The 57,671-nt window shown below is 25.9% G+C and carries 53 protein-coding genes (2 of these 53 running past the window's edge); 37 read left to right on the top strand and 16 right to left on the bottom strand.

The features are described from left to right. The 4 genes in view from AVENP_RS06855 to AVENP_RS06870 are tightly spaced (at most 18 nt apart) and all read left to right on the top strand, a layout consistent with a single transcriptional unit that may run on beyond the window. A protein-coding gene (locus AVENP_RS06855; RefSeq protein WP_172664244.1) for a putative Ig domain-containing protein crosses the window boundary here: on the top strand, window positions 1-3,687 show its 3' end. The gene continues 4,029 nt to the left of window position 1, outside the view; the window shows 3,687 of its 7,716 coding nt (coding positions 4,030-7,716); the start codon falls outside the window, past its left edge; it ends in the stop codon at window positions 3,685-3,687. Window positions 3,688-3,702: 15 nt separating this feature from the next. Next, window positions 3,703-5,049: an efflux RND transporter periplasmic adaptor subunit gene (locus AVENP_RS06860; protein WP_128358643.1), complete on the top strand. Its 1,347-nt coding sequence runs from the start codon at window positions 3,703-3,705 to the stop codon at window positions 5,047-5,049. Beyond that, window positions 5,049-7,166 carry a site-2 protease family protein gene (locus AVENP_RS06865; RefSeq protein ID WP_128358642.1) on the top strand — a complete coding sequence of 706 codons (2,118 nt, stop codon included), beginning with the start codon at window positions 5,049-5,051 and terminating at the stop codon, window positions 7,164-7,166. The genes AVENP_RS06860 and AVENP_RS06865 overlap by 1 nt, the downstream gene beginning before the upstream one ends. An 18-nt stretch (window positions 7,167-7,184) precedes the next feature. Continuing rightward, complete coding sequence (locus AVENP_RS06870; protein WP_128358641.1) at window positions 7,185-8,933, top strand: carboxylate--amine ligase; 1,749 nt, start codon at window positions 7,185-7,187, stop codon at window positions 8,931-8,933. A gap of 3 nt (window positions 8,934-8,936) precedes the next feature. Here AVENP_RS06870 and AVENP_RS06875 read toward each other — a convergent pair whose 3' ends face one another. Then, window positions 8,937-9,407, bottom strand: a complete 471-nt coding sequence (locus tag AVENP_RS06875; RefSeq protein WP_128358640.1) for a J domain-containing protein — start codon at window positions 9,405-9,407, stop codon at window positions 8,937-8,939. A 176-nt stretch (window positions 9,408-9,583) separates the two neighbouring features. Here AVENP_RS06875 and AVENP_RS06880 point away from each other — a divergent pair, with 176 nt between their 5' ends. The 3 genes from AVENP_RS06880 to AVENP_RS06890 all read left to right on the top strand — a co-directional run bounded on the left by AVENP_RS06880 (window position 9,584) and on the right by AVENP_RS06890 (window position 14,613). After that, window positions 9,584-10,369, top strand: a complete 786-nt coding sequence (locus AVENP_RS06880; RefSeq protein WP_128358639.1) for an ABC transporter substrate-binding protein — start codon at window positions 9,584-9,586, stop codon at window positions 10,367-10,369. 13 nt (window positions 10,370-10,382) lie between these two features. After that, window positions 10,383-12,794, top strand: a complete 2,412-nt coding sequence (locus AVENP_RS06885) for a PAS domain S-box protein (protein WP_128358638.1) — start codon at window positions 10,383-10,385, stop codon at window positions 12,792-12,794. A 127-nt stretch (window positions 12,795-12,921) separates the two neighbouring features. Beyond that, complete coding sequence (locus tag AVENP_RS06890; protein ID WP_128358637.1) at window positions 12,922-14,613, top strand: L-lactate permease; 1,692 nt, start codon at window positions 12,922-12,924, stop codon at window positions 14,611-14,613. 36 nt (window positions 14,614-14,649) lie between these two features. Here the strand turns inward: AVENP_RS06890 and AVENP_RS06895 are convergent, their stop codons facing one another. Further along, window positions 14,650-15,273, bottom strand: a complete 624-nt coding sequence (locus AVENP_RS06895) for a DsbA family protein (RefSeq protein WP_128358636.1) — start codon at window positions 15,271-15,273, stop codon at window positions 14,650-14,652. A 119-nt stretch (window positions 15,274-15,392) separates the two neighbouring features. On the opposite strand from AVENP_RS06895, the gene AVENP_RS06900 reads away from it, so the two are divergent. The 4 genes from AVENP_RS06900 to AVENP_RS06915 are packed head-to-tail and all read left to right on the top strand — an operon-like array spanning window position 15,393 to window position 18,068. After that, entirely contained in the window at window positions 15,393-15,659 is a 267-nt protein-coding gene (locus tag AVENP_RS06900) for a DnaJ domain-containing protein (protein ID WP_128358635.1), read from the top strand. A 9-nt stretch (window positions 15,660-15,668) separates the two neighbouring features. Then, a complete protein-coding gene (locus tag AVENP_RS06905; protein WP_128358634.1) occupies window positions 15,669-16,523 on the top strand; it encodes an ADP-ribosylglycohydrolase family protein in 855 nt (284 codons plus the stop codon). Between the two features lie 11 nt (window positions 16,524-16,534). Beyond that, window positions 16,535-16,951, top strand: coding sequence for a phosphate-starvation-inducible PsiE family protein (locus AVENP_RS06910; protein ID WP_128358633.1), 417 nt, complete (start codon window positions 16,535-16,537; stop codon window positions 16,949-16,951). Window positions 16,952-16,970: 19 nt separating this feature from the next. Next, on the top strand, window positions 16,971-18,068 hold the full coding sequence (locus AVENP_RS06915; protein ID WP_128358632.1) for a glycoside hydrolase family 3 N-terminal domain-containing protein: 1,098 nt from the start codon (window positions 16,971-16,973) through the stop codon (window positions 18,066-18,068). A gap of 25 nt (window positions 18,069-18,093) precedes the next feature. Here AVENP_RS06915 and AVENP_RS06920 read toward each other — a convergent pair whose 3' ends face one another. The 4 genes from AVENP_RS06920 to AVENP_RS06935 are packed head-to-tail and all read right to left on the bottom strand — an operon-like array spanning window position 18,094 to window position 21,934. After that, entirely contained in the window at window positions 18,094-19,146 is a 1,053-nt protein-coding gene (locus tag AVENP_RS06920; protein WP_228201857.1) for an AI-2E family transporter, read from the bottom strand. Window positions 19,147-19,189: 43 nt separating this feature from the next. After that, complete coding sequence (locus AVENP_RS06925) at window positions 19,190-20,962, bottom strand: ABC transporter ATP-binding protein (RefSeq protein WP_128358631.1); 1,773 nt, start codon at window positions 20,960-20,962, stop codon at window positions 19,190-19,192. After that, window positions 20,959-21,612, bottom strand: a complete 654-nt coding sequence (locus tag AVENP_RS06930) for a winged helix-turn-helix domain-containing protein (protein ID WP_128358630.1) — start codon at window positions 21,610-21,612, stop codon at window positions 20,959-20,961. Before AVENP_RS06930 ends, AVENP_RS06925 begins: the two co-directional genes overlap by 4 nt. 22 nt (window positions 21,613-21,634) lie before the next feature. Beyond that, entirely contained in the window at window positions 21,635-21,934 is a 300-nt protein-coding gene (locus AVENP_RS06935; RefSeq protein ID WP_128358629.1) for a hypothetical protein, read from the bottom strand. Between the two features lie 120 nt (window positions 21,935-22,054). Here AVENP_RS06935 and AVENP_RS06940 point away from each other — a divergent pair, with 120 nt between their 5' ends. From AVENP_RS06940 to AVENP_RS06960, 5 genes are all read left to right on the top strand, one after another. Beyond that, a complete protein-coding gene (locus AVENP_RS06940; RefSeq protein ID WP_128358628.1) occupies window positions 22,055-22,285 on the top strand; it encodes a DUF1104 domain-containing protein in 231 nt (76 codons plus the stop codon). Next, window positions 22,275-22,943, top strand: a complete 669-nt coding sequence (locus AVENP_RS06945; RefSeq protein ID WP_128358627.1) for a response regulator transcription factor — start codon at window positions 22,275-22,277, stop codon at window positions 22,941-22,943. Before AVENP_RS06940 ends, AVENP_RS06945 begins: the two co-directional genes overlap by 11 nt. Then, window positions 22,900-24,087 carry a sensor histidine kinase gene (locus AVENP_RS06950; protein ID WP_128358626.1) on the top strand — a complete coding sequence of 396 codons (1,188 nt, stop codon included), beginning with the start codon at window positions 22,900-22,902 and terminating at the stop codon, window positions 24,085-24,087. Before AVENP_RS06945 ends, AVENP_RS06950 begins: the two co-directional genes overlap by 44 nt. Beyond that, window positions 24,081-24,425, top strand: a complete 345-nt coding sequence (locus AVENP_RS06955; protein ID WP_128358625.1) for a hypothetical protein — start codon at window positions 24,081-24,083, stop codon at window positions 24,423-24,425. The genes AVENP_RS06950 and AVENP_RS06955 overlap by 7 nt, the downstream gene beginning before the upstream one ends. A gap of 68 nt (window positions 24,426-24,493) precedes the next feature. After that, a complete protein-coding gene (locus AVENP_RS06960) occupies window positions 24,494-24,940 on the top strand; it encodes a glycine zipper 2TM domain-containing protein (protein ID WP_128358624.1) in 447 nt (148 codons plus the stop codon). A 37-nt stretch (window positions 24,941-24,977) separates the two neighbouring features. On the opposite strand, the gene AVENP_RS06965 is transcribed toward AVENP_RS06960, so the two are convergent. After that, window positions 24,978-25,805 (bottom strand): flagellin N-terminal helical domain-containing protein, encoded by an 828-nt coding sequence (locus AVENP_RS06965; protein ID WP_128358623.1) that lies wholly within the window; start codon window positions 25,803-25,805, stop codon window positions 24,978-24,980. A 107-nt stretch (window positions 25,806-25,912) separates the two neighbouring features. Here AVENP_RS06965 and AVENP_RS06970 point away from each other — a divergent pair, with 107 nt between their 5' ends. From AVENP_RS06970 to hemH, 11 genes are all read left to right on the top strand, one after another. After that, window positions 25,913-26,254: a DUF309 domain-containing protein gene (locus AVENP_RS06970; protein ID WP_128358622.1), complete on the top strand. Its 342-nt coding sequence runs from the start codon at window positions 25,913-25,915 to the stop codon at window positions 26,252-26,254. Beyond that, window positions 26,235-26,750: a 3'-5' exonuclease gene (locus AVENP_RS06975; protein WP_128358621.1), complete on the top strand. Its 516-nt coding sequence runs from the start codon at window positions 26,235-26,237 to the stop codon at window positions 26,748-26,750. The genes AVENP_RS06970 and AVENP_RS06975 overlap by 20 nt, the downstream gene beginning before the upstream one ends. Before the next feature lie 66 nt (window positions 26,751-26,816). Then, entirely contained in the window at window positions 26,817-27,773 is a 957-nt protein-coding gene (locus AVENP_RS06980; protein ID WP_128358620.1) for a YbgA family protein, read from the top strand. Next, the gene (locus AVENP_RS06985) at window positions 27,773-29,125 is read left to right on the top strand and encodes a cryptochrome/photolyase family protein (RefSeq protein WP_128358619.1); all 1,353 of its coding nucleotides are present in this window, start codon (window positions 27,773-27,775) and stop codon (window positions 29,123-29,125) included. The genes AVENP_RS06980 and AVENP_RS06985 overlap by 1 nt, the downstream gene beginning before the upstream one ends. Continuing rightward, window positions 29,112-30,530: a phytoene desaturase family protein gene (locus AVENP_RS06990; protein ID WP_128358618.1), complete on the top strand. Its 1,419-nt coding sequence runs from the start codon at window positions 29,112-29,114 to the stop codon at window positions 30,528-30,530. The genes AVENP_RS06985 and AVENP_RS06990 overlap by 14 nt, the downstream gene beginning before the upstream one ends. A 61-nt stretch (window positions 30,531-30,591) precedes the next feature. Next, window positions 30,592-31,842 carry an ATP-binding protein gene (locus AVENP_RS06995; protein WP_128358617.1) on the top strand — a complete coding sequence of 417 codons (1,251 nt, stop codon included), beginning with the start codon at window positions 30,592-30,594 and terminating at the stop codon, window positions 31,840-31,842. A gap of 33 nt (window positions 31,843-31,875) precedes the next feature. Next, the gene (locus AVENP_RS07000) at window positions 31,876-33,894 is read left to right on the top strand and encodes a pentapeptide repeat-containing protein (protein ID WP_172664245.1); all 2,019 of its coding nucleotides are present in this window, start codon (window positions 31,876-31,878) and stop codon (window positions 33,892-33,894) included. Next, entirely contained in the window at window positions 33,895-34,890 is a 996-nt protein-coding gene (locus AVENP_RS07005; RefSeq protein ID WP_128358615.1) for a sensor histidine kinase, read from the top strand. Between the two features lie 5 nt (window positions 34,891-34,895). Beyond that, a complete protein-coding gene (locus AVENP_RS07010; RefSeq protein WP_228201860.1) occupies window positions 34,896-35,597 on the top strand; it encodes a LytR/AlgR family response regulator transcription factor in 702 nt (233 codons plus the stop codon). Between the two features lie 80 nt (window positions 35,598-35,677). Next, entirely contained in the window at window positions 35,678-36,130 is a 453-nt protein-coding gene (locus tag AVENP_RS07015; protein ID WP_128358613.1) for an SRPBCC family protein, read from the top strand. Then, complete coding sequence (gene hemH, locus AVENP_RS07020) at window positions 36,127-37,056, top strand: ferrochelatase (RefSeq protein WP_128358612.1); 930 nt, start codon at window positions 36,127-36,129, stop codon at window positions 37,054-37,056. The genes AVENP_RS07015 and hemH overlap by 4 nt, the downstream gene beginning before the upstream one ends. A gap of 24 nt (window positions 37,057-37,080) precedes the next feature. Here hemH and AVENP_RS07025 read toward each other — a convergent pair whose 3' ends face one another. Further along, window positions 37,081-38,373, bottom strand: coding sequence for a DEAD/DEAH box helicase (locus AVENP_RS07025; RefSeq protein WP_128358611.1), 1,293 nt, complete (start codon window positions 38,371-38,373; stop codon window positions 37,081-37,083). A 181-nt stretch (window positions 38,374-38,554) separates the two neighbouring features. Between AVENP_RS07025 and aroB the strand changes: the two genes are divergently transcribed. The 8 genes from aroB (at window position 38,555) to AVENP_RS07065 (ending at window position 47,310) form a co-directional block, all read left to right on the top strand. Beyond that, entirely contained in the window at window positions 38,555-39,589 is a 1,035-nt protein-coding gene (gene aroB, locus AVENP_RS07030; RefSeq protein ID WP_128358610.1) for a 3-dehydroquinate synthase, read from the top strand. 1 nt (window position 39,590) lies between these two features. Next, window positions 39,591-41,354, top strand: a complete 1,764-nt coding sequence (locus AVENP_RS07035; protein ID WP_172664247.1) for a mechanosensitive ion channel family protein — start codon at window positions 39,591-39,593, stop codon at window positions 41,352-41,354. An 18-nt stretch (window positions 41,355-41,372) separates the two neighbouring features. After that, on the top strand, window positions 41,373-42,641 hold the full coding sequence (gene mtaB, locus AVENP_RS07040; protein ID WP_128358609.1) for a tRNA (N(6)-L-threonylcarbamoyladenosine(37)-C(2))-methylthiotransferase MtaB: 1,269 nt from the start codon (window positions 41,373-41,375) through the stop codon (window positions 42,639-42,641). After that, window positions 42,622-44,097, top strand: a complete 1,476-nt coding sequence (locus tag AVENP_RS07045; protein ID WP_128358608.1) for an AAA family ATPase — start codon at window positions 42,622-42,624, stop codon at window positions 44,095-44,097. Before mtaB ends, AVENP_RS07045 begins: the two co-directional genes overlap by 20 nt. Next, a complete protein-coding gene (gene bioV / locus AVENP_RS07050) occupies window positions 44,084-44,602 on the top strand; it encodes a pimelyl-ACP methyl ester esterase BioV (protein ID WP_128358607.1) in 519 nt (172 codons plus the stop codon). Before AVENP_RS07045 ends, bioV begins: the two co-directional genes overlap by 14 nt. Further along, window positions 44,599-45,135, top strand: coding sequence for a molybdopterin adenylyltransferase (gene mog, locus AVENP_RS07055; RefSeq protein WP_128358606.1), 537 nt, complete (start codon window positions 44,599-44,601; stop codon window positions 45,133-45,135). The genes bioV and mog overlap by 4 nt, the downstream gene beginning before the upstream one ends. Before the next feature lie 18 nt (window positions 45,136-45,153). Then, window positions 45,154-46,488 (top strand): SLC13 family permease, encoded by a 1,335-nt coding sequence (locus AVENP_RS07060; RefSeq protein WP_128358605.1) that lies wholly within the window; start codon window positions 45,154-45,156, stop codon window positions 46,486-46,488. A gap of 144 nt (window positions 46,489-46,632) precedes the next feature. Further along, complete coding sequence (locus tag AVENP_RS07065; RefSeq protein ID WP_128358604.1) at window positions 46,633-47,310, top strand: hypothetical protein; 678 nt, start codon at window positions 46,633-46,635, stop codon at window positions 47,308-47,310. Between the two features lie 290 nt (window positions 47,311-47,600). Here the strand turns inward: AVENP_RS07065 and AVENP_RS07070 are convergent, their stop codons facing one another. The 8 genes from AVENP_RS07070 to AVENP_RS07105 are packed head-to-tail and all read right to left on the bottom strand — an operon-like array spanning window position 47,601 to window position 55,036. Next, window positions 47,601-48,662: an EAL domain-containing protein gene (locus AVENP_RS07070; RefSeq protein WP_128358603.1), complete on the bottom strand. Its 1,062-nt coding sequence runs from the start codon at window positions 48,660-48,662 to the stop codon at window positions 47,601-47,603. A gap of 3 nt (window positions 48,663-48,665) precedes the next feature. After that, the gene (locus AVENP_RS07075) at window positions 48,666-49,193 is read right to left on the bottom strand and encodes a DUF3833 domain-containing protein (protein WP_128358602.1); all 528 of its coding nucleotides are present in this window, start codon (window positions 49,191-49,193) and stop codon (window positions 48,666-48,668) included. Beyond that, window positions 49,190-50,419 carry an SAM-dependent methyltransferase gene (locus AVENP_RS07080; protein WP_128358601.1) on the bottom strand — a complete coding sequence of 410 codons (1,230 nt, stop codon included), beginning with the start codon at window positions 50,417-50,419 and terminating at the stop codon, window positions 49,190-49,192. Before AVENP_RS07080 ends, AVENP_RS07075 begins: the two co-directional genes overlap by 4 nt. Before the next feature lies 1 nt (window position 50,420). After that, the gene (locus tag AVENP_RS07085) at window positions 50,421-51,173 is read right to left on the bottom strand and encodes a DUF1365 domain-containing protein (protein ID WP_128358600.1); all 753 of its coding nucleotides are present in this window, start codon (window positions 51,171-51,173) and stop codon (window positions 50,421-50,423) included. Then, a complete protein-coding gene (locus tag AVENP_RS07090) occupies window positions 51,170-52,408 on the bottom strand; it encodes an NAD(P)/FAD-dependent oxidoreductase (protein WP_128358599.1) in 1,239 nt (412 codons plus the stop codon). The genes AVENP_RS07085 and AVENP_RS07090 overlap by 4 nt, the downstream gene beginning before the upstream one ends. After that, window positions 52,405-52,917 (bottom strand): lipocalin family protein, encoded by a 513-nt coding sequence (locus tag AVENP_RS07095; protein WP_128358598.1) that lies wholly within the window; start codon window positions 52,915-52,917, stop codon window positions 52,405-52,407. Before AVENP_RS07095 ends, AVENP_RS07090 begins: the two co-directional genes overlap by 4 nt. A gap of 60 nt (window positions 52,918-52,977) precedes the next feature. Then, on the bottom strand, window positions 52,978-54,234 hold the full coding sequence (locus AVENP_RS07100) for an MFS transporter (protein WP_128358597.1): 1,257 nt from the start codon (window positions 54,232-54,234) through the stop codon (window positions 52,978-52,980). A gap of 43 nt (window positions 54,235-54,277) precedes the next feature. Next, window positions 54,278-55,036 (bottom strand): SDR family NAD(P)-dependent oxidoreductase, encoded by a 759-nt coding sequence (locus tag AVENP_RS07105; protein ID WP_128358596.1) that lies wholly within the window; start codon window positions 55,034-55,036, stop codon window positions 54,278-54,280. Between the two features lie 197 nt (window positions 55,037-55,233). Between AVENP_RS07105 and AVENP_RS07110 the strand changes: the two genes are divergently transcribed. Together AVENP_RS07110 and AVENP_RS07115 are read left to right on the top strand one after the other, a co-directional pair. Next, complete coding sequence (locus AVENP_RS07110; RefSeq protein WP_128358595.1) at window positions 55,234-56,733, top strand: hypothetical protein; 1,500 nt, start codon at window positions 55,234-55,236, stop codon at window positions 56,731-56,733. A 91-nt stretch (window positions 56,734-56,824) separates the two neighbouring features. Next, a protein-coding gene (locus AVENP_RS07115) for an ABC-F family ATP-binding cassette domain-containing protein (protein ID WP_128358594.1) crosses the window boundary here: on the top strand, window positions 56,825-57,671 show its 5' portion. Its footprint extends 746 nt past the window's final position; the window shows 847 of its 1,593 coding nt (coding positions 1-847); the start codon lies at window positions 56,825-56,827; its stop codon lies beyond the right edge, outside the window.

The raw sequence follows: 57,671 nt of genomic DNA on the forward strand, positions 1-57,671 counted from the left end.
AATGAAATAGTTAATCAAAATGCAAGTATATCAAATGCCTTTAGTTTCACAGTTCCATCAAATAGTTTTGTAGATGTTGATACAAGTGATACTTTGGCATATACAGCACAACTTGTAGATAGTAATGGAAATTTAGTAAGTGGTGGAACTCTTCCATCATGGTTAACATTTACAGCAGGAACAAGAACATTTAGTGGAACACCAGCAATAGGTGATGTGGGGACTATTTATGTAAAAGTTACAGCAACAGATAATGGAACAGGAAATTTAAATGTTTCAGATATATTTACAATAACAACAAATAGTGGACCAACTGTAAGTGCAGTAACAGATACATACACAGATACAAGTGTAAATGATACATTTACAAATAAAACTGGAACTATAGGTGCAACAGCATCAAGTGGAACAATCACAGGATATGGAATAAGTACAGGAACAACTGGTGGAAGTGATACTATAGGTTCTGTAACTTATGATGTATCAAAAGTAGGGACTTATGGAACATTGTATGTAAATAGTACAACAGGAGCTTATGTATATGAACCAACAAGTGATAGTGTAATAAATGCAACATCTACAACTGTAACAGATGTATTTACAATTCAAGCTACTGATGGTTCAGGTACAACTGATAATAGTTTAACAATTACAATAAATGGGGTAAATGATACGCCAGAATTAACAACACCGACAAGTGCAAGTTATACTGATACAAGTGCATATAATACTTTTACTAATACAACAGGAACTTTAAGTGCAAGTGATAGAGATAGTAATACAACATTAACTTATGGAATAAGTACAGGAATAACAGGAGGTTCTACAAATGTTGGAGGAACTATTTATGATATTTCAAAAGTAGGAAATTATGGAATATTATATGTAAAATCAAGTGATGGAAGTTATGTATATGTTCCAAGTGCAAATGCTATAAATGCTTTAACTTCAAACGCAACTGATACATTTACAGTAAGCACGAGTGATGGAAACGCAAGTGATACACAAACATTTACAGTGAATATTACAGGGACAAATGATAAACCAACAGCTAATGGAACTAGAATAGTTATAAATGAAGATACATCAACAGTGTTGAGTGCAAGTGATTTTGGATTCGCAGATGTAGATACAGGAAGTTTATTATCAAAAGTTCAAATTACAAATTTAGTAAATAATGCAGATGGAGTATTAGAATATAAAAATGGAGAAGATTGGATATCTGTAATAGAAAATCAGGAAATAACTAAATCAGATATAGATACAGGAAGACTAAGATTTAATCCAACAGAAAATGCAAATGGAGAAGATAGTGCATCATTTCAGTTTAAAGTTAGTGATGGGACATTTTATTCAGATAGTGCATATACTATAATTTATGATATTACATCTGTAAATGACGCACCAACACTTGATAATATAATAGCTGACCAAAATGCAAGTGTATCAAATGCCTTTAGTTTCACAGTTCCATCAAATAGTTTTGTAGATGTTGATATAAATGATACATTAACATATTCAGCACAACTTGTAGATAGTAATGGAAATTTAGTAAGTGGTGGAACTCTTCCATCATGGTTAACATTTACAGCAGGAACAAGAACATTTAGTGGAACACCAGCAATAGGAGATGTGGGAACTATTTATGTAAAAGTTACAGCAACAGATAATGGAACAGGAAATTTAAATGTTTCAGATATATTTACAATAACAACAAATAGTGGCCCAACAGTAAGTGCAGTAACAGATACATACACAGATACAAGTGTAAATGATACATTTACAAATAAAACTGGAACTATAGGTGCAACAGCATCAAGTGGAACAATCACAGGATATGGAATAAGTACAGGAACAACTGGTGGAAGTGATACTATAGGTTCTGTAACTTATGATGTATCAAAAGTAGGGACTTATGGAATATTGTATGTAAAAAGTTCTACAGGTGATTATGTATATGTACCAACAAGTGATAGTGTAATAAATGCAACATCTACAACTGTAACAGATGTATTTACAATCCAAGCTACTGATGGTTCAGGTACAACTGATAATAGTTTAACAATCACAATAAATGGGGTAAATGATACGCCTACTGTAGTAAATATGATTGAAAATCAAACTGTAACACAAAATAGTATATATAATTTTCAATTTTCATCAAATATATTTTCAGATGCTGACTCAGGAGATATACAAACTTATACAGCTCAATTAGTTGATAGTAATGGGAATTTAATTAATGGAGGAACATTACCTGCGTGGTTAACTTTTACATCGGGAACGAGAACTTTTAGTGGAATACCAACTAATGATGATATAGGAATTCTAAATGTAAAAGTTACTGCAATAGATGGTTCAAATGAAATTGTAAGTAATACTTTTTCTTTAACTGTAGTTAATGTAAATGATGCTCCAACGGGAAATGTGATAATAAGTGGAACACTAAAACAAGGTGAAACATTAACAGCTTCAAATACAATAGCTGATGTGGATGGATTAGGAACAATAAGCTACCAATGGTATGCAGATGGTCTTCTAATTAATGGTGCTACTAATTCAACATATGTATTAACTCAAAATGAAGTAGATAAAGTAATAACTGTAAAAGCTAACTATACAGATGCACAAAGTACAAATGAAATAGTAACAAGTAGTGCAACAACTTCAATAGTAAATGTAAATGATGCACCAACAGTATCCTCAGAAAATATAGATGTAACAGTTCCTTTTGGAAATGATTATATAAAAAATATATCTACATTATTTAATGATATAGATAATTCAGATACTTTCACTTTTGAAGCTATAAATTTACCATCAGGATTATCAATAGATCCTATTACAGGGATAATTTCAGGTAAACCAACACTATCAGGTAATTTTATTATTATAATAAAAGGAACAGACTCAGGAACTCCGGCTTTAAGTGTTAGTAGAACATATAATATGTTAGTTTTAGCTCCTGCTCAAATTATAGTAGATGCACCTACAACAAATACAGCTACAGAAAATAATACAATTCCAACTGAAAGTAATACAAATTTATCTTTAAATATTTTTACAGATACTACAAATTTGGGAGTATTAAATAATAGTAAAAATGAAGGTAATATTGATAATCCAGGAGAAGGTTTCATAAGTAGTAGTAATCCTCAAGATAATCCATCTCAAAATACAACAGAAATTCCAACTCAGACTAATATCCAAACTGATAATGGAAAAGGAATAATACAATCAAATGTGGATTTAAATGTATCTACAAATGGACAAATATCATTTAATCAAGGTAATCAAGACTCTTTTTCTATTGTTGGAATAACTATAGAAGATATTAAAGTTGAAAATGGTAATTTGGAAATTAAAGTAGTAGATACAAATCTTTCTCAAAATTTTATTGTTACTCAATCTGATGGAACATCACTACCAACTGGATTATCTTTTGATCCAAAAACAGGAAGTATTTCAGGTACAATTCCTGAAAATTTAGAGAAACTAGAAATAAGTATTAAATCTGTAAATACGGATGGAACAACAAAAATTCTAAATTTAAAATTAGATTTAAAACAATTAAAACAAAAAACTCAAGCTGAAGCAGAAAGTTTTATAGGATTGAAAGAACAAATAGCTTTAGAAAATCAAAAAAATGATGGCTATGGTTCTTATCTTACAAAACTATTTGCATAAAGGGAAATATAAAATTTGGAATCAAATATATCAAAACTTCTACAGTTAGAACATAACTGTAGAAATTGTGAAAGTCTAAAAGAGCTCTATTTTCAAATAGTGAATGAAACAAGAGGCCTTGTGAATTATTCACAAGGGATTTTATTAACTACAGATTTAAGAGAAAAATATAAAGTTGTGGCAATTTCAGATATTTCAGTTGTTGATTCAACTTCACCTTATATTCAATGGCTTGAAGATGTTGTAGATGATTTAAATAAAAATGAGAAATCAAAAGATATTTTCATAGTCGATATAAAAAAAGATTTAAATGAGGTGAATTTTAAATCTCTTTCTGACTTTGCACCATCAAATATAGTTTATATTCCTTTGAAAAATTTAAAAGAAAATATAGAAACTAATTATATTTTTGTTCTATTTAAAGAAGAAAACTGGATAGAAAATGATATTTTAATATTAAAACATCTATCTTTTTCCTTATCATATTTTTTATTTGCTATGAGAAGTTGTGGGATTCTTCAATCTTTAAAAAAAATCTCATTAAAAAATAAATACTTTAAAATTGTAGTTATTATTTTATTTGCTTTGATGTTTTTACCTGTTAGATTGTCAGTTCTAGCTCCACTTGAAGTTGAAGCAAAAAATCCTTATGTTGTTTCTTCACCTCTAAATGCTGTTATTGAAGAGGTAAAAGTTTTTCCAAATGATAAAATCACAAAAGAGCAACTTCTAGTAAAGTTTGATGATGTTGATTTTAATAATAATTACTTAGTTGCTAAGAGAACTTTAGATGTTGCAAATGCAGAACTTTTTAGTACAAAACAAAGTAGTTTTTTTGATCCAAAACAAAAAAGTCAAATCTCACAACTTGAGAATCAAGTAAAACTAAAAGAGGCTGAACTCTCATATGCGAAAGAACAACTTGATAAAACAAAAATTTATGCAAAAGAAGAGGGTGTTGCAATTATTAATAATCCAAATGATTGGAAAGGGAAACCCGTATCAACAGGAGAGAGAATTTTTTTAATAGCAAAACCAGAAAATATAGAATTAAAAATTATGCTTCCAGTTAGTGATGCAATATTTTTAGAAGAAAATGCAATAGTAAAAGCCTTTTTTGATAATGATCCAACAAACTCATGGAATGCGAAAATAAAATATATTTCATATAAACCAGAACTTACAGAGCAAAATATTTTAAGTTATAAAATAACTGCAAATTTTGATGATATGCGAGAAAATGGCTATCTTCCTTCTATTGGTTTGAGAGGAACTGCGAAAATATATTCAAAAAAAGTAACTTTATTTTTTTATATATTTAGAAAACCAATAACTTCTGTTAGACAATGGATAGGTTGGTAATGCTTAAGGATCAACAAGAAATACTTTTACCAAAAATTAGAAATGATTTAAAATTAATAGAAACTTCAGTTGATGAAGATGGATCAAAAAGATGGCTTTTATTTGATTCAATACAAAATAAATATTTTAATATTGGACTTGATGCTTTTGAATTAATTTCAAATTGGCAAAGTGACATAGAAATTGAAGAATTCTTAAAAGTATTAGAAGCAAAAGATTATGATATTGATAAAGAGTCTTTGCAAACTTTTGTAGATTTCTTAATAAATAATAATTTGATTTTATGTGAAGATTCAAAATATACAGCAAGAATGATTAATATTCAAAAACAATCAAAACAAAATATCTTTAAATGGTTAATTCATAATTATTTATTTATTAGAATTCCTTTATTAAAACCTGATAAATGGTTAGACAAAAATAAAAATAGAATTGATCTTTTGTATTCAAAACTTTGGCAAAATATAGTTCTACTTTTAGGTTTTATAGGAGTTGTTTTTGTATTAAGAGATTGGGAAAATTTTATTTCTACTTTTATGTATTTATTTTCAAAAGAGGGATTTTTTTATTACTTTTTATCTTTAGTTTTTGTAAAAAGTTTTCATGAATTAGGTCATGCCTTCACTGCAAAAAGATTGGGTTGTAAAATTCCAACTATGGGTGTTGCCTTTTTAGTTTTATTTCCTGTTTTATATACAGATACTACAGATGCATGGAAGTTAAAATCAAAATATCAAAGATTGAAAATTGTAGTTGCAGGAATGAAAGTTGAACTTTATCTTGGTTTAATCGCAACTTTTTTATGGTCTTTTGCTCCTGATGGGATTTTTAAAAGTATTTTATTTATTATTGCAACTACAAGTTGGATTAGTTCATTACTTATAAATATTAGCCCATTCTTGCGATTTGATGGATATTATGCACTTTCAGATTTAACAGATAGTAAAAACTTACAACCAAGAGCATTTGCAATGGCTAGATGGTTTATTCGAAAAAATATTTTAGGTTTAGAAGAGATAAAACCTGAAATATTGACAAAACAAAAGGAGAGATTTTTCGTTATCTATGCAATCGGAACTTGGATTTATAGATTCTTTTTATTTTTAGGAATTGCTGTTTTAGTTTATCATTTTGCTTTTAAGATTTTAGGAATTATTCTATTTTTAGTTGAAATTTTATGGTTTGTACTTTTGCCAATTTATCGAGAATTAATGGTTTGGTGGAACAAAAAAGCTCAAGTAAAATTAAATCATAAAAATAAAATTTCATTATCAGTTTTTTTGTTTCTGTTACTTCTAATATTTATTCCTTGGAATAGTAGTATTAAAATGCCAGCAATAATAGAATCAAAGAACTATTTTGAATATTATCCAAATGAAGATGGATATATTGAAAAGGTATATTTTACAAGTGGAGAAAGTGTAAAAAAAGATCAATTACTTTTAACGATGAAATCTCCTGAAATAGAGTTTAAAATATCTCAAATAAAAAAAGAGATAGAACAAATTAATCTTGAAATAAATAAACAAGCAGGTTTTAAAGAAAATCTAAATAAAAGATTTATTTTAGAAGAGAATTTACAAAAAAAACAAAATGAATTAGATGGTTATGAAAAAGTTATTAAAAAATTTGAAATAAGAGCTAAATTTGATGGAAAAATATACTTTTCTGATGTATTCAAAGAGAATCAATGGATTAGTAAAAAAGAGCCAATTTTTGTTTTATATGACAATTTAGATTATAGAATTATTGCTTTTTGTAATGAAAATGATTTTAAATTATTAAAAGATAATAGTAATAGTAAATTTATTTTTAGTTCAGGTGATATAAAAGACATTCACTCAAAATTATCAACTATATCTAAAGTTTCTATCCCGTATTTAGAGTTTCCAGAATTATCTTCTGAATATGGTGGAAGTATAGCAACTAGAGAAGATAATAAAAAAATAAAAACAGAACAAGCTTATTATAAAATTTCTGTTGCTTTAGAAAAAAATAATTTAGATTTAAAAAGTAGAAAAGTAGGAGTTTTAGTTACAAATGGTGAATATTCAAGTTTTATTTCAAGAATCTTTAAAAAAGCAGTTTCTGTCATGATTCGAGAAAGTGAATTCTAAATTAAATATTGGAATAAAATGAATAATGATTTAAAACAACCAACAAAAGAGTATAAAATTGAAATAATAAATAAAGATAATTTCGATATTAATTTATTATTTAAATGGTTTTATGAAGTTTTAAATCTTGAAAAAGAAGAAATCTATGATGATAAAATTAAAAATATTTGTGATTTTGCATTAATTTTAAATAGAAAATTATCACAAACTTCTTTGATTCCTATTTTTTATAAAGGAAAAATAACAGATATTCGGATTGATGATAAAAAGATTATTTTTGTTTTATCTTTATCTTATGTGGATTTAATTCCTCAAGAATTTTATTATAAGATTGTTGAGTTCTCTTTTAGATATATATTTTGGATGATGGAAAATGAACCAATTTTTGAAAATATACAAGTATTTTCAACTGCTTGTATAAATGAAATAATAAATCCAATTGCAAGTAACTTAGCACCTGGAAAATCAAGAATACCTGTGTTGCAGGAAGTTTTTAATAAAAATATTCCATTTATTCATCTAGGTTATGGAATATACCAAATAGGTTGGGGAAGTAATAGTAGAAAAATAGATAGAAGTACAATTGATTCTGATAGTTCTATGGGATTGCATTTATCTCAGAATAAAATTACAACAGTTAATTTGCTAAAAATGGCAGGTTTTCCATATCCTATTCAATCTGCAGTAAAAACAAAAGAAGAATTAATAAATATTATTAAAAAATTCAATTTTCCAGTTGTTTTAAAACCTATTGATTTAGACAGAGGGGAGGGTGTAACTGTTAATATTTATGATTACAATAAACTTTTTTCAGCTTTTAATGAAGCTATGTTTTTATCAAAAAATAAATTAGTAATTGTTGAGAAACAAGTACCAGGAGTTTGTCATAGATTATTCATATCTAATAATGAACTATTGTATTGTGTAAAAAGATTGCCAATTTGTATAAAAGCAAATGGGAAAAATACAATAGAAGAGTTAATTGATAATGCAAATGATAAAGAATCAAAAAAGATTTTTTGGACTGAAAAAGAATTTTTCCCAAAAGACTCTTTTACTTTAGAAGTTTTGAAAAAAGCTGGATATAGTTTAAACTCAATTCCTAAAAAAAATATTTGGATTGAATTAAGAGATATTGAATCAACAAAATGGGGTGGTAGAGATGAAAATATGACAGACTTAGTCCATCCTGATAATTTAGATATAGCAATAAGGGCTACAAAAGTATTTGGTTTAAATGTTGCAGGAGTAGATATTATAACAACAGATATATCAAAATCTTGGCTTGAAACAAATGCAATAATAAATGAGATAAATTATGCGCCACTTTTAGGTGGAGCAGAAATATCAAAAAGATATATACCAACTTTCATTAATAAATTTATAGAAAAAGATGGAAGAATTCCTATTGAAATTTTTATTGGAAATACTAAAGAAACTTTTGATAATGCAAAAAAGAAATCTCAAGAATATTTAAGTTTAGGTTTTAAATCATATTTAACAAGTCATAATATAAGCTTAGATAATAAATTAAATGAAATAAAGTTTTTACACAAAAGTATTTCTAATAGAGTTCAAGCTTTATTATTAAATTCGAATGTTGAAGCTTTGATTATTGTAGTTCAAAATAGTGAGTTTTTATACAACTTTTTTCCAATTGATAAAATATTAAAAATGAATATTATTTCTAATGAAGTAGTTGATATAAAAACCAATAAAGATTTAAGTGAAGAAAAATTTAAACTTTTAATTGATAAATTATCTTAAATCTTACTTTACAGTTTTCATCAAAACATCTCTATAATGATTTAATTCTTTCATTTTTGCATCTTCACCATTGTTAATATCTGGATGATATTTATGTGCTAATTCTTTGTATCTTTTTTTTATCTCTTCTTTTGTTGGTGAGTGCGTAAATCCAAAAAAATCTTTTGCTTTTGCAATTTCATCAACTCTTGGAGCATTTGCAAAACCTTGAAAATCCGATTGATTAAAATTATTAAAATCTTTAAAATTAAAATTTTGACCATTTTGGAAGTGTGAACTATCAAATTTGAAGCTGTAAGTATGGCTTTTCATTTTTTTTCTAAAATTATAAATCACAAAACTTATAATCACAAAGATGATTCCTATAATCATCAAAAAAGTTCCAAAGTTGGTAAATATAAGATATAAAATAAAAAATAGAATTGATAATCTAATTAGTCTATTAAAAATATAAACAATAGTGTTATTGGGCATAAAAAATAATCCTTTTAAATAAAGTGTGTATTATATAATGCTTTATACTATAAACAAATTAATCAATATTAAATAAAAATTATTTTATTGATAAATATTATTCTTTACTATAATTTATATCTATATCTTGTATAATCAGCCAAATTTTATCTAAGGTCATAGTTAATGGAGTCAAAATGCAGGTTACTAAAAAAATATTTTTTATAATATTTTTCGTTTTAAATGCTTATTCAAATGAAAATATTCTTGATGAAATAAAATCAAATAATAAAATCAAAGTTTGCATTTGGCCTGAATATTATGGAATTTCATTTTTAGACCAAAGAACACAACAATTTTCAGGAATTGATAGTGATTTAGCGCAAGAATTAGCAAAAGATTTAAAAGTAAATTTAGAGTTTGTCCCTAGTTCATTTTCAACTTTAATTGATGATATAAACAATAACGCATGTAATATTGCAATGTTTGCAATAGCAGATACAGCCCAAAGAAAAGAAAAAATTAGATTTACAACAGCACATTTATCAAGTGATGTTTATGCAATTACTACAAAAAATAATAGAAGAATTCAAAATTGGGATGATTTAGATAAAAAAGGGAATATTATTGCCGTTGCAAAAGGTACTTATCATGAAACAATAATGAAAGATAAATTAGAAAATGCTCAACTTATTGTACTTGATAAAATGCACAAAAGAGAAGATGAAGTTCAAGCAGGTCGTGCTGATGCTTTTATGACAGATTATCCTTTTGCAAAAAGAATGTTAACAAAAACTGATTGGGCAAAGTTAATAGAACCAAAAGAAACTTATTTTAAAACAGATTACGCATGGGCAATGAAATATGGTGATGATGAATTTTATAATAAAGTTGAAGAATTTATAAAAAATATTAAAGAAGATGGAAGACTTCTTGCTATTGCTAAAAAAAATGCTTTAGAACCAATTATTAAGTTAAAGTAGGAAAAAAGTTTTTATGAAGTTTGTTGTTTTAAAAATATTATTCGCAAGTTTATTTATTACTTCTCTTGTGCTTACGGGAGTTTTTTTATCAATTTCAGTTTTAAAAGATGAAACTATTAAAACTCATCTTAAATTAGTTCAATTATATTCTAGTATTTTTGTTGATAATTTAACAAAGAGTATAGATACTATGAATTATCTAACAGATAATTTAGTTGTATTTTTAGAAAATGAACAAAATAATGAGATTATTAATTCAAAATTATCCGAATTATTAAGAAATAATTTGGAAATTAGATCAATAAATATCTTAGATGGAAATGATAAAGTTGTATATAGTTCTAATGAATTGAACAATAATCTTTCAATAAATTTAGATTCTTTTTATCCCTTGCCAAGTTACAATAACAATGTTTTAAGAGTTGGAAATACAAAAGAAGGAAGAGATTTTTATGATGAAAGAGATATTGAATATTCAAAAAATGATTTAGATATAAATTTTTTCCCAATTTTAAAAGAGTTAAAAGTATCTAATAAAAAAATAAAAGTATTAATTGCGGTAAATGGTGATTTTTTATTAAATAGATATAACAATTTTTTAAATATCGAACATTGTTATATTGATATTTTAAAAATTGATGGAACATTATTATCATCAAACGATTTTAGAGAACAACAAGATAAAAGTATGAGTAAAGATTTGTTAAATCTTATAAAAGAAAAAATCTCTTATTCTGGTATTTTTGATTTTAAAGAAGAAAAAACAATTCTATCTTTTAATTCAACTACAAATTATCCTTTTGTTGTAATAGTTAGATTAAACTTTGACAAAACATTACAAACTTGGGAAAAGAAAAGTCAACCTCTTTTATTAACAATTTTTGCTTTATTGTTTTTATCAATTGTATTAGTTCTTTTTTGGTTATATACTTATAATAAAAAAGTAAATAAAGAATTTTCATTAAATAAGAAATTTAAAATTTTATTTGAACAAAGTAGCTTTTTTGCATTGATAATAAACTCTAATGGAAAAATATTAGAAATAAATAATAGTTTTGAATTAGCTTTTTTTGATAAAAATCTTCATAATAAAAATATTTGGGAATATTCTTGTTGGCAAGAAAAAGAAAAATTATGGCTAGAGAATATAATAAAAAATTATTCTAAAAATAAAAAAATACAACGGGAATTAAATATTTTAGGATTAGATGGAAAACAAAGAGTATTAGAAATAGTTATTTCATCTTTTGAAATAGATGAACATATAGAATATGTAATGATTGCTTTAGATATAACTTTAAAAAAACAAAGAGAAAAAGAGCTAAAAAATGCTCATATTGTTTTTGCAAATGCTCATGATGGAATTGTTGTAACAGATGAAAACATAAATATTGTAAATGTAAATAAAGCCTTTGAAGAAAATACAGGTTACTCTTTAAAAGAAGTTTTAGGTAAAAATCCAAGAATTCTAAAATCAGGAATTCAAGATAATGATTTTTATAAAAATATGTGGACTCAACTAAATGAAACAGGTTATTGGGAAGGTGAAATTACAAATAAAAATAAAAATGAAGAGTTTTACATAGAAAGAATAAAAATAAATGCTGTTTATAATGAAGAACAAAAATTAACAAATTATATTGCAGTTTTTTCTGATATTACTTTACAAAAAGAGCAAGAGAAACTTCTACACGAAAAAGAAAAACTTCTTTTTCAACAATCAAAACTCTCTGCAATGGGAGAAATGATAGGAAATATTGCTCATCAATGGAGACAACCTTTAAGTGTAATTAGTTCTTCAACTAGTGCTATAAAACTATATGAGCAAGAAGGAATATATTCAAAAGAAGAAATTATTGAGTTTATTGATGTGATTTTAAATTCAACAAAATACTTATCAAATACTATTGATGATTTTAGAAATTTTTATAAAGAAGATTCTGAAAAAATTGATTTTGATGTTGAATTAGCTATTAATAACAGTTTAAATTTGATAAAAACTGAACTGGTAAAACAAAATATAAAAGTAATTTTCATAAATGAAGAAAGTTTTAATATATGTGGTATTCGAAATCAATTTTTACAAGTTATGATAAATATTTTAATAAATGCAAAAGATGCCTTTTTAGATAAAGATATTATAAATAAAGCAATATTTATTGATTTTTATCAAGATAGCCAGAATAATATCATAGAAATATATGACAATGCAGGTGGAATTGATGAAAAGGTTATTGAACATATATTTGAGCCATATTTTACAACTAAACATAAATCTTTAGGTACAGGAATTGGTTTATATATGAGTGAAGAGATTATTACAAAACAATTAAAAGGTGAAATTATCGTTTCAAATAAGGAATTTACATATAAATATGAAAAGTGTAAAGGGGCAGAATTTAAAATTATCATTAAAAAAATATAGGAATTGTGTTACAAATATTATCATTTCGTATATATTTTATTGCTATTTTATTGTAATGATTTTTTTATCATAAAAATATCATATGGGATAACTATTCTTCTTGTAATTTTTTATAGGAGGAAATTAAATGGGTTTAGGTCTTCAAGCATTTTTTGCTGTATTGCCAATACTTCTTGCTGGTATTTTACTAGTAGGTCTTAGAGTTTCAGCAAAAAAAGCAATGCCATTAGTTTACATATCAGCGGTTGCTATTGCATACGTAGTTTGGGAAGTTTCATTTAGTAGAGTTTTAGCTTCTACGATTGAGGGTGTATTAATTACAGTTTCAGTTTTATGGATTATTTTTGGAGCTATCTTGCTTCTAAATACACTTAAACATTCAGGTGCAATTGTTGTAATTAGAGAAGGATTTAATAATATTAGTCCAGATAGAAGAATTCAAGCAATTATTGTAGCTTGGTTATTTGGATGTTTTATTGAAGGTGCTTCAGGATTTGGAACGCCAGCTGCAATAGCTGCTCCTTTACTTGTTGCAATTGGTTTCCCTGCAATGGCTGCTGTTATGTTAGGAATGATGGTACAAAGTACACCTGTTTCTTTTGGAGCGGTTGGAACTCCAATTTTAATTGGAGTAAATAAAGGTTTAGATTCAGCAGGTATTGGTGCAACTTTACAAAATTTAGGTTCATCTTGGGATACTTATTTACAAATAATTACTTCTGAAGTTGCTATTACTCATGCAATTACTGGAACATTGATTCCTTTATTTATGTGTGTTATGCTTACTAGATTTTTTGGTGAAAACAAATCTTGGAGTGAAGGTTTAGCAATTATTCCTTTTGCTATTTTTGGAGGAATTGCGTTTACTATTCCTTATGCACTAACTGGTATATTCTTAGGTGCTGAATTCCCATCTTTAATTGGATCTTTAGTTGGTCTTGCTGTTGTTATAACTGCTGCTAAAAAAGGATTTTTAGTTCCTAAAAAAACTTGGGATTTTGCTCCAGTGGAAAAATGGCCATCTTCTTGGATGTCAAAATTTGAGATGAAATTTGATGCAATGACTTCAAAAATTCCAATGTCTTTAACAAAAGCTTGGATTCCATATATTTTAGTTGCAATTGTTTTAGTAATCACAAGAGTTAGTCCAGATGTGAAAAAATTCATATCTTCATTTTCATTCTCTTACAAAAATATTTTAGGAGAAGGGCTTAACTTTACTATGGCACCTTTATATTTACCAGGTGGGATTTTAGTATTTGTAGTACTTATTACTTATTTCTTACATAAAATGGAATTTAAAGAGATAAAAGAGGCTATTGGTGAATCTTCAAAAGTTATGATTGGTGCTGGATTTGTATTAATGTTTACAGTTCCACTTGTTAGGATTTTAATTAATTCAGGTGTAAATGCTTCTGGATTTGATTCTATGCCAATTGCAATGGCAAACTTTGTTGCTCACTCAGTTGGAGATATTTATCCATTTTTTGCCCCAATGGTTGGAGCTTTAGGTGCATTTATTGCTGGAAGTAATACTGTTTCAAATATGATGTTATCACAATTCCAATTTGGTGTTGCAGATGCTCTTGGTATTTCAACAGCATTTATGGTAGCTCTTCAAGCCGTTGGTGCTGCTGCTGGTAATATGATTGCAATTCATAATGTTGTTGCAGCTAGTGCCACTGTTGGATTACTTGATCAAGAAGGTGAAACTTTAAGAAAAACTGTAATTCCAACTATTTATTATTGTGTTGTTGCAGGAATCATTGGTCTTATTGGTATGTATGTTTTAGGACTTGCAGATCCATTAATGAAATAAATAAAAAAGGAAGATTTTATAATCTTCCTTTTTTTATTAAGAATGGCTATTTTTAACTATATTATTTATCTGATTTAACATAGATTCATAATCATTATATTTTATATTTATAGGGTATAACTCTTTTTCAGATTTTAAAATCAATGATGGAAAACTTCTTACATTTAGTGAACGTCTAAAATTTAACTCATTTTGTAAATCTTCTTCTATTTTTTGTGATTTTAAATCTTCTTCAAACTTTTTTTCATCCATTCCAATATTTTTTGCCAATTCAATAAGCGTTGAAGCATCACTTGGATTTAAGGCTTTTTGATAATAAGCTTCTTGAATAGCTTCTATCATCTCATCCTCTTTATCTTCATCTCTTGCTAAAATGGTAGCTTGACAAGCTAGATAAGTTGAACGTCTAGGTTTACACTCTTTCCAAAAATCATGGTTAAATTTTGTTCCAACAACATCTTCAATTTCATACCAAATAGCTTCAATTTTTTCTTGCATCTCTTTTGGCATAATTTCATCGCTATGTTTTGCTAAACCTCCAACCACATGAACTAATTTTATATTATCAGCTAAATATTTTCTAAGTTCATCTAAAGTTGGTTTAAAAGCATAACACCATGAACACATTGGGTCATGAACATGATATAAACTGTAAATCATAAATTTCCTTTTAAAGTAGATTAATATTTTTATTTAGACTAACATTATTGCAATAAAATACTTCTAAATTGAAATTAAATATTTTTGTGTACAATATAGAAGATATTAAAAGGATTTTTATGGAATATGAAGAGTTTGAAAAAGCTGTTGATATGTTTGGAATATTAACAAGGGTTTCAAGAAAAGATTTAAAAAAGAAGTATTTAAAACTATCAAAAATATACCATCCAGATATGGAAACTGGAAGTGAAGAAAAGTTTTTGGAATTGAAAAAAAATTATGATTTATTATGTGCATACATGGATTCATACTACTTTTCATTTGATAAAGATGAGTTTAAACATCAGTTTCCTTCATTTACAAATTATAAAAACTGGAATAAATAGGAGATTAAAATGTTCGAAGAAAAAATAAAAGATTTAGTTACAAGTGCCTTAGTTGTTGATTCATATTGTTTGGGAACTCATTGGGTTTATGATGAGCAACAATTAATTAATAATTCAATTGATTGGAATGGTTTAAATGCACCATTAGCTATGTGGCATAAGGGAAAAACAGCAGGTGATTTTACTCACTATGGTGACCAAACTTTATGGTTATATGAATTTTTAAAAGATAAAGATAATTTTGATGAAGAAGCTTTTAAAGATTTTTGGTTTGAAAAAATGCAAACTTATACAGGTTATGTGGATGGAGCTTCAAGAAATACAATTGAAAATATCAAAAATAAAATAGAACCATCAGGTTCAACTTCTACAGATTTATCAATTGTTGGAAGAATTGCTCCACTTTTAAAAGTTTCAAAAACAAAAGAAAAGTTTTATAAAAATGTAGAAAAGTTTGTAAATATCACTCATAATAGCCAATTAGCAAAAGAGTGTGCTGATTTTTTTGCAAAATTATTGATTTTAGTTTTAGAAAAAAATGATATAAAAGAATCAATTTTAAAATTAAAAGATGAGTGTAATGAACATTTTCAAGATATGCTAGAAAAAGCTCTAAATTCAAAAGATGAAGATAGTTTTAAAGCTATTAGAGATTTTGGACCAGCTTGTGGTATAAATGATGGTTTTAGTGGAGTTATTCATCTTTTAGTAAAATATGATAATCTAAAACAGATGTTAATTGCAAACTCAAAAGCTGGTGGAGACACGAGTGCACGAGCAATGATTGCAACTATAATATTTATGGCAAACAATGAAATAGGGCAATTACCAAAAGAGTGGATGAATATAAACGCAAAAATTTAGAAGGAGTATTTATGAAAAAAACTTTAGTAAATTTTTTTTCAGATAAGTTATATATAGAGTTATCAATTACCTCAGTACTATTTCTGATTGCACTTGCTATGGATAAACTTATGGATTTTATTATTTATATGCTTTATTTTGTGATTTTTCTAGAAATTGTACGAGCTGTTGTAAATTATGTCAGAGAGCAGCGTGTTACTATGACATTACTTGTTGATGCTTTTATTATTTTAGCTTTAAGAGAGTTTATTGTAAATGTTGTAAAAGTAAATAAAGAAGATTTAGGTAGTCTCGAAGCAATATTTTCAAGCCCTATAAATTTTAACCTTTTAATTTTATCAGGGGTTATAATATTTTTATTACTTGTGAGATATTTATCAATTATTACATCTCAAAAAAATGTACTAAAAAACATAGAAGAAGATTAAATCAAAAGAAAGAGTGTATATGCAGAAAATTTTAGTTGTAGCCTTTTTACTATTTTCACTAGTTAATAATTTATTAGCAAATGAAGGTTATACAAAACAAGAGATTGAAAGAATGATTTCAAAAATGGTGATTTTAGGTTTTAATGGTGAAAGTGTAAATCAAAATGATGAAATTTATAAAAACATAAAAGCAGGTTTAGGTGGAGTTATCTTATTTGATAAAGATCCAAATGATAAGAAAAAAGTAAAAAATGTAAGAAGTAAAGAGCAGTTAAAAAAATTAACTTCTTCATTACAAACTATTTCAAAACAAAAACTTTTAATTTCAATTGACCAAGAGGGTGGAATAGTTCAAAGATTAAAAAGTGAAGATGGTTTTGTAAATACGCCAAAAGCTATTGATGTGGCTTCAAAAGGTGAAGATTTTGCTAAACAAACATATAAATTATTAGCAAAAGATTTAAGCGAATCAGGTATAAATGCAGATTTTGCACCAGTTGTAGATTTAGCAATAAATAAACAAAATAAAGTAATTGTAACACGAGGAAGATCATTTGGTGAATCATCAAAAGAGGTTATAAAATACTCTTCTATATTTGTAGATGAACTAAAAAAACAACATGTTATTTCTGTTTTAAAACATTTCCCAGGACATGGATCATCTTTGGCTGATTCACACTTAGGTTTTGTGGATATTACAAATACTTGGAATGAAAAAGAGTTAGAGCCATATAAATATTTTATTAAAAATAATAAAGTTGATATGATAATGACAGCTCATGTTTACAATAAAAATTTAGATGAAGAGTATCCAGCAACTCTATCTTATGAAATTAATACAAAATTATTAAGAGATAAGTTAGGTTTTAATGGAGTTTTAGTAAGTGATGATTTACAAATGTATGCTATTTCAAAACATTATGATTTAAAACAGACTTTAACTTTGGCTATAAATTCAGGTGTAAGTATGCTTTTATACGCAAATCAATTAGCAAAACCTATTACATTAAAACAAATAGTTGATACAGCTTATTCATTGGTTTTAAGTGAAGAAATTTCTTTAGAACAAATCGTAAAAGCAAACGAGAGAATTGATAAAATGATGAGTAAATATTAATCAATTCTAAATTAAAAAAGAGGTTTTAATTTAAAACCTCTTTACTTTTATCTCTTTTTCTTGATAAATCTGACATCAAAATCCCAATCCAATGACTACTTGTATTTGAATCGAAGGCAATTTTTAAAGTCATAGTAATTGGAACTGCTAAAAACATTCCAACAATTCCTAGAATATAACCCCAAAAAATTAGTGAAAAGAAAATAACTAATGGAGAAAGTCCTAACTCTTTTCCCATAAGTTTTGGTTCTAAAATATTACTTATTGAGATATTTATTACAACATATAAAACTATAACCCAAATAGTTGCACTTAAAGGCAAATTCATTAAAGCTAATAAAATTGCAGGAATAGACGCAATAATAGATCCAACAACAGGAACAAAGTTAAATAACATTGCAATTACTCCCCATAATATTGGATAATCAACTCCAAAAAATGATAAAACAATAGCTATTATGAATCCTGTTAAAAAACTTGTAAAAGATTTAACTACAAAATATCTTTGGATATTGTATGAAAATAGATTGAAGTGTTCTAGTTTTCTAGCATTATTTCTAAAAATTACTTTTAATTTTGTTTGAAAAGATTTTGATTCAGCAAGGATAAAAGCTACTCCAATAATTACAAGTAAAAACTTAGATAAAAAGGTACCGATACTTCCTATAATATTTGTTGTATAACCAAAAAATGAGCTAAAACTTAGTGTATTTAATATTTTTTGTTTATCAATTTCAAAACCTGATACTTGGGCAAAATGTATTGAATTTATAATAAGATTTTTAAATTTTTCTTCATATGCAGGTAAATTTTCTACAAAATCATTTAAAGATATATTTATCACATAGGCAAACATGAAACTTATAAAAACCACAATTAATAATATTAGAAAATAAGAAATAATTCTTGGAATATTCTTTTTTTCTAAAACATTAAGAAGTGTTGAGAATATCGAAGATATAAAAATTGCTAAAAAAAGTATTACTACTACTTCACTTGCCATTTTTATTCCAGCTATTATTACAATAAAACTTGCAAAATAGAAGAAATAATTTTTTAAATTGAATGAATCTATCAAAATAATCCTTTAAAATTTTTATTTTAATTATAGTTAAAAAAAGTTAAATTAACTGTTTCTTTACAAACTCTAAATAGTGACCCTCTTGTTCTTCTAGTTCTTTGTGTTTTCCTTGTTGTACAACTTTACCATCATCTATCACATAAATCATATCAGCATTTTTTACTGTACTTAATCTATGAGCTATTGTAATAACAGTTTTATCTTTTAAGAACTCTTCCAATTCAGTAAATAGTTTAACTTCTGTATGAACGTCCAAAGCTGATGTAGATTCATCAAAGATAACAATAGCTGGATTTGCTATAATCATTCTTGCTATTGATAATCTTTGTCTTTGCCCACCACTTAATCTAATCCCATGTTTTCCCACAATAGTATCAAGTTTATCCGTCATATTTTCAACAGTTTGAAAAAGTTGCGCAATTTTTAAAGCTTTGTAAATCTCAACATCGCTTATATTTTCATTTCCCATTGTGATGTTAAATCTCAAACTGTTATTAAACAAAATTGGCATTTGTAAAACTAAAAAGATATTTTCTCTTAGACTTTGTTTATTTAAATCTTCAATATTAATATTATTATAAAAAATATCTCCAGAATTTTTTGCATAAAAACCAGAAATTATATTTGCAATTGTAGTTTTTCCACTTCCACTTGCACCAATGATTGCTACTTTTTCACCTGATTTAATATTAAAAGAGATATTTTTTAATACTTCTTTATCTTCATTATAATAAAAACTTAGATTTTTCAAAGAAATATCAACTTTTTTAGAGTTTGAATCAAGTTTTAAAATTCCATTTTTTTCTTGTTTTAAATCCAAGATTTTATTTATTCTAGTTATTGCAGCACTAGCACTTGAATATGCATATTGAATAGTTAAAATATCTTGAACAGGAGTCATAATAAACCAAATATATCCAAACATAGCAAACATTAAACCAATAGATAAATCGCTATATGCCACAAGTAAAAGTCCTACCGCTCTAAAAATCTCAAAAGCTATTAAAAAAATAGTAAAAGAAAATCTTTCATAAGCAACACTTTTATAGTTGAATTCATTTGAAGTTTTTTGGATATTTTTAGCTTTATTTATTGAGTCTTCAAAAAAGAAATTTTCTTTATTACTAGCTTTTATTTGACCAAATAAATCTAAGGTTTCATTTATATTATTTTGAAATTCTTCAATTGCTTTATTTTCTTCTTTTTTTAATACACCTGTTTTTTTAGAGATTTTTTTAGAAAGAACCATAATAATTGGTTGAATAAATAAAATCATAAGTCCTAAAATTGGGTCTATTGTAATTATTACAATAGCAACTGCAATTAAAGTTAAAATTGAAGCTATGAATTTACTAGCAATGGTAACTATAAAATTATCTAAGGTATTTACATCTGTTACTAAGTTTGCACCAATTGAGCCAGAACCTAAACTCTCATATTCATTCATATTTACAAGTTCAAGATGATTTAAAAGTTTTTCTCTTATTTTAAAAGTTACATATTTTGATATTTTTGTAAATATTTTAGTGATTAGTACACTAAACAAAAAATATATTATTCGAAGAAATAAAACAATAAAAGTAACAAGTGCAATGTAATAAAAGGCACTTCCACTTCCTAAAAATTTATCAATATTATTTACAAAAAAATCAGGCTTTTTAAGTAACACTTCATCGACTAATAAAGGTAAAAGTAAAGGAATTGGAACACTCACCAATATTGCAATAATTGTGAGTACTTGTCCAATTATTAATGATTTTTTGTCATCAAGAAGTAGTTTTAATATGTATTTTAATGATATTTTATTGTTCATATTTGAATATCTATTCTATATCCTATGCCAGAGACATTTTTTATAAGTTCTTTATATGTTTTTTTTCTTAACTCTTTAACTAAAGATCGTAAAGAATCATGAGTCATTGCTCCACTCCAAACATTTGTATTTATATCTTCATATGATAAAGAACAGTTATGATTTTTTAATAAAAAATCTAAAAATAAAAGTTCTTTATTTGTTAATGAAATAACAATGTTATTTTTAAATAAACATTTGTTGTAGTTATCATAAATAAAATCATTTCCTAAATCCATAATATTAGATTTATTTGAATCTAGATTTTTTACACAATCTTTAAGAGCATCAATAAATATATTTATGCACTCTAAATTTTGTATAAATTTTACATATTTAAGTTCTAAACTTTCTAATAAATGAGTATGATTATATTCGTCTAATATGGCAATAATTTGTATTTGTTTATTTAACCTTCTAATAGTTTTTAATAACTCAAAATCATATCTTGTAACGACAAAATGAATATCTTTAGTATTTATAAGTTCAATTAATTCATCTTTATGTTCATATGTGAAAAAATTATTTATATAAGAAGAAAAATATTCGCTAAATTTATTATCAATATGTTTAGTATCATAGCAAACATTTAAAAATTTTAACTTTTTCATAAAAATCCTAGAAATTAAATTATTATTTATCAGTAGAAGATAACATATTTTGACAAATTTCTTTTTTCATGCCTTCATTATATCTACAGTTTAAACCGCATTTGAACATGGCAATATTTTCTAAACTTTGTTTTTTGATTTCTAGAATAGAAACCTTTTTACACTCTTCTAATGATGAAAAAGTCATAGGACTTTTTATATTTTGAGTCGTATCTTCCTTATTTGGATAGATAAAAGCAGACCATTTCTCTTCTTCTGTTGCACCAAAGCAACCATTAATAATAAATGCGAAACTAGCAATTAGTAAAATATTTTTAAACATCAAATCTCTTTTTTATATGAATTCTAGTCAAAAATTATTTATAAAAGCTTAAAAGAGATTTATATACAATTATTATACATTTAATATGCTACAATCAAAACAAAAAATAGAGTTATAAAAATGAAAAAAATCACCATTATATTTCTTTTATTGTTTACTATTCTTTTCGCAAAACAAGAAAATTATTCAGATATGAGCACTCAAGAGTTAATATCAATTATTGGTTATGTAAAAGAAGAAAACAAAGCTAAATTTATCAAAGAGTTATATTTAAGGATTCCAAATATGACACAAGATGAAAAAACTCAATTTGAACAAAGTATGCAAGAGATGCAAAAAAATGAAAACTAAAATATTATTATTAGAAGATGACTTAAATTTAAGTGATACGGTTTGTGATTATTTTGAAGAAAAAGGTTTTGAAGTAATATGTGTTTATGATGGAGAAGAAGCTCTATCTTCAATATATGAAAACTCTTTTGATTTGTTATTACTTGATGTAAATGTGCCAAATAAAAATGGTTTTGAAGTATTAAAAGAAGTAAGACGTGAAAATAATCTTACACCAGCTATTTTTATTACTTCATTAAATTCTATGGATTCATTAGAACAAGGATATTCAAGTGGTTGTGATGATTATATTAGAAAACCATTTGAATTAAAAGAACTTTTAATTCGAGTTCAAACCATATTAAAAAGAGAATTTGCTCATAAAAGCGACATTGTTTATATAACAGAAACAATAACTTTTAATTCAATATCTAGTGAATTAAAAGATGCAGATGAAGAGATTAAACTTAATTTAAAAGAGTTAAAACTTTTAAAACTATTTTTACAACATCCAAATGAACTTTTAGTTCATGATAGAATTTATGATTATGTTTGGGATTATGATGAAGAGTACAGCGATAACTCTTTAAGAACTTATATAAAAAATCTTAGAAAGATTTTAGGAAAAGATAAAATTGTTAGTCTTAAAAAACTCGGGTATAGATTTAACCAAAAGTGAAACTAGAACACTTTTAGGTTTTAGTCTTTTATACTCTTTTTTGGTTTTAGTAATTTTAAGTGTTGTTTCTTATTTATACTATAAATTCCAAAAAGACTTGATGCTTCAAGAAAAAAGACAAATCTTGCAAAATTATTCAAATGACTTAATTGGAAGATTAAGAGATTTACATGTAAATATTGATAAAAATAATATTTATCCAAGAGATGAGAGATTTGAATCTGCTATTTTTGATAGTGATAAAAAAGAGATTTTTTCTACATTAAAATCTCAAGATGTAAGTTTAGATGATATTATTTATTTAAATGATGGTGAAATACATTTTATTAAAGAGCCAGAATCATACTATTTAGGTAGTAAATATATTATTGTTGAAGTTCCAGATGATGGTGTTTGGTTTGATCAAATTAGATATAACATCATAATATATTTTTTATTGGCATTTTTGTTTATGATGTTTTTAGGCTATTTCATTCTGAGGCTATTTTTAAAGCCAATGCGTGATGCCTTACATCTACTTGATAGATTTATAAAAGATACAACCCACGAATTAAATACGCCAGTTACAGCCATTATTACAAATATAGAAATGATTGATAAAAATAGTTTAGATGAAAAATTACTTAAAAAAATAAATCGAATCGAAATAGGTGCAAAAACTATTTCAAATATTTATGAAGATTTAACTTTTGTTACTTTAAATAATCAACTAATTTCAAAAAATGAAGAGATAAATCTTTCAAATGTTTTAAGACAAAGAATTGAATATTTTAACAGTATTGCAACAATGAAAAAAATAAGCTTTGATTTAAACATAGAAGATGATATTTTTATTTTTTGTGATATGAAAAAGATAACAAAATTAATAGATAATATTTTATCAAATGCAATTAAATATAATAAAATTGCAGGTTATATAAAAGTAAATTTAGATGATAATATTTTAAGTATTGAAGATAGTGGAAAAGGTATAAAAAAAGAGAATCTTAAAAATCTTTTCAAAAGATATTCAAGATTTGATAAAAGTGTTGGTGGCTTTGGTATAGGTTTAAATATTGTCTCTTTAATAGCAAAAGAGTATGATTTAAAGATAGATGTTAAATCTGAAATAGATGTAGGGACTAAAGTGGAAATAAAATGGTAAAAAACGTTTTTTTAATTATCTTGATGGTTTTGTCTTTAAATGCTGATAATACTGATTATTCAATATACAATTTAAATTGTGTTCAATGTCATTCTCAACTACCAGTTAGTATTGATAAATACTTTTATAAATATTTATTGAAATATAGCAGTGAAAGAGATGTTAAAAAAGCAATGTTTGATTATCTAAAAAACCCAACTTCAGAAAAAACGGTAATGACTGAGTCATTTATTACAAGATTTGGGGTAAAAAAGAAAACAAATTTAAATGATTCTAAATTAAGAAATGCAATAGATGGATATTGGGACAAATATAAAATTTTTGGTAAATTAAAATAGTTTTATATTCACAATACTTTCACAATCAAGCTTTATACTTTTAAAATAAATACAATTGGAGTTATAAAATGAAAAAAATATTATCAATGTTTCTTATTACAAGCTCTTTAGTTTTTGCAGATAATAATTCAATTGGTCTTGATACAATTGTAGGCGCAACACTTGGAGTTGCAATTGGTAATCAAATTGGAAAAGGTAATGGAAGAGACGTAGCAAAAGTTGCTGGTGGATTATTAGGTGCAACCATTGCAAATAATTCTAGAACACCATCTTATTCTACTCCAAATTATTCATACAGAGATAACTCTTATAGAGATAGTTATTATGATAATAACTATGAAAGAACAACTACTTATGTAAGAACTGATAGATATTATGATGACGATTATTATTATAGAAGACAACCTGCACAAGTTACAGTGATTTACCAAAATTATGACAGATTTCCACCTCCACCGAGATATTACTATGATAGACATCCTCATCACAGAGATATGTATAGATATGGAAGATAGAAAATAGACTCAAGTTTTGAGTCTATTTTAAAGATTTTCAGCTAAGTAATCTTAATACACTTTGTTGGTTAATATTATTAGCTTGAACTTGTCCATAAGCTCCAATTTGAGATAAAATATTTTGTTTAGAAAAATTTGATGTCTCTTTTGCATAATCTGTTTCAAATAATGAAGCTGCACTTAAAGTACTCGTTTCTTGTGCAAGAAGATTTCTATTTGAACTTTCAAGTTGATTTTGTGTAGCTCCAATTTCAGTTTTTATATCATTTAAGCCATTTATTGCTTTATCAATATTCTCCAAATAACTTCTAGCATCACTTGCTGTAAATGTTGCAGAATTTTGATTAACAAGATCAGTTAATCCTAAGCCTTGAGTATTAGATTGAACGCTTGAAGTTTCAATTATATTATCACCTATTATTCCAGATTGGTATTGTTGAACATCTGAAGCTGCTGTATCACTTTCACTTTTTTGAAGTAGTGTTTGACCATTATAATTTGTTTCACTTGCTATTTTATCAAATTGTTTAAGTTGAGATTGAATATCTTTTAATATTGAATCTCTTCCTTCTTGGCTTGTTGTATCTGTTGAAGCTTGAAGAAGTTTTTTCTTAACATCATTTAATATTGTTGATTGCTCATTTGTGGCACTTGATGCTATTTGACTTGAAGCAATTGCTGAATTTGTATTTTCAATAGCTTGAGAGTAACCATTAGAGTCACTTATTAAACTATTTGCAATAGATAAGCTAGAAGCATTATCACTTGACTGATTTAATTCAACACCAGTTGCAATTTTATTTAGACTTTGATTAATATTTAGATAAACATCTTGATTTAAGGCATAATTTGTATTTACTTGCATAATTTACTCCTTTCATTTTTATCATTTAATAAATTCTATTCTTTTAAAGATTAAAGTAATATTAAGTATAAATGTAATATTAGTGTATAAATTTAAATAGGTTAGTTATGAATATAAATTTAGAACATGAAAAAATTATTTTTCTTCTTGAAAATGACGAATTCGTAAGAGCTCATGATATTTTAGAAGAAGATTGGCGAAAATACAAAGATAATCAACAAACAAGACCAGAATCTTTTATTTTAAAAGCGTTATTAAATGCAAGTGTAAGTATTGAACTTCATAAAATGCAAAGATTTGAACACTCTTTTAATGTTTGGAATACTTACAAAAAATATGAGTATTTAATAGATGAGATTAATTGTATAAATACAAAGAATTATAAAAAAATAAAAGATATAATTTACGAAAAAAGAGAAATATACATAAATGATAATAATAGATTTTGAAACAAATAGTAGTAATATTGGTGATGTAATTGAAGTAGCAGCTGTGCGAATTGATAAAGATTTTAATGTTTTAGATAAGTTTCATAGATATTATTTATCACGTTATCCAGTTAATTACTTCTCATTTGCAGTTCATAGATTAACACCTGAATTAATACTTGATTATAGAAAAGACAAATCATATTGTTCCTATTTCACAGAAGATGAAGATTTTTTAGAGTTTTGCTCAAATTCTAAAACTCTAATTGCCCATAATATTACTTTTGAATTAAGACATATTGATAATAAAGTGAAATTTCAAAAGCATATTTGCACAATGAAAGAAAATAAAGATATTGTAAAAGTTTATGGAAAAAGTGGAAGATTAAAAAATCCAAAATTAGATGAAACTTGCCTATATTATGGAATTGAGTTTGATGGAGATAAATACCATAGTGCAACTTATGATGTAACAAAAACCTATGAAATACTCAAAAGAATGAATATAAAACTATAAACAGCAGATATTTACCTACAAGAAGACCTTTTTTTAGTATAAAATAAAAGAAAAAAAGGATTTCTTATGAAATTAGGAGTTTCAGCTTGTTTAATCGGTACACAATGCCGTTATGATGGTGTTGGTGCAAGTGATAAGTTTATAGTTGATGTTTTAGCCAAATATTTTGAAACATCTGCATATTGTCCTGAAACTATAATTTGGGGAAGTCCACGAGAAGCAATTAGACAAACATTAAATGAAGATGGAAACTTGCGAATTGTAACTTCTACAAAAAATCCAAAAGATGTAACAGCTGAGCTTCAAAATGTCTCAATAGATTGTGCAAATAGAATTGAAAATGATGATTTATGCGGATTTATTTTAAAATCATCATCACCTACATGTGGAATGGAGCGAGTAAAAGTTTATAAACCTTTTAATGCACCTAGCGTGAAAAATGGTGTTGGAGTTTTTGCACAACAAATCAAAGAGAAATATCCATATTTGCCAGTTGAAGAAGAGGGCAGATTAATTGACCCTTGGCTTAGGGAAAATTTTTTAATGCAAATTTTTGCATATCAACACTTGCATGAGTTCTTAAAATCAAATCCAAGTTTTAATGACTTGGTGATTTTTCATACATCTTACAAATATCTTATTTATTCAAAAGCTCAAAAATCATATACAACACTTGGAAGAATCGTTGCAAACAAAGAAAAAAAACAGTTAGATGAAATTTTACTTGAATATAAAGAAGAGTTTTTAAAAGCAATAAGTCTAAAAGGAAATGTAAATAAAACTTACAATGTTTTACTTCATATGTTTGGATATTTCAAAAAACTAATAACAAAAGAGGAAAAAGAGGATATTTTACAATCTCTAAATGAATATAAAGAAAAAATTATTCCTTTAATTGCAGTTATGAAGATAATAAATCTTTATGTAAAAAGATTTGATGTTCAGTACTTAAAAGTACAGAAATTTTTAAATCCATATCCAAAAGAATTGGCTTTAAGAAGTGATATTAAGGCTTATAAATAATGAAACAAATTTTATGGTTTAGAAGAGATTTAAGAATCACAGATAGTGCAATTTTACATTTTGCAAAAGATGAAGTATTGCCTATTTTTATCTTTGATAAAAATATCTTAAATTTACTTTCAAATGATGACAAAAGAGTAACATTTATTTATAAAAGCGTTTTAAAACTAAAACATGAGTTGAAAGAAATAGGGCTAGATTTAGCCATATTTTATTCAACTCCCAAAGAGGTATTTTCAAAGCTAAAAATTGAAGGTTTTGAAAATATTTTATGTTCAGTTGATTTTGATGAGTATGCAAAAAAAAGAGATGAAGAAATCTCTGGAATCATGCCAATGCAAACTTTCACAGACTCTTTTATAACTCATCCAAATGATTGCCTAAAAGCTGATAAAACACCTTACAAAGTCTTTACTCCATATTATAATAACTTAGAGTTTATTTGGAATTCATATAGACTTGAAGAGTTTAAAACAAATGAAAATTTGAAATTAATCTCTTTTGATTATGAGTTTATTCCAACTTTAAATGAAATGGGCTTTGAACTTCAAAAATTGCCAGATTTTTTACAAAAAAGTGCAGATAAATTACTTGAAGAGTTTGGTCAAAAAATAGATAATTACAAAATTGATAGGGATTTTTTTGATAAAAATGCAACTTCAAATCTAGCTGTTTATTTACGATTTGGACTAATTTCTCCAAGGCAAGCTTTTAATAAAATAAAAGAGTTAAAAGCTAGAAATGAAAACAAAGAGTTTTTTATTAGAGAGCTTTTTTGGAGAGAATTTTATAACTATATTTTATTTCATTTTCCAAAAAGTGAGTTTCAAAATCTAAATAAAATAAAAGTAAATTGGAATGAAGATGAAAGCGTTTTTCAAAAATGGTGTGAAGGAAATACAGGTGTTCCAATAATTGATGCGAGTATGAGATATTTTAATCAAACAGGAACTATGCATAATCGTTTAAGAATGATTGTTTCTTCATATCTAACAAAAAATTTACTGGTTGATTGGAAAAAAGGGGAACGATATTTCGCTTCAAAATTGCTTGATTATGAAGCAAGTTCAAATGTAGGTTCTTGGCAATGGGCAGCAAGTACGGGAGCTGATAGTGTTCCATATTTTAGGATTTTTAATCCATATCTACAATCGGCAAAATTTGACAAAGAAGCTATTTTTATTAAATCAGTGATTCCTGAACTAAAAGATGTGCCAGCAAAACAAATTCATAGTGAAAATGGTGTTCAATCAAATATATTTTTAGATTATCCAACTCAGATTGTAAGTATTGAATTCTCTAGAAAAAGAGCAATTGAAGAGTTTAAAAGAGCAAATAATGAAAAATATTGATATTGCAATTGTAGGTTCTGGAATTGGTGGAAGTTTGATTGCTGCACTAAATAAAAACAAAGATATTGTTGTTTTTGAAAAAGACCATAATCTTGGAGGTTGTGCTTCAACTTTTAAAAGATTTGGACACTTTTTTAACACAGGTGCTACAACTTTTGTAGGATATGAGGATGGTCATATTATTAAAAATATTTTTGATAAAGTTGGTTTAAAGCCTGATATTTTACAAAGTAAAATTGCCATTAGAAATATCCAAGGAAATAAAAAAGTAGATAGAATTCAAAATTTTGAAGAGTTTTTAAGCCAATTAAATAGTGTTTATTATCACAAAAATAATAGAGCTTTTTGGACAAAAATAAAAGAGATTGATGAAAAGTTTTGGAAATTAAAACATATCTATTTTGCAAAATATTCTTTAAAAGCTTTTTTTAAATCTTCAATTTTTGTAGCTGAACTTTTAAAAGAGTTTAAAACAGATTTATTAATTAGTGCTCAAAAATTTATAAATGATACTTTGCCAAATATTAGTGATGAATATAGAGCTTTTATTGATTCACAGCTTTTAATCACACTTCAAACAACATCGAAAAATGCCACACTATTATCAATGAGTTTAGGATTAGCATATCCATTTCATAAGGTTTTTTATGTAAATGGTGGAATGGGAAAACTAATTGAAGATTTATTAAAAGATGTAAAAGTAAATAAAAATGAACAAGTAATTTCTGTTATAAAAAAAGAGAAACAATATCTTTTAAAAACCACAAAAGATGAATATTTATGTAATAAAGTAGTTTTAAACTCAACTATTTTTGATAGCTCAAAACTCTTTATAGATGAAAATATAAAATCATATTTTCAAGGTTTTAAATTTGGTGACCAAAGTGCTTTTGTTGTTTATGTGAAATTAGATATAAAAAAAGAATTTTTACACCACTATCAAATAGTTTTAAAAGAAAATATTCCAAACTGCATATCAAACTCTTTTTTTGTCTCTTTTAGTGATGTAAATGATGAAAAAATGTCAAAAAATGGACTAAGTCTCACAATATCAACCCACTCAAAAGCAATTTTCTGGGAAGCTTTAACAAAAGAGGAGTATGAAGAAAAAAAAGAGCAAACAAAAGAGTTTATTATTCAAGAGTTTTTGAAATATTTTGACACTATAAAAAAAGAAAATATCACATCAAATTTTGCAGCAACTTCAAAAACTTTTTACTCTTTTATAAATAGAACAAATTGTGGTGGAAAACCAATAAATATAAAATCAGCCTTTAGTTTGCCGAGTTGTAACACACCATTTGAGGGTTTATACAATGTTGGAGATACAGTTTTTGCAGGGCAAGGCTGGCCTGGGATTGCTGTTGGAGTTGATGTTTTAAATAAGGAATTAAATAAAATATAATTGACAAAATAAATATTAAGTATTATAATACTTAATATTTATAAATTATAAGGAGTATATCTTGAATAATGTTTTAATTTCGCAGAATAAACATTGGGAAAAAAGATATGAAAATCTTTACAAAAGAGAAGTTTTTCAAAAATTAGTAAAAAATCTTTCTCTAAAACATATACAAGTTTTACAAGGTATTAGAAGAAGTGGAAAATCTTCTTTATTTAAACTTCTTATAAATGAACTTTGTTTAAATACAGACCCTATGGAAATTTTATATATAAATCTTGATGACCCTTTTTTTATGAAATATTCAAATGAACCAACAGGATTTTATGAAATAATCCAAACAGCAAAAAAACTTACCCAAAAAAATATAAAATATCTTTTTTTAGATGAAGTTCAAGCTATAAATGGTTGGGAAAGATTTGTAAAAAGTGTTTATGATAGTGAAGAATTTATTAAGATATTTATTACAGGTTCCAACTCTTCACTTTTAAATACGCAGTTTGCAACACTTTTAAGTGGACGATATATTTCAACAAAAATTTATCCACTTAGTTTTTCTGAAATACTTGAAATAAATGGCATTGATAATTTTTTAAAACTTAATAAAGAACTTCCAAAAGTTTTAAAACTTGTAGATGATATGATGAATTATGGTTCATTTGTGGAAGTTTATGAGTTGGATGATGAATTTAAAAGAGAAGTTTTAAGCACTTATTATGAAACCATTTTATTAAAAGATTGTGTTGCAAATAATCAAATTCGAGATATAAAGAGTTTTAAAGAACTTGGTTTTTATGCTTTGACAAATTTAACTTCTTTATATTCGTATATTTCTTTGTCAAAAGTATTAAAAATCAATGATAAATCTATAAAAGATTATATTTCTTTTTTAGAAAATTCGTATCTTTTTAGTGAGTTGAAACTTTTTTCATATTCATTAAAAGAGCAAATTAATAATAAAAAGAAATTATATTTGAGTGATAATGGTTTTATTAGTTTAGGATATGCTTTTTCTTCAAATTATGGAAAGTTATTGGAAAATCTTGTTTTTACTGAACTTCAAAAAGCAGATTTTGAGATTTTTTATTTTAATAGTGATTTCGAATGTGATTTTATAGCAAAAAAAGCTAATAAGATTATAGCTATTCAAGTTTGTTATAGTTTAACTGAAGAGAATAAAAAAAGAGAAATAAATGCATTTTTAAAACTCCCTTTTAATGTGGATGAAAAATATATAATTACCTATAATCAAAGGGATAAAATTGATGATATAGAGGTTATAAGTTTTTGGGAATATTTTGCAAAATTTTAAAATAGTAAAGATAAAAGTTTGAAAGGATTATATTTGGAAGAAGAAAAATTATATGAATGTGAAATTTGTAATAAAAAGTATCCTAAAAAAGAGTATCTTTATTCAAAATATGAAAATAAGTGTATTTTACATTGTGAAAAAGATATTTGGTTTGATTTAATAGATGGAAAAAAAGATTGGACTAAATCTGAAGAAAATATAAAATATTTTTGGTCGGAAATTAGAAAATATATTTTAAATACACTTAAAGATGAAGAATATAAAGTGGAACAATATTATATAAGTTTAACAAATGTAATTTTCCCAAAATTTGAAGAACTCTATGAGGATACTTATGAAGAAGGACTTGGATATTGGCGTTGTGATGATTGGTATCATAATTTTTGTGATGAAATTATAACAAATAGTGAATTCCCAAGTAATGATTTAAAAAAAATTTCAGGATTTAATTTTAGTAATTCAATATTTTTAGATGTTGTAGATTTTACTAATTATGAATTTGAAGGACTTGTATTCAATAATACAGTATTTATAGAAGAGTGTAAAATTTCAAATTCTAAAATAATAAATGTTTCTTTTAAAGAAACTATTTTCCAAAAAGCTACATTATTTGAAAATTCAACAATAAATTTTTTTTCTTACCAAAAAGATTTTGAAAATTGTGAATTTTATAAAGAATTAACTTTTGATAACATTATTTTTAATAATCAACATAAGAAATTAGATTTAGATTTTAAAAATACTAAGTTTAAAGAGTTAAATATTTCAAATACAACTTTTGAAAAAGGTTTAAGATTTTATAAAGAATCAAGTATAAAATCTTTAAATATTAAGAATTGTAAAATCAAAGATTTACTTTTGGCAGCAGAAGTATCTATTATAGATTTAGATTCAAATAAAAAAGAGATAGATAGATTTGTAATCAAACCAAATAATCTCAAAAGCTTAACAATTTCTAATTCTCTAATAAATAAAGATTTTTTATTAAAGGATGAAGTGAATAATAGTAGATCTAATTTAGATTTGATTGATTTAAAAGAATCAACTTTTAAAGGAAAAGCAAAAATACAATTTTATAATTGCATAAAAGATGCAAATTTTTATAATACTAAATTTGAAGATTTAGCAGACTTTTATAGGACTAAATTTAAAAAAGTAAATTTTGAAAGAACAGATTTTAAAAACATAGCTGTATTTAGTGAAGCAGAATTCCATTGTGATGTAGATTTTAAATATACAAAATTCTTAGGAACATCAATTTTTAGAGATATGGTTATAACTGGAAAACTAAATCTACGAGATACTATTTTTAAAGAAGATGCTAATTTTTTAGATATTACTTCAAAATCAAGAAAAGTTTATGATGAAGAAAAAAGAGATTATTTTTATATTGGCGAGTTAGAAGATATAAAAGTTTCAAATAGAGAAACAGCAAGAGTTATCAAAAACTTTTTTGATAGTTCAAATAATATTATTGAAGCAAATAGATTTTATAAATTGGAAATGAAAGAAAGAGAAGACGAATTAGAAAAAAGTTTTGATAAAGGTAAAAATATTTTTGAATACTTAATTTTTAAATTTCATGGGTTAAGCTCTAATTATTCTCAAAATCCATTATTGGCATTTTTTTGGATATACCTATTTTCTATGTTTTATTCTTTTTTTGAATTTAATAGTAAAAAGCAAGAATACAGTGATAAATTTCAATTTTCATATTTTGAAATAATATTTGAGAAGATTTCTTTAAATCAGGATTTATTTGGTTTCTTAATTGTTATTGGAACAATATTTATAATATGTGTAATATTTTCTTTAATTACTAAATTTAAAGAAGTGGGACTTTGTTCAATTTTCTTAATTTTTATTACTATTTTATATATTATTTACACTAAAGATTATTGTTTATCAATAGTTTCAAATAGTTTTAATCCTTTTTCAATTATGACAGGTAAAGATTCTCTAAATATAATTACATTGATTTATAAAATAGTAATTGCATATTTGATTTATCAGTTTATTATTTCAATCAGACAAAATACAAGAAGGAAATAAATGCAAACAGTTGAACTAAAAATCGCACCAAAAGATTGGCTTTATATCATAATTATTGGGGCATTTTTTGGTTTTTTTATCTCTTTGTGTTTCTATTTTTTAAGTGATGATTTACAAAATATTTCAACTATTATTTTTAGTACAAGCAGTGCCATTTCTATTTCATTGTTTGCATTTTTTTTAATCACTATTTCCAATAAATTTATACTTCCAAAGGTAAATAAGAAATTCTGGTATTTGATTAGTTTTATTTTCTCTTTTTTAGCTGGTTTTCTAGGATTTAGTTTTTCTTTTATACTTTTTTCTTTTAGTGATTTTAAAATTTTATATATTATCTCACCATTTTGGCACTATATAGCTGTTACAATTGGTTTTCTGACCTTTTTAGTTGGTTTGATTTTGCATCAATTTATCTCTATGAAATACAAAAATGAAGAGATAAAAACGCAAATTTTAGAGACAAAACTAAAAGCTTTAGAAAATGAGCTAAATCCTCACTTTTTATTTAATGCTTTAAATTCAGTTTCTGAGTTGATTTATCAAGACCAGAAAAAAGCTGAAAATGCAGTGATTGAAATATCAAAATTTTTGCGAAATGCCATAAATAAAGAGAGTTTAATCTCTCTTGAAACTGAACTTTCTATGGTGAAAACTTATGTAAATATTGAAAATGTAAGATTTGATGGAAAAATTGTTTTAAATATTGAAGATTTTAATGAATATAAAAATATAAAAATACCAAAATTCTCAATTCAACTTTTGGTTGAAAATGCCATAAAACATGGATATTTAGGAAAAACTCTGAATATTGATATAAACTTTTCAAAAGACAAAATAAGAGTACAAAATGATGGTAAAATAGCTAATATTGTGAAATTTGGAACGGGTTTATCAAATCTTCAAAAAAGATTGGAACTTCAAAAAGTTGGCAATTTATCGTTTGAAAAGTTAGATGATAAGATGTTATTTGTAATAGAATTAAAGGATAAAAATTGAAAATAATGATTGTTGATGATGAGAGTTTAGCTTTAAGCAGATTAAAAAGGTTATTAAATGAAAATGGAATTGAAGATATAACAGCTTTTGATAATCCAATAGATGCTCTAAAAGAGATAACAAAAACAAAATTTGATGCAGTTTTTTTGGATATTTCAATGCCAAATATTTCGGGACTTGAGCTTGCTGATTCTATCATGCAAATTGAGCCAAAAACATTTATTATATTTCAAACAGCTTATTCAGAGTTTGCACTTGAAGCTTATAAAAGTGGTGGAATGGGATATTTAGTAAAACCAATAGAGTCAAATGACATAAAAAATATCCTAGATAAAATTAAAAGTTTTGCAGTTTCATCTAAAGATGAATCAAAAAAAATCTTAGGAAAAAGAGGAGATAAACTTTATTTGATTGATATAAATGATATTTATTATATAAAAGCTGATTTAGATGAAGTTATCATCAAAATAAAAGAAGCAGATGCTTATGTAAGACGAAAAATAGGGGATTTAGAAACACTTTTAAGTGATAAAAACTTCTTTAGAGTTCACAGATCTTATATTGTAAATGTTGATAAAATCAAATCTATGCGAAGTGTGGAACAATCAAAACTTGAAATATCTTTTGATGGAATTGCAGAAATTGTGACAAGTTCAAAAGAGGGTGCTAAAGATTTTAGAGAGTACATTGAGCGAAGAAGTTTATAAACCTACAAAAACTACCTACTAAAAACATCTTATTTTTTGTAAATTATCCTTGTATAAAATATTTGTGCAAGGATAAAAAAATGCAAACATTTATAAAAAGTTCATATATCAACTGTGATACAAAATCTCTTTTTGATTTTCACTTAGATACTAATAATCTAACATATATTACTCCTCCTGATACTAAAGTGGAATTATTAACAAAAGATTTTAAACCCGTTGTATCACAAATATTGAAAATAAAAAGCACCAAATATTTTATACCAATGAATTGGGAAGTTAAAATAGAAAAAATTGATGAACCAAATTTATTGGTAGATATTGCAATGAAATCTCCATTTTCTTTTTGGGAACATAAACATATCTTTATAAAACATGGAAATATAAGTGAGTTAAAAGATATTGTTACTTTTAAAATGCCATTTGGATTTATAGGAAAGTTATTTGAAAGATTAGTAATAAAAGATTTACAAAAAATGTTTGATTTTAGACATAAAATTACAAAAAAGATGTTAGAAAAGGAAAAGTTTTGAAAAGAGCAGTTGTTTTAATGAATATGGGTGGCCCAAATAATTTAGATGAAGTAAAAGTATTTTTAAGAAATATGTTCAATGATAAATATATTATTGGTGCACCACAGCCAATAAGAGCAATGATTGGGCAAATAATTATTTCAAAAAGACTAAAAGAATCAAAGGCAAATTATGCAAAGTTAGGGGGAATGTCACCAATTGTTGGCCATACAAAAAGATTAGTGCGAAGATTAAATAAAGAGCTTGATGCGGATGTTTTTTATGAGATGAGATACACTCCACCATTTGCAAAAGATATTATGCCAAAACTAAAAAACTACGATGAAATATACGCAATTCCAATGTATCCACACTATTCAAGTACAACTACAAAATCATCAATTGAAGAGTTTGTAAAAGTTGCAAAAAAATATAATCTTGATAAAAAAATCAAAACAATAGATAGTTATTATGACAATATTCATTACAATAAAGCGATAGTTGAGCGAATAAAAGAGGTTTTAAAAGGCGAAAATTCAGAAGATTTTGAACTTATATTTTCAGCTCACGGATTAACACAAAAAATCATAGATAAAGGTGATTTATACCAAAAACATATTTTAGCAAATGTTGAATGTGCAAAAAAAGAGCTAGAAAATCAAAATATATCTTTCAAAAAAATTCATGTGGCATATCAATCAAGACTAGGACCAATGGAGTGGTTGCGACCTTATATGGAAGATAAATTAAAAGAGATAAAATCAAAGGTAATAATCTATCCTATATCATTTACAGTTGATAATTCTGAAACTGAATATGAACTTGATATGGAATATGCAGAAGTTGCTCATAAAATTGGGTTAACGGATTATAGAGTTGCTAAGGCTCCAAATCATCATAGATATTTTATAGAAACAATCAAAGAGATTTATGAGGGGATGAAATAGATTAAGAGAAGTTGTTAACTTCTCTTATTTTTTCCCAAAACTTCTATTATCATCTCTTTTAGTAATTTTTTTCTTCTTAGCTGGTTTTTTTTCAGGGGCATTTGTTTTTGCAAAACCTGTTTTTTTAGCTACTTTTCCAGCTTCAGCTTTTTTTACACTTAGTTTTTTAGGTCTTGCTTTAAATAGTCTTGGTTTTTTTTCTGTTGCTTCAAAACCTTCAACTTCAGTTCTTGGAATATTTATGATTAACTCTTTTTCAATATCAATCATCATTTTATAATCCTTAACACTTAAAAGCGTCAAAGCAATTCCTGGATTCCCAGCTCGTCCAGTTCTTCCGATTCTATGTGTATAATCAGTTACAGTTTCAGGTAAGGCATAATTTACAACTATTGGTAAAAGTTCTATATCAATTCCACGAGCAGCAATATCAGTTGCTACTAAAACTCTAATTTCTCCTGATTTGAATTTTCTCATAACTTTTGCACGAGCAGTTTGTCTAACATCTCCATGAATACAACCAGCTGGAAGACCATCAAGTTCTAAATGTTCAACTAAAGTATCAGCTTCAATTTTCATATTTACAAAAACTAAAACTTGAGAATAGTTTTTTGAACCAATGATATATGATAATGCCGCTGCTTTATTTGCTTCATCAACTAAAACAATTTGTTGGTCAATGATTTTTACAGCTGATCTTTGTTGTGCAACTTCAATTACAACTGGATCTGTTAAAAACTCTTTTGCAAGTTTTTTTACATTTTGATTCATAGTTGCTGAGAACATCATGATTTGTCTTTTTGGTCCAACACTTGGAAGAATTTTTTCAATATCTTCTAAAAATCCCATATCAAGCATAGTATCAACTTCGTCAATTACAACTGTTGTAACACTTGATAAATCAACAGTTCCATTTTTTAGATGTTCCATTAATCTTCCAGAAGTTGCTACTAAAATGTCAAGACCTTTTGTAATTTTTTTCTCTTGGTCTTTTGTTGAAACTCCACCAACCATAGCTATTGATTCTACTTCCATATACTTTGAAAAATCATCAACTGCTTTTGATATTTGAGTTGCTAATTCTCTTGTTGGAACTAAAATTAAAGCTCTAAGAATTGGTTTGTTTGCTTGTTTATTTGCCAAAATTTCTGTTAAAATTGGTAATAAAAATGCAGCAGTTTTACCTGTTCCACTTTGTGCAGCTGCTAGAATATCTCTTTTTTTTAAAGCGATAGGAATAGCTTTTTTTTGTATTTCCGTTGCTTCTTTGTAATCTAAATCTTTTAAAGCATTTATGATTTTTTCATCTAAGTTCATTGATGTAAAAGTTTTAATAATGTTTCCTTCTAATCTTAATTTTTATTAATTATACCTAAAAGTAGATTAGAATGTTGTATTAATTACTTTTTGACTCATAAATAGGGACTTTTCAATCTATTTTTAGCTTTTTTTAGCTAATATAAAGACCTTATTAAATAAATATTTGGATAGATAAAAAATGACTGTTAAAATTACTTTACCCCATGATAACTCTTATGAAATTTTTATAGATGAATTAAACGAACTATATTTTGATAGAAAAGTTGTGATTATTACAAATCCAACTGTTAGTGGATTTCATTTGGATTATTTAAAAACAAAAATAAAAGCACGTGAGCTTAGTGTTTGTACAATTCCAGATGGTGAAGAGTACAAACATATGCAAACAATTGAAGATATGTTAGCTCACTGTTTTACTCATAGACTTGATAGAAAATCACTACTTATAGCATTTGGTGGTGGTGTTATTGGAGATATGACAGGATTTGCAGCTTCAATTTATCAAAGAGGGATTGATTTTGTTCAAATTCCTACAACTTTACTTTCTCAAGTTGATGCAAGCGTTGGTGGAAAAACTGGGATTAACAATAAATTTGGAAAAAATCTTGTTGGTGCATTTCATCAACCAATTGCAGTTTATATCGACCCGAATTTCTTAAAAACTTTACCAAAAAGAGAGTTTGGTGCAGGAGTTGCTGAGATTGTAAAAATGGCAGTAACTTTTAACAAAGACTTTTTTGAGTGGTTAGAACAAAATGATTTAAATGATGATAAAAATATTAGAATAGCAATTGCTAAATCTGTTCAAACAAAAGCAGATGTTGTGTCACAAGATGAAAAAGAGTTAGGAATAAGAGCAGCACTTAATTATGGTCATACTTTTGGGCATGTAATTGAAAATGAGACAAATTATGATACGTATTTGCATGGTGAAGCTGTGGGAATTGGTATGTGTATGGCAAATGCTCTAGCTGTAAAAATTGGACTTATGAGTAAAGATGAAGAGTTAAGAGTAAAAAATCTATTAGAAAAATATGAGATTCCAACAACTTATAAAATCAAAGATGTTGAAGATTTTTATGAGCACTTTTTCTTAGATAAAAAGTCTTTGGATAATAAAATTAAATTTATTCTTCCAGTTGGTTTGGGTGATTGTAAAATCACAAATGAAGTTACAAAAAATGATGTTATTGAAATATTAAAAGGTTTTTAAATTGATTAAAAAATTAGCATTTATATTATGTCTTACTTGTTTTTTATGGGCTGAAAATACAGTAAAACCAAATGATAATAGTGTTCCTACTGTAGATAAAAAAGATAAAGCAGAAGTTAAACAAATTGAACAAAATCTTATTACTGAAAAGTATGAAGAGGCTCAAAAAGAGTTAGAGCTCAAAAAAAAGCAAGAGCTTGATGATTTAAAAACCAAAGAGCAAAATATGCAAAATATGGCTCAAATTAACACTTTACTTGAAAGTATTGCAAAAATTGATACCGAGTTAAAAGATAATATTCTATTAAAAAGATATTCAAATTATAGTTCATATAGTAAAATTTCTACAGAGTTAGCTATTTTAAAAGATAGTTTAAAAAGAAAAACTAATGCTTCTGATGAGTTAACTTACCAATTACACAATAAAATAAGAGTAAAAGAAAATGAATTAGAATTAATTGATGAGTACAAAGGTTCACCTATTGGTGGACTTATTAATCCTCCTGAAATTGATAAATATGAAAATATTACAAATCCTTTTGGAATAATAAATGCTTTATCTCATATAAAAAAATTAGAGAATAATAAAAAAATATTTAAAACACTAGATATGGATATTGATTATTTAACTATTAAGCTTGATGAAGAGTTACTTTTATATTTAGAATTATTTAATTTAGACCAAAAACCTGAATATAAAGAAAAAATTACTTTTTTGGATAAACAAAAAAAAGATTTTGTAATGGTTCTTGAAATTGTATCTACAACAGAAGAGGTATATACAAGAAAAATTGAGCAAGTAATATTAGAGATTAAAAACCAAATATCACAACAAATCCAAAAAATGATAGTTATTTTTATAATAATTGTTGTTTTATCATTAATCGCTTTTTTAGTAAAACTTGCTTTAAAAAGATATTTTTCTCAAAATGAAAACTACTATATGGTAAATAAAATAATCAATTTTACATTAGTATTTTTAATTTTAATGGTTATTTTATTTTCATATATTGATAACGTTTCATACCTTGTTACTATCCTAGGATTTGCATCAGCTGGGATTGCCATTGCCCTAAAAGATTGGTTTATGTCGATTTTTGGTTGGATGGTTATTGTAACATCTGGTTCTATTCAAGTGGGAGATAGAATCAAAGTTAGTAAAGGAAATGTGGAAACTGTTGGAGATGTTTTAGATATTTCATTATTTAAAATTACTATCAGGGAAGATATTACACTTACTTCATATACAACAAATAGAAGAACAGGAAGAATATTTTTTATTCCAAATAACTACATTTTTTCTGAGTTAATTGCAAACTATACGCACTCAGGTTTAAGAACCGTTTGGGATGGAATTGATATTACAATTACCTACGATTCAAATTATAAAAAAGCTCAAAAAATATCTAGAGAGATTTTGAAACATTATTCAAAAGGTTATACAGATATGACAAGAAAACAGTTGTCAAAAATGAGAAATAAATATCAGTTAAGAGCAACTGGAGTAGAACCAAGAGTTTATACTTTTGTTGAACCTCATGGCATTGTTATTTCTTCTTGGTATTTGACAAATTCTTATGCAGCTCTTGTATTAAGAAGTACAATAAGTCCAGAAATACTTGATGCTTTTATGAAAGAAGATGATATTCATATTGCTTATCCTACTTCTCAAATTAATATTAATAGAACAGATAATCCTTACGGACCTGCTTCAAAAAGTAAAATAGTTCCAAAAGATTTGGAAGATGAAATTATACAAAGATAAATTAGGAAATAGATATTTATGAATTTTTCACAAAACAAACCAAAAGTTTATTTTAAAACTTTTGGTTGTAGAACAAATGTATTTGATACTCAAGTTATGATGAGTAATCTAAAAGATTTTGAAGTAACACAAAACGAAAAAGATGCTGATGTAGTTGTAATAAACTCATGTACAGTTACAAATAGTGCAGATAGTACAGCCAGAGGTTATATAAGTGGTTTAAAAAAACTTCCAAAAGACCCAAGAGTTGTATTTACAGGCTGTGGAGTTTGGACAAAAGGTGAAGCACTTTTTAAAGAAGATAAAGTTGATTCACTTTTTGGTCACTCAGAAAAAGAGAAAATAAATGAGCTTTTATTAAATGAAAGTAGATTTTTTCATGCTGGCGATTTAACACATATTGATGAAACAATTGTTGAAGAGTTTGTTGGAAAAAGTAGGGCATTTATTAAAATTCAAGAGGGTTGCGATTTTAGATGTTCATATTGCATAATTCCTTATGTAAGAGGTGATGCTAGAAGTTATTCTGAAGATAAAATTCTAGAGCAAGTTACAACTTTGGCCTCAAATGGTTTTGGAGAGTTTATTTTAACTGGAACAAATGTTGGCTCTTATGGGAAAAAACAGCATACAAGTCTGGCAAAACTTCTAAAAAAAATGTCTTTAATCAAAGGTGTAAGAAGAATAAGAATGGGAAGTATTGAACCTATTCAAATTGATGATGAATTCAAAGAGCTAATAAACGAGCCATTTATGGCAAAACATCTTCATATTGCACTTCAACATACTTCAAAAGAGATGTTACAAATAATGAATAGAAGAAACAAGGTTTTATCTGATTTAGAACTTTTTGAGTTTTTAAGTTCAAATGGATATGCTTTAGGAACTGATTTTATTGTTGGACATCCTGGTGAAACTGATGAATTATGGCGTGAAGCTATGCAAAATCTTCATAGATTTCCTTTAACTCACGTTCATGCTTTTACATACTCAAAAAGAGATGGAACACCAAGTGCTACTATGAAACCTCAAATTAAAGGGGACATAGCAAAACATAGATATAATGAGTTAGTACAAATAATTGATGAAAAAAATTATGATTTTAGAAAAAATAACACTCAAAAATTAGAAGTTTTAGTAGAATCAGTAAAAAATGGAAAATATCTAGGTTTAGATCAATTTTTCAATCAAATAGAAATAGATTCACCAGTTGATTTAGTTGGAGATTGGGTTTTTATTGATGATTATGAAGTAAAGGCTAATAAAAATGTTGCAAGATTCAAATAACAAAAATATTGACAAAAATTTTAAATTAATGGCTTTATCAGCAGTTGTTTTGCTGGTTTTATTTATTTATACTATTTATAAAAGTAGTTCACATATAACAGGAAGTTCTTATTACATAGGAATTATCTTTTTATTTATTTTACTTTTTTTAGCTTTGTTTTTAAAATTAAAACAAGACCAAGTAAGGACTTTTTTTAGTAAATATAAAAAAGATTCATCAGCTTTTGATGAAGAACTTAATAAAACAAAAGCAGCTACAAAAGTTTTAAATGAAGATTTAAATTCAAATATTCAAGCGGTTACTTCAAATATAACTTTTAAAGATGTTGCAGGAATAAATGAAATTAAAGAAGAGTTAGAAGAGGTTGTAGATTTTTTAAATCATCCTCAAAAATATCTTGAATATGGAATTAAACTTCCTAAAGGTGTTTTATTAGTAGGCCCTCCAGGTGTAGGAAAAACTTTAATTGCAAGAGCCGTAGCAGGTGAAGCTGATGTTCCATTCTTTTATCAAAGTGGTGCTAGTTTTGTTCAGATTTATGTGGGAATGGGTGCAAAAAAAGTGCGTGAACTTTTTGCAAAAGCAAAACAAAGTGCTCCTGCAATTATTTTTATCGATGAAATTGATGCTGTTGGAAAAGCTAGAAGTGGAAAATCAAATGATGAGAGAGAATCAACTTTAAATGAACTTTTAACACAAATGGATGGATTTGATGGAGAAAGTGGAGTAATTGTAATAGCAGCAACAAATAAAATAGAAGTTTTAGATGATGCACTTTTACGAGCTGGAAGATTTGACAGACGTGTTCATGTGGGACTTCCAAATATAAATGATAGAAAGAAAATTTTAGAACTATATTTAAATAATAAAAACTATGAAATAAATATTGATAAATTAGTAAATGAAACAGCTGGATTTAGTTCAGCGGCACTTGCAACTTTAATTAATGAAGCTTTATTAAATATGATAAAAAATAACAAAAAAATATTAGATGACAGTGATATTTTAATTGCAAAAAATAAACTAGAATTTGGTAAAAAACAGATTAAAATTCTTGATGATAGACAAAAAGAGATTTTAGCAATTTATCAAGCTAGTAAAGCTTTTATTTCTAAAACAAAAGTTGCTTTATTTGATGAAAGTGTACAAAAACTTAATTCTACGTATCCATCATATTATGAATTATGTGAAAATATAAAAAGAGATTTAGCAGGATTTATTGGTCTTGAAGTTATAGAAAAAGAGAAATATGCAATAAATTCAGAAGATTTAGAAAGAGCTTCAAAATTAGCAAATGATATTGTAAATAGATATAAAATGGTAAATTCTGTTGATGAACTACTTACAAATATCAAAAATGAGTTAAGAAGTGAATTATCACAAAATGTAAATGAGATAAATAGATTAAAACAAATTATGCTTAAAAATGAGGTAATCACTTTTGAAGATATCTAAGAATTTTTTTTCTGGTTTTTGCTTTTTAGGTGAATCAGAACTTTTTGATGAATATTTAATCAAAAATGATTTTACAATTTCTGGTTTTTCTTATGGTGCTATAAAAGCCTTTGAAGAGGCTTTAACTACAAATCAAAGAGTTGATAGACTTCAACTCTTCTCTCCTGCTTTTTTTCAAAATTATGATGATAAATTTAAAAGAACTCAACTTATGTATTTTAAAAAAGATGCAAATACTTATGTACAAAATTTTTTATCAAATGTAAAAAGCCCTACAAATATAGATATTTCAAAGTATTATAAATTAGGAACAATAGAAGAGTTACAAGAGCTGCTTTATTATGAATGGAGTGAAGAAAAACTTCAGAAATTGCTAGAAAAAGGTACTAAAATTGAAGTATATCTAGGTGAATCTGATAAAATAATAGATACTTCAAAAGCAAATAAATTATTTAAAAAATTTGCAACAGTATATTATATAAAACAGAAAGGACATTTATTATGAGTGAACAAATAGCAAAAATAGGAATAATAACTGCAAGTGATAGAGCAAGTGCTGGAATATATGAAGATTTATCAGGGAAAGCAATAATTGATACAATTAATAGTTATTTGACAACTCCATGGGAAGCTGTTTATAGATGTATTGAAGATAATCAAAAAACAATTGAAGATACATTAAAAGATTTAGTTGATAATGAAAAATGTTGTTTAGTTGTAACAACAGGAGGAACAGGGCCTGCTTTAAGAGATGTTACACCAGAAGCAACAGAGGCTGTTTGTGATAGAATGATGCCAGGATTTGGAGAACTTATGCGAGCTGAGTCTTTAAAATTTGTGCCAACAGCAATTCTATCACGTCAAACAGCAGGTCTAAGAGGAAGTTCTTTAATAGTAAATCTTCCTGGAAAACCAAAATCAATAAAAGAGTGTTTAGATGCAGTTTTTCCAGCAATTCCATATTGTATTGATTTAATGAAAGGTCCATATCTTGAGTGTGATGAAGAAGTTATAAAAGCTTTTCGTCCCAAAAAATAAAATAAGGAGTAGAAAATCATGAAGAATATATTTATTTCAATTATTGCTTCAGCACTTTTCTTTTTTGTTGCTACAAACTTTTTTAATACGCAACATTCAATTTTAATAGCTTTAATAGCATTGCTTGTAATTTTATGGACAAATGAAGCTTTACCTATTGGAGTAGTTTCTTTATTACCTATAGTTTTATTTCCAGCTTTTGGTGTTTTAGATATAAAAGATACAACTGTAAATTATTCAAATACAACTATATTTTTATTTATGGGTGGATTTATGATAGCAATAGCAACTCAAAAAACAAACTTACATAAATATATATCAAATAAGTTATTGACTATTTTCCCAAGTACTCCAAGGGGAATGATCTTTTCATTAGCATTTACATCAGCACTTTTAAGTTCTGTTTTATCAAACTCAACAACAGCATTACTTTTAATTCCAATCGCTATATTTTTAACTGAAAATATGAAATTCAAAGCAAGATTGGCTTTATCTATTGCTTATGGATGTAGTATTGGAGGAATTATCACTCCTATTGGAACACCACCAAATCTTATTTTATTAGGATTTATGCAACAACACTCCCTTGAACCAATAGCTTTTATTCAATGGATATTTTTAACTGGACCATTAGCCTTAGTGATGTTAATAATTATTCCTTTTCTTTTATCTATTGGCTTGTCAGATGTTAAACTTGATAACAAAGTAAAATTGACTGAAAAATTACTACCTAATCAAAAAAGATTACTTTTTATTTTATTAGGATTAATTATTACACTTTTAGTAAACTCTAAAATCGAACCTTATTATTCAGGTTTAGGATTAAATGAAACAGCAATATTGTTAAGTTTTGGTCTTTTAATGTTTGTTCCAAAAGTTGGATTTCTTGATTGGGAAGACTCAAGAAATATCCCTTATGAAATCATTTTCTTATTTGGTGCAGGTTTTACAATAGCAGCAGCTTTTTCAAAAACAGGTTTAGCAGCAGTTGTTGCAAATTATATGTTAGCTTTAACAGATTTTCCTACTATTGCGCTGATTTTAATGATAGCAGCACTTATTACCTTTACAACTGAAGTTACTTCTAATACAGCTCTTATCTCAATTGCACTTCCAATTATTTACTCTTTGGGACAAGTTGCAAAAATAGATATGACTTTGATTTTAATGGTTGCCACAATTTGTGCTTCATACGCTTTTATGTTACCAATTGCCACTCCGCCAAATGCAATAGCTATGAGTAGTGGAGCAGTTAAAGTAAGAGAGATGGCAAAATTTGGATTTATTATAAATATATTTGCAATTTTAATTGTAACAATAACTGCTTTAGTTTATTGGCAATACTTCATTTAAAATATAAAATCTCAACTTTTAGGTTGGGATTTTACTACTCATTTTTTGTTAATCAAAAAAAATAATAAAAAGTAAAACTGTGACACTATCTGTGACATTATTTTGATAATATATATTTAATTAATCTTATATGGAAAAATAATTATGATAATACCTCTTTTTGCAAATTTATTTTATATTTTATTTGCATTTATATATTCAAAAATTATCTATAATATAATAAAAAATAGATTAGTACAACTATTAGCATTTCTAGTTATTCTAATCTTACCTTTTAATGATATTTTAATTCAAAAGGTAATTAAAAGTTATTATGAAACTTTTAAAATGAAACCAATAATTTATGACTTTCCTAAAAAAGATGATGATGGAAAAATTGAAAGTTTAGATTTAACTCAAAGTCCTATAAATTATTTTACACAATTTGTTGATGAAAAAGAGAATACTTTTAATAAAAGAATTAAAAATTTTTTAGAGATAAAAATGCCACAAACTGAAAGTGAAAATAAATATCTAAAAATCAAATTTCTTAGAAAAACAATTCAAAGTGAAATCATAAAAAATCCAAGTGCAAGATATACAATAAATATACAAACTAATGAGAAATTATTTGGTTTATATAATGAAATAAAATATCAATTAATTGATAGACATGATAATAAAATACTTGTTGAAACTATAAGTGCAAACTTTCCTTATCAGAAAAATAATTTTAGAAATAAATATCTTCATTGGAATATAGAAAGAAATGATATTTCCAAATTTGATATTATAAATGAAAAAGATATTATTGAAAAACTACTTGATGCTGGACATATTTAGTAGTTCTTTAAAAGAAATATAATAAAAGTCATATCATTTTGAAATATTACATTTTGTATATCTTCTAAAAGTTACTTTTTTATTCTAATTTATATAAAATAAAACTATTTCATTTTGACATATCATTTTTTAATAAAGTATAAAAAAATCATATAAAATACCATCTTATCACAAATCTTTGAAGAAAAAATTATAAATATATTGATATATCATTTTGAAATATTAAAAACTTTTTTGTCCTTTTTCATACTTTAACTTGAAAATAAACATAAATAGAACAAAATAATTTACTAATTTCCAATAACCCTAACAATCTCAGCACTTGGTCTTGCAAAATAGTACCCTTGTGCGTAATCAACACCGATTTCTTTTACCTTTTCAAGTTCATAGGGAGTTTCTACACCTTCTGCTAGAATTTTAATATTATTATCTATACAAATTGTTCGTAAAGCCTTATAAATAGATTGTTTCATTGTATCTGTATCTATATTTTCTATTATATTTCTATCAACTTTTATGATGTCTGGTTTTATATCTATAATCATATTAAGAGAAGAATATCCTTCTCCCACATCATCAAGTGCGATTAAAAAACCTTTATCTCTATAAAAATTTAGAATAGTTTTTAAGTGCTCTTTATCTTTTACATTTTGTGTTTCAACTACTTCAAAAACTATATTTTTTGGGTCAAAATCTAGTTGTTTTGCCCATTTTACAGTTGAAGCTAGACAAAATTCTGGGTCATAAATAGAAGTTGGAATAAAGTTTATAAAAACTTTTGCATCTATTTTTTTAACAGCTGTTGTCTTAAGTGCTGTTTCTCTACACATTCTATCAAGTGTAAAATTCATATCATTTCGTGTTGATTTTGCAAATAAAACATCAGGATACATAAGTTCACCATTTGGCAAAACTCCACGTGTCAAAGCTTCATAGGCAAATATTTTATTTGTTTTCATATCAACTATTGGTTGAAAGTGGGCTGTTAAACTGCTATTTTCAATAATATCAAAGAAGTTTCTATCTTCAATAAAATGTAAATATCTGTTCATTGGTTTTGCAAAAAATATTGTTCCAAGTGAGAGTTGATTGTCTTCATTTTCTATGAATATCTTGATTTCATCTTTTTCCAAATCATTAAAATTTGTATTAAAAAAGTCAAAATTCTCTTCAAAAAAAAGCTTTGGGTTTTCATTTTCAATAGTCACAATTCCTTCTATTTTTGAAGTTTCAAATCCCAAAGTTTTCATTAAATTTGAAGATTTTATTATTAACTCTGTTATTTGAGTTATAAAATGAATCTTACTTTTTTTCTCACTTATATAAAATATATCTTTGCATTTACAAGCCATTTTTTAATCCTTGATTATCGTAATTACAATTTCGCCCACAATAAAACCAAATTTTTTCAGTTTAGAGTGATTTATAATAACCCCATCATCTTGTAAATGCAACCAATCTTGAACACTCAAATCAATAGTAGAATCTTTATAAGCAGTTCTCATAACATAATCAAGCATAACTGTATTTCCATTTGCTATCATCGGGCTTTCACCAATAATATCATTTGCAGTTGCTATAAACTTTTTATCTCCTGTTGGTTTTAGAGTCCAAACTCTTTTCATCTCTTCCCCATCGTTGTAAACAAAATATTCATCAAGTGTTCCAATGCCATTTTTATCCCAAGAACCTATCATTGTTCCTTTGAATGTTCTTGTTATTTTTCCACTTCTATCTTTTACGATTCCATAGGCTCTTAGTTTTCCATTAAAATAATCTTGTGGAATAAACTCTGGTTTTGTGTTGTTAAAATCTTCTATTTTCATGCCCGTACATCCTGTTAGTAGTATTGTTGTTAAAAAAACTAATATTAAATTTTTCATGCGATTAATCCTTTGTTTAAATCTATATTTTGGTCTCTTGTAAAAACCAATTGATGAAGATTTATGTTTCTTGTTAAAAATGCTGCTTCACAATAGTTTAGATACATTTTCCACATTCGTATAAAATATTCATCAAAACCTAAGTTCTTAACTTCTTCTAATTTTTTTTCAAAATTCTCATGCCAAATATTCAAAGTTTTTGCATAATCTTCTGTGAACTCTTCAAGATGATTTAGATTTAATCTTGTGTGTTTGCTTGTCACTTCAAGGATTTTAGAGATACTTGGAAGATGTCCACCTGGGAAAATATATTTTTGTATAAAATCAGTTCCTTTTGAATAATCTTTATATCTTTGATCAGGCATTGTTATTACTTGAAGAACTAAAACACCATTTGGTTTTAGTAATTCTTGGCACTTTTTAAAGAAAATATGAAAATACTCTTTCCCCACAGCTTCAAACATCTCAACAGCAATAATTGCATCAAATTTTCCGTTTAAATCCCTGTAATCTTTTAGTAAAATATCGATTTTATCTTCTACATTATGTTCTTTAAATCTATCTTCACAAAGTTTCTTTTGCTCAACACTTAAAGTTACAGTAGTAACTTCACACTTTTTGTCATTTGCCAAATGAAGTGCCATAGCTCCCCATCCTGAGCCAATTTCTAAAACTTTTGAGCCTTCTTTTAGATTTAATTTACTAGATAATTTTTCTAATTTATTTTTTTGCGCTGTGTATAAATCTTCGTCTTTATTGGAAAATACAGCACTTGAGTACATCATCGTTTCATCAAGCATTAGTTTGTAAAACTCATTTGATAAGTCATAATGAGCAGAGATGTTTTTTCTTGAATTAGTTTTTGAATTTTTTCTCATAGTGTGTTTTATTTTATTAAAAATAGGCATGATATTTATAAATTTATTGTTTTTTTCATTTTCACTTGTAGTGCCTAAATATTTTGAATTTACAAGAGCTAGTTCTAATAGTTTTGTAAGATTTGAAGTTTCAAAATCTTTATCTATGTAACTCTCACAAAAACCTATATCTCCATAAAGTGCAACTTTATAAAAGAATTTACTATTTTTTATAATAAGCGTTATTTTTTTATTCTCTTTTTTTTCTCCATAAAGTTTTTTATTTCCATTTGCATAGATAACTTCTAGTGTTCCAACTTTTATCTTTGAAAAAAAGTTATCTCCAAATTTGTTCCATAGTTTTTGCATTTTAATATCTCCTTTCTTTGTCTTCAACTCTTGGGGTATAGATTTTTAAGCCTTTTAAAAATAGTTTGATAGCTTGAAAATAAGTTCTTATTACTACTAAAAAAGTGCTAAACATATATTTGAAAAATATATTTAAACTACTTTTCGAATTAAAATCTTTTGCTTTTGAGTTAAAAATCGCTGTTAATTTATATTCATTGTCTTCAAATAAATCTATTTTTAAAAAAAGTTTATTTTCATCATATTTTAGTTCAAATTCATATATTCCCTCTGGTTTAAAAAAAGGAGAAACATACATGTCTTTTTTTACAATTCCTGTGTATGAATTGGCTTTTTTTTCTAAAACTACTGGATAAATAACTCTTCCATTATTATAGTTGTGAACTTCAGCTAAAAGATGAGTAGGTTGATTATTTTCATCAAAAAGTACCAATGCACTTATAGGATTAAACACAAAATTTAAAACTCTAGGTAGGGTGATAAATCTCATATTTGCTGTTTTTTTAATATTTAATTTTTTTAACAATTCATCAATATTTTGTAAAAAATCTTTAGATTTTCCAAAATGGTCTTTTGTTTTAAAACTTAAAAAATTTAAACTATTTATTGAAAAAAAACTATTTTTTAGATTTTCAAAATCATTTAAATCAATATCTAATAAATAAAAATCATATTTAAAATCATGAATTTTTGGAAGAAATCTTTTATGATAGATTGTTCCCTCATAAAATCTATGATTTATTAAATTTTTCATAAACGACATCCTAAAAGTTTTCCAACTTCATTTGCACTTAAAAGTCCATCTTCATGGAAGCCATATCTCCAATATGCTCCTGCATAATAAGTATTGTTTTGTCCACTTATCTCTTTTTTTCTTTTTTGCATTTCTATAGCTCTTTGGTTAAATTGTGGATGTTCATAAGAGATTTTTTCAATTACATTATTAAGATTTTGAGTTTCATTTAGTGATACAAAATAGTCTTTTTTTGTTTTTAGATTTTGTAGAGTATTTATCCAATATGTAAGTGTTACAGAATTACTTTTTGTATTTGTGTTTGTATAATTCCATGCTGCATACATTTTCTTACTTGGATATAAAATATTATTGTCATTGTGTAAAACAGCGCTATTCTCTTTATATTTAAAAGCACTTAATATCTCTATTTCTTTTTGTGTTGCATCTTCTAATATTTTTAAAGCTTCAGGTGCGTGCATTGCTAGAACTACTTTGTCATAAAAAGTTTTTTCACCGTTTTCGTGGATTAAATAAACACCTTCTTTTTCTCTTCTTATTTTGATTACATCTGAATTTAAAAAGATTTTTCCAGATATTTTTTCTTTTATTTTATTTACATAGTTTATACTTCCATTTGAGACAGTAAGCCACTGATGGTGTGAGTCAACTCCTAAAAGTCCATGATTTTTAAAAAAAGTTAAAAATGTTCTTGCTGGAAACTCACCCATTTCATCACTAGGAGTTGACCAAATAGCAGCGCCCATAGGAAGAATATATCTTTGTTTAAATGCAGTTGAATATTTTTTTATATATTCTCCCAAAGATTTATCCAAATCTGTACTATTGTAATATAAATCATTAGTTGCTTTTTCATTAAAAGATAAAATATCTTTTATCATTTTATAGTGTGATATTGAAAATAGATTTCTTTTTTGAGCAAACATTCCTTTGATAGATGAGCCATTGTAAGCAATATTTTTGTTTTTATCCCAAAAAGCAAAACTCATATCTGAGTTTTCAATTTTTACATCAAGTTGTTTAAATAGTTTTGTCAAAAGAGGATAGGTTGGTTCATTAAAAACTAAAAAACCAGTATCAACACCAAAGAGTTTATCTTCATCTTGAATTTGTGTAGTTCGTGCATGACCGCCTAATCGAGAATCTTTTTCATAAACATCAACTTCGTATTTTGAACTTAAAATATAGGCACTTCCAAGGCCACTAATTCCTGCTCCTAAAACTGCTATTTTCATTTATATCTTCCTTTTGGGTCAAGTTTTGTAAATACTAATTTTGAAGTATTCATCTTGTTTTTTAAATTATTTAATATTTTTTCTAATTCTTCTTTTTGTATATTTGGAGTTCTGCTCATAATCCAAAGATTTGAATAATCATCATTTGTCACAACAGCTGTTTTATAATCATTTATATAAGTAACTTCATATTGGCTTGTAAAAATATAAAAATATCTCATTTGAAGTTTTATATTTTGATTTTCTTCAATTTTTTTTGCAAATCCCGTATATTCAATCAGTTTTCCATCTAAGGATGAATCAAAACATCTATTGAATACTTTGTAAGAACTATCTTCTTGTAAATCATATTCAACACTTGATGCAACACATGAAGTTTGAAAAGAGTTTTCAATTCTTGCTATTTCATACCAAAGACCTGAAAATTTTTTCATGTCAAAATCATTTTTAAAAGAATTATTGGCATAAATAGTTGAAAGCAAGAAAAATATCAAATATAAATACTTCATAAATCAATCCTTTATCATTTATGGTAATTTATTATAAAAAGATAGATGTTTGTAGTTAAATTATGTTAGTTCATATTTTGATAACAAAATAATAGATATTAATTTTAATAAAATTGGAACAATTGAATATAAAACTATAAGCGCAATTAAAGAAGTCTCATTTATATTTTGTATGTCAAAACCTGTAAATTCTAAAGTAATAAATGAAATAGCAACAGCAAGTGCAAGTGAAAATTTTGTAATCATTGCCCAAAAACCAAATAAAATACCAGAAATATCATTGTGTGTTTTTTTACTTTGTTGTGCAACATCAGCTTGAATTGAAGAAGGAAGAGCCATATCTGCACCTAAACTCATGCCAGTTACAATGCAAATAATCAAAAAATATAAAAAATCTTTTTCTTGTAAAAATGGTACAAAAATAAATGCACAACAAGCTGTAATCATAGATAAAATCCATGTAGTTTTTTTTGATATTTTTATTGAAAGTTTAATCCAAAAAGGAAAAGTAACAATTGCACTTAAAAAATAAACAATTAAAAAAAGACCTGTTTTTTCTTCTAAATTTAAAACATATTTTACATAAAATAAGAAAAGAGTGGCAGGAAGTGCATTTGCAAGATTATTAATTAAAAATGAAAAAAATAATTTTTTATTGTGAGGAAATTTTTTAAAAAATATGTCTATAGATTTTAAAAATTCTTTTTCTTTAATTCTCGTTTTTTTATTTTCAAAATGTTTTAATTTTAAATAAAAAATTATTGAGAAAATAGGAAAAATTATCAAACAAGTATAAAGTAAAAGTTCTAGACTTTTTTTAGAATCATTAGCAACCATAAAAACATAAGGGAAAAGTAAAGAGATTAAAACTCCAAAAACAATAAATAATTCTCTTGAAAAGGCTAGTTTTGTATTGTTAATAGAGTTATTACTTATTTGTGAGTTTAAAGTAAGATAAGGAATCATTATAAAACTATAAGAAATATAAGTAATTATTGAAAAACAAAATAACCATAAAGAACTAAAATATAGAGGTTTAATAAGAAAAAACAGACCAATTAAAACAAAAAAGACTGAGATTATAATGATATTAAATTTATTATATTTATCTGTAAAATTGCCAATAAATGGATCTAGAATCATATCTAATAGTCGTGCAACTAATAAAATAATCCCAACAGTTCCAACACTCAAGTTTACATATTCTACATAAAAAGTTGGTAAATAAATATATAAAGGAAAACCCAAAAAAGCAATAGGAATCCCTAATATACCATATAGGAGAATCTCTTTGCTTTTTAGGATATTATTATTCATATTAATCTAGTTATCATATATTTCACATATTTTTTAACCATAATCATTTTAAAAACTTTTTAGTTATAAAAAAACTCAATTTATAAGGCACAAGGGATATTAATCGTAAAAATTTTGACAATATAAAAGGAAAAGAAATTTCAAATTTATAAGGTTTATTTAATTGCTCAAATATTTTTTTAGCTGCAATATTTGGCAACATTAGTTGAGGCATGTCAAAATCATTTTTTGCAGTCAATCTTGTTTTTACGAAACCATGATTTACTATTTGAACATAAATGTTTTTTCTTAATAACTCAGGTTGTATTGACTGTGAAAGATTTACTAAAGCTGCTTTTGATGCACTATAAGCTCCCCCATAAGGCAATCCAAAATAGCTTGATAAACTTGCATTTAATATAATTCTTGCTTCTTTTTTTTGTTTTTCTAAATAATTAACAAGTGGTTTTAAAACTCTAACGGCACCTAAATAATTTGTATTTATCATTGATTCAAAATTTGAAATATTCCATTGTTCTATGCTCATTGATTCATAGACACCTGCGTTAAAAAAGCAAATATCTAAATTATCAAAAATATGAAAAACTTCATCCACACTTTTAGAAACATTTTCATTACTTGAAACATCAATATTTAATAATTCTAGTTGTTGAGAATAAATTAATTTTAATTGTAATAGCTCTTTAGAGTTTTTAGCATTTCTTGAACTTGCTATTACTTTATAATTACTTTGTAAACAAAGTTTAACTAACTCTAAACCAATTCCACTGCTAGAACCAATAATCCAAATTTTTGTCTCCATGATAAAACCTTTGTTGTTTAAGCTAGTATCTACTAACTTAAAATTATTATATGGGAATAAAAAGATTTTTTGTATCTAATATTTGTAGTTTGATAAAAAATAATTTTAAAAGATGTAGATAAATATATATCTACATAAGCAATAAAATGATAAAATCTATATAACATAAATTAAAATAATTATAATAAAGGTTGAGGATGAATAGTCTCGCAGAAATCGAGAAATGGCTTAAAGATCATTCTATAAATAATTACCTGATTTCAGAAGATTTTTCCATAACAGTTCAAGGAAATGTAAATTTAAATCAAAAATTATCAGTAAACAAATTACCAGTTAAGTTTAAAACAGTAGATGGTTTCTTTGATATTAGTAATAATGGTTTAATTGCCCTTGATGGTTGCCCAAAAACTGTAACAGGTGGTTTCTTCTGTTCTAAAAATAATTTAGTTTCACTATTTGAAGGACCAGCAGAAGTTGGGGATTTTGATTGCTCATTTAATAAATTGAAAAATTTGTCTTATGCTCCAAAAGAGGTTAAAGGGAATTTTGATTGTTCTAATAATGAAATTAATTCAATAAAAGGAATGCCAAGAACTATTAAAGGACATTTTAAATGTGCTAATAACAAAATAGTAACATTAAAAGGTGGACCTAAATATATTGATGCTGAGTTTGATTGTTCAGATAATTTAGTTGATAGATTAATTGGTGGACCCGTTTCTGTAGGAACTAACTATATTTGTGTTAGAAATAATCTAACAGATTTAGATGGAGTAGCAGATGAAATAGGACATGATTTAATTACAGATATTAGATTAAATCATGTGGCAAGTACTTTTAATGAAGAAGAAAAATCATGGAGATACAAAGGTAGTGAAGTTGTTTCTCATATTTATAAACCTATTGTTGCTCTAACTAATGTTGATGATATAAGTAGATGGCTTAGAAAACATGAAATAAGAAATTTTACTATTTTAAAAGATAACTCTGTAAATGTTCATGGAGATGTAAAGTTAGCTGATAAATTAGCAAACTTATTAAAATTACCACTAAACTTTAATATTGTTGAAGGTGATTTTGATATAGGTGATAATGAATTAACTTCACTTGAGGGAAGTCCTAAGAAAGTTACTGGAAGTTTTATGGCTCACAAAAATGAAATATTTTCATTAAAAGGTGGACCAAAAGAGGTTGGTGGAAGTTATATAATTTTACATAATAATATTACATCTTTAGAATTTGCACCATCTTTAGTAAAAGAAGATTTCATTTGTTCTCATAATCCATTAAAAGAGTTAGATGGAATAAATACAGTACTTGGATATATTTTTACAGGTGTTCCAATTCCTAATATAAAATGCCAAAAATATATTTATAAGGGAATTACAACTTATAAATATCCAGCTGATTTAGTTATGAAATATTTAGAAAAACAATATATCTCGTTTACTGATGAAGAGAAAGCTTTTGAAGAAACGAAAAAAAATCTTGAAAATGTAATATCAAAAATGATCGAACAATCAACTTTATCAAAAGAGATGATAAATGATAATCTAATTAAGAATTTAACTAAATATAGATTAGATGATTTAAAAGAAAGAGTTTTAATTATAAAATATCCTCCTGAAGATGATACAAGAATGAGACATTTAACAGAAGATGAGATCATGAGACTTGCATTCGAAAAAGAGATATAAGGGGTAAAATTAAGTCTTAAATAGATTTTTTAGGATATAATCGCGAATTCAATACAATTAAGTAAATAAAATAAATGGAGAGAATTATAATATGGTTCAAACTGTCAATCTAAAAAAAGCTTTCGGTGCTAGAGTTTTATTTCAAGACATAAATTTAAAATTAGATACTGGTAAAAGATATGGACTTATCGGTGCAAATGGTGCAGGTAAAACAACTTTCTTAAAAATTTTATCAGGGCAAGAAGATGCAACTGAGGGTGAAGTACAAGTTCAAAATGGTAAAAAAGTTGGAACATTATCACAAAATCAATTTGCCTATGAAAACAACACAATATTTGATGCTGTTCTTTTAGGAAATAAAAGATTACATGATGCTGTAAAAGAAAAAGAAGAGCTTTACATGAGCCCTGAATTTACAGATGAAATAAATGAAAGATTAGCTGAGCTTGAAATTATCTGTTGTGAAGAAGATCCTACTTATGAATATGATGTAAAAATCACAAGAATTTTAGAAGATTTAGGATTTCCAGCTGCTGAACATCAAGATTTAATGAGTACTTTAACTGGTGGGAATAAATTTAAAGTTTTATTAGCACAAGTTTTATATCCAAAACCAGATGTTCTATTTTTAGATGAGCCTACAAATAACTTAGATATTGCAACTATTGGTTGGTTAGAAAATCAATTACAACATCATGATGGAACAATGGTAGTTATTTCTCATGATAGACACTTTTTAAATGCTGTTTGTACGCATATTTTAGATGTTGATTTTAAACAAATTAGAGAGTTCACAGGAACTTATGATGACTGGTATATCGCTTCAACATTAATTGCAAAACAAAATGAAAAAGATGTTAATAAAAAACTAAAAGAAAAAGATGAGCTTGAAAAATTCATTACTAGATTTAGTGCAAATGCATCAAAAGCTAAACAAG

Origin of the sequence: Arcobacter venerupis (genome assembly GCF_013201665.1) — a bacterium.
GTDB classification, from domain to species: domain Bacteria; phylum Campylobacterota; class Campylobacteria; order Campylobacterales; family Arcobacteraceae; genus Aliarcobacter; species Aliarcobacter venerupis.

What these genes read in the sequence shown, in the direction of transcription:
- AVENP_RS06870 (WP_128358641.1), top strand. Translation starts at nt 7,185, where the DNA reads ATGAATAATGATTTAAAACAACCAACAAAAGAGTATAAAATTGAAATA.
- AVENP_RS06960 (WP_128358624.1), top strand. Translation starts at nt 24,494, where the DNA reads ATGAAAAAAATATTATCAATGTTTCTTATTACAAGCTCTTTAGTTTTT.
- AVENP_RS07070 (WP_128358603.1), bottom strand. Translation starts at nt 48,662, where the DNA reads ATGGCTTGTAAATGCAAAGATATATTTTATATAAGTGAGAAAAAAAGT.
- AVENP_RS06990 (WP_128358618.1), top strand. Translation starts at nt 29,112, where the DNA reads ATGAAAAATATTGATATTGCAATTGTAGGTTCTGGAATTGGTGGAAGT.
- AVENP_RS06940 (WP_128358628.1), top strand. Translation starts at nt 22,055, where the DNA reads ATGAAAAAAATCACCATTATATTTCTTTTATTGTTTACTATTCTTTTC.
- AVENP_RS06915 (WP_128358632.1), top strand. Translation starts at nt 16,971, where the DNA reads ATGCAGAAAATTTTAGTTGTAGCCTTTTTACTATTTTCACTAGTTAAT.
- AVENP_RS06955 (WP_128358625.1), top strand. Translation starts at nt 24,081, where the DNA reads ATGGTAAAAAACGTTTTTTTAATTATCTTGATGGTTTTGTCTTTAAAT.
- AVENP_RS06945 (WP_128358627.1), top strand. Translation starts at nt 22,275, where the DNA reads ATGAAAACTAAAATATTATTATTAGAAGATGACTTAAATTTAAGTGAT.
- AVENP_RS06900 (WP_128358635.1), top strand. Translation starts at nt 15,393, where the DNA reads ATGGAATATGAAGAGTTTGAAAAAGCTGTTGATATGTTTGGAATATTA.
- AVENP_RS06965 (WP_128358623.1), bottom strand. Translation starts at nt 25,805, where the DNA reads ATGCAAGTAAATACAAATTATGCCTTAAATCAAGATGTTTATCTAAAT.
- AVENP_RS06980 (WP_128358620.1), top strand. Translation starts at nt 26,817, where the DNA reads ATGAAATTAGGAGTTTCAGCTTGTTTAATCGGTACACAATGCCGTTAT.
- AVENP_RS07015 (WP_128358613.1), top strand. Translation starts at nt 35,678, where the DNA reads ATGCAAACATTTATAAAAAGTTCATATATCAACTGTGATACAAAATCT.
- AVENP_RS07095 (WP_128358598.1), bottom strand. Translation starts at nt 52,917, where the DNA reads ATGAAGTATTTATATTTGATATTTTTCTTGCTTTCAACTATTTATGCC.
- AVENP_RS07045 (WP_128358608.1), top strand. Translation starts at nt 42,622, where the DNA reads ATGTTGCAAGATTCAAATAACAAAAATATTGACAAAAATTTTAAATTA.
- AVENP_RS07090 (WP_128358599.1), bottom strand. Translation starts at nt 52,408, where the DNA reads ATGAAAATAGCAGTTTTAGGAGCAGGAATTAGTGGCCTTGGAAGTGCC.
- AVENP_RS07065 (WP_128358604.1), top strand. Translation starts at nt 46,633, where the DNA reads ATGATAATACCTCTTTTTGCAAATTTATTTTATATTTTATTTGCATTT.
- AVENP_RS06895 (WP_128358636.1), bottom strand. Translation starts at nt 15,273, where the DNA reads ATGATTTACAGTTTATATCATGTTCATGACCCAATGTGTTCATGGTGT.
- AVENP_RS06890 (WP_128358637.1), top strand. Translation starts at nt 12,922, where the DNA reads ATGGGTTTAGGTCTTCAAGCATTTTTTGCTGTATTGCCAATACTTCTT.
- AVENP_RS06865 (WP_128358642.1), top strand. Translation starts at nt 5,049, where the DNA reads ATGCTTAAGGATCAACAAGAAATACTTTTACCAAAAATTAGAAATGAT.
- AVENP_RS06880 (WP_128358639.1), top strand. Translation starts at nt 9,584, where the DNA reads ATGCAGGTTACTAAAAAAATATTTTTTATAATATTTTTCGTTTTAAAT.
- AVENP_RS07025 (WP_128358611.1), bottom strand. Translation starts at nt 38,373, where the DNA reads ATGAACTTAGATGAAAAAATCATAAATGCTTTAAAAGATTTAGATTAC.
- AVENP_RS06970 (WP_128358622.1), top strand. Translation starts at nt 25,913, where the DNA reads ATGAATATAAATTTAGAACATGAAAAAATTATTTTTCTTCTTGAAAAT.
- AVENP_RS07005 (WP_128358615.1), top strand. Translation starts at nt 33,895, where the DNA reads ATGCAAACAGTTGAACTAAAAATCGCACCAAAAGATTGGCTTTATATC.
- AVENP_RS07060 (WP_128358605.1), top strand. Translation starts at nt 45,154, where the DNA reads ATGAAGAATATATTTATTTCAATTATTGCTTCAGCACTTTTCTTTTTT.
- AVENP_RS07075 (WP_128358602.1), bottom strand. Translation starts at nt 49,193, where the DNA reads ATGAAAAATTTAATATTAGTTTTTTTAACAACAATACTACTAACAGGA.
- AVENP_RS07110 (WP_128358595.1), top strand. Translation starts at nt 55,234, where the DNA reads ATGAATAGTCTCGCAGAAATCGAGAAATGGCTTAAAGATCATTCTATA.
- AVENP_RS06875 (WP_128358640.1), bottom strand. Translation starts at nt 9,407, where the DNA reads ATGCCCAATAACACTATTGTTTATATTTTTAATAGACTAATTAGATTA.
- AVENP_RS06885 (WP_128358638.1), top strand. Translation starts at nt 10,383, where the DNA reads ATGAAGTTTGTTGTTTTAAAAATATTATTCGCAAGTTTATTTATTACT.
- AVENP_RS06925 (WP_128358631.1), bottom strand. Translation starts at nt 20,962, where the DNA reads ATGAACAATAAAATATCATTAAAATACATATTAAAACTACTTCTTGAT.
- mtaB (WP_128358609.1), top strand. Translation starts at nt 41,373, where the DNA reads ATGAATTTTTCACAAAACAAACCAAAAGTTTATTTTAAAACTTTTGGT.
- AVENP_RS06935 (WP_128358629.1), bottom strand. Translation starts at nt 21,934, where the DNA reads ATGTTTAAAAATATTTTACTAATTGCTAGTTTCGCATTTATTATTAAT.
- AVENP_RS06910 (WP_128358633.1), top strand. Translation starts at nt 16,535, where the DNA reads ATGAAAAAAACTTTAGTAAATTTTTTTTCAGATAAGTTATATATAGAG.
- AVENP_RS07105 (WP_128358596.1), bottom strand. Translation starts at nt 55,036, where the DNA reads ATGGAGACAAAAATTTGGATTATTGGTTCTAGCAGTGGAATTGGTTTA.
- AVENP_RS06985 (WP_128358619.1), top strand. Translation starts at nt 27,773, where the DNA reads ATGAAACAAATTTTATGGTTTAGAAGAGATTTAAGAATCACAGATAGT.
- AVENP_RS07085 (WP_128358600.1), bottom strand. Translation starts at nt 51,173, where the DNA reads ATGAAAAATTTAATAAATCATAGATTTTATGAGGGAACAATCTATCAT.
- AVENP_RS07010 (WP_228201860.1), top strand. Translation starts at nt 34,896, where the DNA reads ATGATTGTTGATGATGAGAGTTTAGCTTTAAGCAGATTAAAAAGGTTA.
- AVENP_RS06975 (WP_128358621.1), top strand. Translation starts at nt 26,235, where the DNA reads ATGATAATAATAGATTTTGAAACAAATAGTAGTAATATTGGTGATGTA.
- aroB (WP_128358610.1), top strand. Translation starts at nt 38,555, where the DNA reads ATGACTGTTAAAATTACTTTACCCCATGATAACTCTTATGAAATTTTT.
- AVENP_RS07080 (WP_128358601.1), bottom strand. Translation starts at nt 50,419, where the DNA reads ATGCAAAAACTATGGAACAAATTTGGAGATAACTTTTTTTCAAAGATA.
- mog (WP_128358606.1), top strand. Translation starts at nt 44,599, where the DNA reads ATGAGTGAACAAATAGCAAAAATAGGAATAATAACTGCAAGTGATAGA.
- AVENP_RS06930 (WP_128358630.1), bottom strand. Translation starts at nt 21,612, where the DNA reads ATGAAAAAGTTAAAATTTTTAAATGTTTGCTATGATACTAAACATATT.
- AVENP_RS06905 (WP_128358634.1), top strand. Translation starts at nt 15,669, where the DNA reads ATGTTCGAAGAAAAAATAAAAGATTTAGTTACAAGTGCCTTAGTTGTT.
- AVENP_RS07100 (WP_128358597.1), bottom strand. Translation starts at nt 54,234, where the DNA reads ATGAATAATAATATCCTAAAAAGCAAAGAGATTCTCCTATATGGTATA.